At 59.1% G+C, this 55976-nt stretch carries 54 protein-coding genes and 1 pseudogene (2 of these 55 running past the window's edge); 23 read left to right on the top strand and 32 right to left on the bottom strand.

Translation table 11 applies throughout. The annotated features are described in order from the left end of the window. The 7 genes from ACKZ62_RS08720 to ACKZ62_RS08750 all read right to left on the bottom strand — a co-directional run. On the bottom strand, positions 1-1023 hold the 5' portion of the coding sequence (locus ACKZ62_RS08720) for a glycosyltransferase (RefSeq protein WP_447096537.1). Its footprint begins 924 nt before the window's first position; the window shows 1023 of its 1947 coding nt (coding positions 1-1023); it begins with the start codon at positions 1021-1023; its stop codon lies beyond the left edge, outside the window. 128 nt (positions 1024-1151) lie between these two features. After that, positions 1152-2126, bottom strand: coding sequence for a class I SAM-dependent methyltransferase (locus ACKZ62_RS08725; protein ID WP_241089452.1), 975 nt, complete (start codon positions 2124-2126; stop codon positions 1152-1154). Positions 2127-2145: 19 nt separating this feature from the next. Then, the gene (locus ACKZ62_RS08730; RefSeq protein WP_447096538.1) at positions 2146-4302 is read right to left on the bottom strand and encodes a glycosyltransferase; all 2157 of its coding nucleotides are present in this window, start codon (positions 4300-4302) and stop codon (positions 2146-2148) included. Positions 4303-4313: 11 nt separating this feature from the next. Next, complete coding sequence (locus ACKZ62_RS08735; protein ID WP_447096539.1) at positions 4314-5018, bottom strand: 2OG-Fe(II) oxygenase family protein; 705 nt, start codon at positions 5016-5018, stop codon at positions 4314-4316. Next, a complete protein-coding gene (locus tag ACKZ62_RS08740; protein ID WP_286818890.1) occupies positions 5011-6435 on the bottom strand; it encodes a polysaccharide pyruvyl transferase family protein in 1425 nt (474 codons plus the stop codon). Before ACKZ62_RS08740 ends, ACKZ62_RS08735 begins: the two co-directional genes overlap by 8 nt. After that, complete coding sequence (locus ACKZ62_RS08745; RefSeq protein WP_122754101.1) at positions 6432-7700, bottom strand: ABC transporter ATP-binding protein; 1269 nt, start codon at positions 7698-7700, stop codon at positions 6432-6434. Before ACKZ62_RS08745 ends, ACKZ62_RS08740 begins: the two co-directional genes overlap by 4 nt. Then, positions 7690-8505 (bottom strand): ABC transporter permease, encoded by an 816-nt coding sequence (locus tag ACKZ62_RS08750; protein ID WP_095185497.1) that lies wholly within the window; start codon positions 8503-8505, stop codon positions 7690-7692. The genes ACKZ62_RS08745 and ACKZ62_RS08750 overlap by 11 nt, the downstream gene beginning before the upstream one ends. Before the next feature lie 297 nt (positions 8506-8802). Between ACKZ62_RS08750 and ACKZ62_RS08755 the strand changes: the two genes are divergently transcribed. After that, the gene (locus tag ACKZ62_RS08755; protein WP_032885931.1) at positions 8803-9261 is read left to right on the top strand and encodes an Hsp20 family protein; all 459 of its coding nucleotides are present in this window, start codon (positions 8803-8805) and stop codon (positions 9259-9261) included. 109 nt (positions 9262-9370) lie between these two features. Here ACKZ62_RS08755 and ACKZ62_RS08760 read toward each other — a convergent pair whose 3' ends face one another. The 3 genes from ACKZ62_RS08760 to ACKZ62_RS08770 all read right to left on the bottom strand — a co-directional run bounded on the left by ACKZ62_RS08760 (position 9371) and on the right by ACKZ62_RS08770 (position 12617). After that, complete coding sequence (locus tag ACKZ62_RS08760) at positions 9371-10639, bottom strand: cation:dicarboxylate symporter family transporter (protein ID WP_095185498.1); 1269 nt, start codon at positions 10637-10639, stop codon at positions 9371-9373. Positions 10640-10734: 95 nt separating this feature from the next. Further along, positions 10735-11943 carry a pyridoxal phosphate-dependent aminotransferase gene (locus tag ACKZ62_RS08765; protein ID WP_095185499.1) on the bottom strand — a complete coding sequence of 403 codons (1209 nt, stop codon included), beginning with the start codon at positions 11941-11943 and terminating at the stop codon, positions 10735-10737. 11 nt (positions 11944-11954) lie between these two features. Continuing rightward, entirely contained in the window at positions 11955-12617 is a 663-nt protein-coding gene (locus tag ACKZ62_RS08770) for an RraA family protein (protein WP_095185500.1), read from the bottom strand. Positions 12618-12739: 122 nt separating this feature from the next. Here ACKZ62_RS08770 and ACKZ62_RS08775 point away from each other — a divergent pair, with 122 nt between their 5' ends. Beyond that, positions 12740-13636 (top strand): LysR family transcriptional regulator, encoded by an 897-nt coding sequence (locus tag ACKZ62_RS08775; RefSeq protein WP_122680471.1) that lies wholly within the window; start codon positions 12740-12742, stop codon positions 13634-13636. 64 nt (positions 13637-13700) lie between these two features. After that, positions 13701-14756 (top strand): NAD(P)-dependent oxidoreductase, encoded by a 1056-nt coding sequence (locus ACKZ62_RS08780; protein ID WP_447096540.1) that lies wholly within the window; start codon positions 13701-13703, stop codon positions 14754-14756. 81 nt (positions 14757-14837) lie between these two features. On the opposite strand, the gene ACKZ62_RS08785 is transcribed toward ACKZ62_RS08780, so the two are convergent. The 3 genes from ACKZ62_RS08785 to ACKZ62_RS08795 form a co-directional block, all read right to left on the bottom strand. Next, positions 14838-17249, bottom strand: coding sequence for a TonB-dependent siderophore receptor (locus ACKZ62_RS08785; protein ID WP_447096541.1), 2412 nt, complete (start codon positions 17247-17249; stop codon positions 14838-14840). Positions 17250-17324: 75 nt separating this feature from the next. After that, on the bottom strand, positions 17325-18275 hold the full coding sequence (locus tag ACKZ62_RS08790; RefSeq protein ID WP_099603075.1) for a FecR family protein: 951 nt from the start codon (positions 18273-18275) through the stop codon (positions 17325-17327). Beyond that, the gene (locus ACKZ62_RS08795; protein ID WP_122680473.1) at positions 18272-18793 is read right to left on the bottom strand and encodes a sigma-70 family RNA polymerase sigma factor; all 522 of its coding nucleotides are present in this window, start codon (positions 18791-18793) and stop codon (positions 18272-18274) included. The genes ACKZ62_RS08790 and ACKZ62_RS08795 overlap by 4 nt, the downstream gene beginning before the upstream one ends. Positions 18794-19007: 214 nt before the next feature. On the opposite strand from ACKZ62_RS08795, the pseudogene ACKZ62_RS08800 reads away from it, so the two are divergent. From ACKZ62_RS08800 to ACKZ62_RS08815, 4 genes and pseudogenes are all read left to right on the top strand, one after another. Continuing rightward, positions 19008-19238, top strand: a pseudogene (locus ACKZ62_RS08800) (MFS transporter); the annotation flags it as partial. Positions 19239-19299: 61 nt separating this feature from the next. Continuing rightward, positions 19300-19734 (top strand): hypothetical protein, encoded by a 435-nt coding sequence (locus tag ACKZ62_RS08805; protein WP_447096542.1) that lies wholly within the window; start codon positions 19300-19302, stop codon positions 19732-19734. Beyond that, the gene (locus ACKZ62_RS08810; protein ID WP_032885925.1) at positions 19731-21185 is read left to right on the top strand and encodes an ATPase domain-containing protein; all 1455 of its coding nucleotides are present in this window, start codon (positions 19731-19733) and stop codon (positions 21183-21185) included. Before ACKZ62_RS08805 ends, ACKZ62_RS08810 begins: the two co-directional genes overlap by 4 nt. A gap of 15 nt (positions 21186-21200) precedes the next feature. After that, positions 21201-22217 carry a sensor histidine kinase gene (locus ACKZ62_RS08815; protein ID WP_122680475.1) on the top strand — a complete coding sequence of 339 codons (1017 nt, stop codon included), beginning with the start codon at positions 21201-21203 and terminating at the stop codon, positions 22215-22217. Here the strand turns inward: ACKZ62_RS08815 and ACKZ62_RS08820 are convergent. Next, on the bottom strand, positions 22214-23275 hold the full coding sequence (locus ACKZ62_RS08820; protein WP_447096543.1) for an SDR family oxidoreductase: 1062 nt from the start codon (positions 23273-23275) through the stop codon (positions 22214-22216). The two genes, ACKZ62_RS08815 and ACKZ62_RS08820, sit on opposite strands and share 4 nt — an antisense overlap. 156 nt (positions 23276-23431) lie before the next feature. Between ACKZ62_RS08820 and ACKZ62_RS08825 the strand changes: the two genes are divergently transcribed. Continuing rightward, positions 23432-24229 carry a DNA/RNA non-specific endonuclease gene (locus tag ACKZ62_RS08825; RefSeq protein WP_032885922.1) on the top strand — a complete coding sequence of 266 codons (798 nt, stop codon included), beginning with the start codon at positions 23432-23434 and terminating at the stop codon, positions 24227-24229. A 9-nt stretch (positions 24230-24238) separates the two neighbouring features. Here the strand turns inward: ACKZ62_RS08825 and ACKZ62_RS08830 are convergent, their stop codons facing one another. From ACKZ62_RS08830 to ACKZ62_RS08845, 4 genes are all read right to left on the bottom strand, one after another. Continuing rightward, on the bottom strand, positions 24239-24418 hold the full coding sequence (locus ACKZ62_RS08830; protein ID WP_032885921.1) for a DUF1289 domain-containing protein: 180 nt from the start codon (positions 24416-24418) through the stop codon (positions 24239-24241). 34 nt (positions 24419-24452) lie between these two features. Next, on the bottom strand, positions 24453-25376 hold the full coding sequence (gene dmeF / locus ACKZ62_RS08835) for a CDF family Co(II)/Ni(II) efflux transporter DmeF (protein ID WP_122756954.1): 924 nt from the start codon (positions 25374-25376) through the stop codon (positions 24453-24455). Beyond that, a complete protein-coding gene (locus ACKZ62_RS08840) occupies positions 25373-25648 on the bottom strand; it encodes a metal/formaldehyde-sensitive transcriptional repressor (RefSeq protein ID WP_447096544.1) in 276 nt (91 codons plus the stop codon). The genes dmeF and ACKZ62_RS08840 overlap by 4 nt, the downstream gene beginning before the upstream one ends. A gap of 76 nt (positions 25649-25724) precedes the next feature. Next, positions 25725-26942 (bottom strand): MFS transporter, encoded by a 1218-nt coding sequence (locus ACKZ62_RS08845; protein ID WP_447096545.1) that lies wholly within the window; start codon positions 26940-26942, stop codon positions 25725-25727. 244 nt (positions 26943-27186) lie between these two features. Between ACKZ62_RS08845 and ACKZ62_RS08850 the strand changes: the two genes are divergently transcribed. Beyond that, on the top strand, positions 27187-28398 hold the full coding sequence (locus tag ACKZ62_RS08850; RefSeq protein ID WP_447096546.1) for a YeeE/YedE family protein: 1212 nt from the start codon (positions 27187-27189) through the stop codon (positions 28396-28398). Position 28399: 1 nt separating this feature from the next. Here ACKZ62_RS08850 and ACKZ62_RS08855 read toward each other — a convergent pair whose 3' ends face one another. The 3 genes from ACKZ62_RS08855 to ACKZ62_RS08865 all read right to left on the bottom strand — a co-directional run bounded on the left by ACKZ62_RS08855 (position 28400) and on the right by ACKZ62_RS08865 (position 31078). Continuing rightward, the gene (locus tag ACKZ62_RS08855) at positions 28400-28561 is read right to left on the bottom strand and encodes a DUF2986 domain-containing protein (protein WP_081797666.1); all 162 of its coding nucleotides are present in this window, start codon (positions 28559-28561) and stop codon (positions 28400-28402) included. A gap of 60 nt (positions 28562-28621) precedes the next feature. Continuing rightward, entirely contained in the window at positions 28622-29848 is a 1227-nt protein-coding gene (locus tag ACKZ62_RS08860; RefSeq protein WP_095185512.1) for an MFS transporter, read from the bottom strand. Positions 29849-30037: 189 nt separating this feature from the next. After that, positions 30038-31078: an alpha/beta hydrolase family protein gene (locus ACKZ62_RS08865; RefSeq protein WP_447096547.1), complete on the bottom strand. Its 1041-nt coding sequence runs from the start codon at positions 31076-31078 to the stop codon at positions 30038-30040. A 216-nt stretch (positions 31079-31294) separates the two neighbouring features. On the opposite strand from ACKZ62_RS08865, the gene ACKZ62_RS08870 reads away from it, so the two are divergent. From ACKZ62_RS08870 to ACKZ62_RS08880, 3 genes are all read left to right on the top strand, one after another. Next, a complete protein-coding gene (locus ACKZ62_RS08870; protein WP_447096548.1) occupies positions 31295-31798 on the top strand; it encodes a hypothetical protein in 504 nt (167 codons plus the stop codon). A 287-nt stretch (positions 31799-32085) separates the two neighbouring features. Then, positions 32086-33252 carry a hypothetical protein gene (locus ACKZ62_RS08875; RefSeq protein ID WP_447096549.1) on the top strand — a complete coding sequence of 389 codons (1167 nt, stop codon included), beginning with the start codon at positions 32086-32088 and terminating at the stop codon, positions 33250-33252. Between the two features lie 826 nt (positions 33253-34078). Beyond that, entirely contained in the window at positions 34079-35428 is a 1350-nt protein-coding gene (locus ACKZ62_RS08880) for a hypothetical protein (RefSeq protein ID WP_447096550.1), read from the top strand. An 87-nt stretch (positions 35429-35515) separates the two neighbouring features. Here ACKZ62_RS08880 and ACKZ62_RS08885 read toward each other — a convergent pair whose 3' ends face one another. Next, positions 35516-37537 carry an FIST N-terminal domain-containing protein gene (locus ACKZ62_RS08885; RefSeq protein ID WP_032885911.1) on the bottom strand — a complete coding sequence of 674 codons (2022 nt, stop codon included), beginning with the start codon at positions 37535-37537 and terminating at the stop codon, positions 35516-35518. Positions 37538-38035: 498 nt separating this feature from the next. Next, positions 38036-38941, bottom strand: a complete 906-nt coding sequence (locus ACKZ62_RS08890) for a LysR substrate-binding domain-containing protein (RefSeq protein WP_099603087.1) — start codon at positions 38939-38941, stop codon at positions 38036-38038. Between the two features lie 89 nt (positions 38942-39030). On the opposite strand from ACKZ62_RS08890, the gene ACKZ62_RS08895 reads away from it, so the two are divergent. From ACKZ62_RS08895 to choX, 3 genes are all read left to right on the top strand, one after another. After that, positions 39031-40146 (top strand): TauD/TfdA family dioxygenase, encoded by a 1116-nt coding sequence (locus ACKZ62_RS08895; protein ID WP_244914266.1) that lies wholly within the window; start codon positions 39031-39033, stop codon positions 40144-40146. A 24-nt stretch (positions 40147-40170) separates the two neighbouring features. Further along, positions 40171-40779, top strand: a complete 609-nt coding sequence (locus tag ACKZ62_RS08900; protein WP_241089453.1) for an HD domain-containing protein — start codon at positions 40171-40173, stop codon at positions 40777-40779. A 259-nt stretch (positions 40780-41038) separates the two neighbouring features. Then, positions 41039-41974, top strand: coding sequence for a choline ABC transporter substrate-binding protein (gene choX, locus ACKZ62_RS08905; RefSeq protein ID WP_099603089.1), 936 nt, complete (start codon positions 41039-41041; stop codon positions 41972-41974). A 329-nt stretch (positions 41975-42303) separates the two neighbouring features. On the opposite strand, the gene ACKZ62_RS08910 is transcribed toward choX, so the two are convergent. After that, on the bottom strand, positions 42304-42735 hold the full coding sequence (locus ACKZ62_RS08910) for a bleomycin resistance protein (RefSeq protein ID WP_017530067.1): 432 nt from the start codon (positions 42733-42735) through the stop codon (positions 42304-42306). Between the two features lie 249 nt (positions 42736-42984). Between ACKZ62_RS08910 and ACKZ62_RS08915 the strand changes: the two genes are divergently transcribed. Beyond that, positions 42985-43386: a GFA family protein gene (locus tag ACKZ62_RS08915; protein ID WP_099603090.1), complete on the top strand. Its 402-nt coding sequence runs from the start codon at positions 42985-42987 to the stop codon at positions 43384-43386. A gap of 115 nt (positions 43387-43501) precedes the next feature. After that, positions 43502-44041, top strand: coding sequence for an AAA family ATPase (locus tag ACKZ62_RS08920; protein ID WP_447096551.1), 540 nt, complete (start codon positions 43502-43504; stop codon positions 44039-44041). Positions 44042-44133: 92 nt separating this feature from the next. Here the strand turns inward: ACKZ62_RS08920 and ACKZ62_RS08925 are convergent, their stop codons facing one another. Beyond that, positions 44134-45180 carry a hypothetical protein gene (locus ACKZ62_RS08925; RefSeq protein ID WP_099603092.1) on the bottom strand — a complete coding sequence of 349 codons (1047 nt, stop codon included), beginning with the start codon at positions 45178-45180 and terminating at the stop codon, positions 44134-44136. 371 nt (positions 45181-45551) lie between these two features. On the opposite strand from ACKZ62_RS08925, the gene ACKZ62_RS08930 reads away from it, so the two are divergent. After that, positions 45552-46112 (top strand): hypothetical protein, encoded by a 561-nt coding sequence (locus tag ACKZ62_RS08930; RefSeq protein ID WP_447096552.1) that lies wholly within the window; start codon positions 45552-45554, stop codon positions 46110-46112. Between the two features lie 130 nt (positions 46113-46242). Here ACKZ62_RS08930 and ACKZ62_RS08935 read toward each other — a convergent pair whose 3' ends face one another. After that, positions 46243-46542 (bottom strand): DUF6124 family protein, encoded by a 300-nt coding sequence (locus ACKZ62_RS08935; protein WP_447096945.1) that lies wholly within the window; start codon positions 46540-46542, stop codon positions 46243-46245. Between the two features lie 14 nt (positions 46543-46556). Further along, positions 46557-47102 (bottom strand): hypothetical protein, encoded by a 546-nt coding sequence (locus ACKZ62_RS08940; RefSeq protein ID WP_447096553.1) that lies wholly within the window; start codon positions 47100-47102, stop codon positions 46557-46559. Between the two features lie 154 nt (positions 47103-47256). On the opposite strand from ACKZ62_RS08940, the gene msrA reads away from it, so the two are divergent. Further along, the gene (msrA, locus tag ACKZ62_RS08945; RefSeq protein ID WP_181640384.1) at positions 47257-47781 is read left to right on the top strand and encodes a peptide-methionine (S)-S-oxide reductase MsrA; all 525 of its coding nucleotides are present in this window, start codon (positions 47257-47259) and stop codon (positions 47779-47781) included. 156 nt (positions 47782-47937) lie between these two features. Here the strand turns inward: msrA and ACKZ62_RS08950 are convergent, their stop codons facing one another. The 5 genes from ACKZ62_RS08950 to ACKZ62_RS08970 all read right to left on the bottom strand — a co-directional run bounded on the left by ACKZ62_RS08950 (position 47938) and on the right by ACKZ62_RS08970 (position 51795). Beyond that, the gene (locus ACKZ62_RS08950; RefSeq protein WP_447096554.1) at positions 47938-48474 is read right to left on the bottom strand and encodes a hypothetical protein; all 537 of its coding nucleotides are present in this window, start codon (positions 48472-48474) and stop codon (positions 47938-47940) included. A gap of 128 nt (positions 48475-48602) precedes the next feature. After that, positions 48603-49856, bottom strand: coding sequence for a flavin-containing monooxygenase (locus tag ACKZ62_RS08955; RefSeq protein ID WP_032885900.1), 1254 nt, complete (start codon positions 49854-49856; stop codon positions 48603-48605). Positions 49857-49935: 79 nt separating this feature from the next. Next, entirely contained in the window at positions 49936-50376 is a 441-nt protein-coding gene (locus tag ACKZ62_RS08960; protein ID WP_032885898.1) for a type II 3-dehydroquinate dehydratase, read from the bottom strand. Positions 50377-50389: 13 nt separating this feature from the next. Further along, on the bottom strand, positions 50390-51370 hold the full coding sequence (locus tag ACKZ62_RS08965) for an NAD(P)H-quinone oxidoreductase (RefSeq protein WP_081797656.1): 981 nt from the start codon (positions 51368-51370) through the stop codon (positions 50390-50392). Continuing rightward, a complete protein-coding gene (locus ACKZ62_RS08970) occupies positions 51367-51795 on the bottom strand; it encodes a RidA family protein (protein ID WP_032885897.1) in 429 nt (142 codons plus the stop codon). The genes ACKZ62_RS08965 and ACKZ62_RS08970 overlap by 4 nt, the downstream gene beginning before the upstream one ends. A 183-nt stretch (positions 51796-51978) precedes the next feature. On the opposite strand from ACKZ62_RS08970, the gene ACKZ62_RS08975 reads away from it, so the two are divergent. The 4 genes from ACKZ62_RS08975 to ACKZ62_RS08990 form a co-directional block, all read left to right on the top strand. Next, a complete protein-coding gene (locus ACKZ62_RS08975; RefSeq protein WP_032885896.1) occupies positions 51979-52953 on the top strand; it encodes a LysR family transcriptional regulator in 975 nt (324 codons plus the stop codon). A 263-nt stretch (positions 52954-53216) separates the two neighbouring features. After that, positions 53217-54734, top strand: coding sequence for an amino acid ABC transporter permease/ATP-binding protein (locus ACKZ62_RS08980; RefSeq protein WP_099603097.1), 1518 nt, complete (start codon positions 53217-53219; stop codon positions 54732-54734). A 27-nt stretch (positions 54735-54761) separates the two neighbouring features. Beyond that, a complete protein-coding gene (locus ACKZ62_RS08985; RefSeq protein WP_032885895.1) occupies positions 54762-55634 on the top strand; it encodes a phytanoyl-CoA dioxygenase family protein in 873 nt (290 codons plus the stop codon). A 27-nt stretch (positions 55635-55661) separates the two neighbouring features. After that, on the top strand, positions 55662-55976 hold the start of the coding sequence (locus ACKZ62_RS08990) for an ABC transporter substrate-binding protein (protein ID WP_095185651.1). 516 nt of this gene lie beyond the right edge of the window; the window shows 315 of its 831 coding nt (coding positions 1-315); its start codon is at positions 55662-55664; the stop codon falls past the right edge of the window.

Raw genomic sequence — 55976 nt, forward strand, 5'->3', positions numbered from 1 at the left:
GCCGAATTGCTGCATTTCTGGCAGATCCACCGTAACCACTGGTTTGCCGGCGCTCAGGTACTCATAGACTTTGACCGGGTTGGTGGCGAGTGTCAGCGGCGTCACCTTGAACGGCACGATGCACAGGTCGAAACCGTGCAGGTAATAGGGCAGTTCGGTATAGGGCACTTCACCGATAAATTCGACGTTCGGGCAGCCGCGCAATCGGGCACGAACCCCTACTGTATCGGCGCCGATCAGTAGCACGACATGCTGGGGAAAGGCCTTGGCGATCTGGACCACCAACGCGTGGTCGAACCAGTCGGCGATGGCGCCGTAATAACCAATCACCGAGCGTTGCAAGCGATCACGGTAGATCGACGCCGGCACGCTGGAGAACTGGCTGAAATCTGCGGCATTGCGCAGGACGGCGCTGGGCCTGTTGGCTTGGACCGGCCATTGCTGGGCCAGCCAGTCGGAGGTGAACAGTCGGATGTCGGCGTCCCGGACCAGTCGCTGCTCAAGGAGCAGGATGTCCGCTGCGTTGTCGCCGAAGCCTTGATGATGGTCCATGCAGTCGTAGATCAATCGGCTATCGGGTAACTCAGCGGCGACGTCGCACCAGAACGGGTGTTGCACCAATGAAATCACCCGTGCGCAGCCGGCCCAAAGCAGCACCTCGCCGATGCTGCTGCACAGCTGTTGAACCTGCGCGGTGCTCGGGGCCGCGGCGTAGATCAGCGGCGCGCCACGCGTGAACAAGTGGACCTGGAACAACCGGTGCTCTTGGTCCAGCGCCTCAAGCTCAAAGCCGGCGTGGCTGGCATCTATCAGTGACGTCGAAACGTAAATAACCCGCCGTCCCGTGGCGACCAGCGCGAGGGCCAGTTGTTGAGGGCGTTGGTGCCGGAAGTCCCAGTCGATAGCGCCCCAGATAATGTAGTCCGCCAGCCCGGCCTGCGGTGGCTGCGGGGCTGGCGAAGGGCTGACGAAACCCTGCCCGGGGTTCAGGGCGCTGCGTAGCGCGCGAACTGCTCTGAGCACTGCCCTTCGGTAAAAGGCCGCGAGCAGTTTTTTCATACTGGCCGGAAGCGGCAGCCGGTGGTAGGCCACACGCCAGCGGTTCCAGCGTGAGGGACGCCGATCGGTCAGCATAGGGGCGGGCTGCCTTATCAGGACTTTCGCGGTGAGGCGGCGACGATGACGAAGTCGCTTTTCAGCGTGCCGGATTCGATCAAGCCGTCTTCGATGTCGAACAACATTTGCAGCACCCGTAACGACTGTGGATTGTCCTCCTTGAAATTGCCGGCGATACCGTGCATCAGGAACTGCAGCAGCGAGCCGCCGCAAAGGTTCAGTGCCCGGATATCAAAGTGCTCTCCCACCACCCGCAGAATATCCGCCGAACGCACGGCTTCCGAAGGGTCGACTTTGACCACGTCGGCCGGGTCGGGTAATGGCACGGCGTGTTGCACCTGGCCGTATGAACCCTGCACGAATGAACGGCGAAACTGCTCGGGAATCAAGCCGAACGCGTGGCTGATGGCTGCACGTTGCTGCGCATCAAAGGCGAAGTGGTTGGCCCCGACGTATTCATTGAAGAACAGCCAGCCGCCGGGTTTCAGGCTATGGGCAACGCGCTGGCAGACCACCTCCAGCTCACGGATATGGTGCAGCGAACCATTGAACCAGACCGCATCGTATTGATTGGCAGGCAGGTCAGTCTTTTCGATATCGCACAACGAGTAATTGATTGTTGACGCACCCATCGCCAGCGCTTCTGCCCTGGCGGCGTCGAGTGCGCCCGGTGCGATGTCCACGGCGTCGCAGTGTTCGAATGCGTGGAGCCTGTAGAGCTCGCGCTCCAGGGTGCCGGTGCCACAGCCGATACTGAGCATCCGAGCGCCTTGCACCGGGTCGCCCAGGAACTCTTTGAGGCAGTACTGCACCCAGCCGGGGTGGCCGCTGCCAGCCGTTGCCTTACGCTGATGGCGCCGCTGTACCGCCGGAACGGCGAGCCAGTAGACATCCGCAGAAAAAGCATCGGAGCCGGCCATGTTTTCCGACCAGTGATCGGCCGTCACTTGCTTGTCGGCGCTTATCTCTTCCAGCTTACCGCTGAGCTTGCTCATGATTCGCTTGAACACGGAGTCCTCCTTGGGTGGGTCAGTGCGTATCCGGTTGTCGCTGTGGCTGCGGACGTGTCCAAGCCCCCCATTTGCTTTCGAAATACGCTTGGTTTTTGTCCCACAGCGCTTGGTATTCACCGCTGACAATCAGCTTCTTGAAGGAAGCTTGGCCTACGTGATGGATGAAGGCGTCCTCTGCGCACACGGTCCGCAAGCCCGCCGCCTGGATACGCCGGCTGTAATCGTCGTCCTCGAACATGCCGATGCCGAAGGCCTCATCCAGCCAGCCGATGCGCTCGAACACGTCGCGACGCATGGCCACGCAGAACATGGCGAGCATGCTGATATCGAACGTACGGCCTCGGTGCTGCGCGACGTGGCGGTCGGCGAAGGCTTCCATGTGTGCAATGTCAGCGTAGTCGACGCTGATCTTGGCTTCGTTACCCACCGAGTTGGTCATCGGGCCGATCAGGCCGATCTGTGGGTCTTGCAGGTGGCGGAGCAACGGGTCTATCCAGCCCTTGGGCACCACAGTGTCGTTGTTGAGCAGCACCAGGTAATCCCCGGTTGCCAATTTGAGCCCCTGGTTATTGGCGGCGGCGAAGCCCAGGTTACGGTCGTTGAGCACCAGGGTGAGGTTGGCGTGGGTGCGGCCCAGGTAACGCAGGTAGTTGCCCGTATCGTCCGAGGAGGCGTTGTCGACGATGATCAGCTCGTAATTAGGGTAGGTGGTGTTGCGCAGCAGGCTTTCGACGCAGGCTTGGGTCAGCTCGACATTGTTGTAGGTGACGACCACGATCGACACTTTCGGATGCAACGCCTTCAGTGCGCTGAGGTTGGCGTCGAAGCGATTGCGCCAGTCATTGGCGCTGGCGAGTGCCACTCGCTCGGTGGGCGTCGCGAGATCGGTTTCGCTCAAGGCACGGTTAATCTGCTCGATGAACGCTTGCGGCCCATCGGCGAAATACACGTAGTCGTCGTAGATCTTCATTTCTTCCAGCGGTACCGACACCACCGGTTTACCCGCGCTGATGAACTCGTAGAATTTCACCGGATCGACCGCGTGGGTCACGTTGTACAGCCGAAATGGGATCAGGCAGACATTGAAGTGGTACAGGTACAACGGCATCTGGGCATAGGGCTTTCTGCCGAGCAGGTGCACATTGGGCAAACGGTCAAGGCCGGCCAGGTCCTTGACGAAAATGTCGCCGATCAACACGAAACTCCAGTCTGTACGCTGCCGGGCGATGGTGGCGATCAACTGCAAGTCCACCCACTCGGCCAGGCCCCCGTAAAAACCGATCAAGGGCCGTGGGATATCCGACAGCAGGCTGTTGGGCACGCAGTTGCGTTCGAAGAATCCGAAATCCACACCATTGCGCAACAGCAGGCAGTTACTGCTCGTCGTTGCCCATTTTTCGTGCAGCAGGGCGGCGGTGACGGTCACCAAGTCGGCGTCTCGAACCAGGGTTTCTTCTTCCTCCAGCAACACCTTGCCGATGCCCGGAAAGCCCACCCAGTCATCCATGCAGTCGTATTGGATTTTCCAGCCATGGTCTCGGCGCAACTGAGCGGCGAGTGGTGCCCAGAAGGCCAGGTGGACGACGGACACCGCCGTCTTTATGCGCAAGTCCTCGGCCAGTTGCTCAATCGCCGTCGAATAGGCCAGTAGATTTTTTTCTCCGATGCGGTCGTTGTAGCAGTCCACGAACTCCTGGCGCTGTAACGCAATCTCGAAGACGCCGGGCGCCACTTCAAGGCAGCTATAGGCATGGCCGGGCTCGGCACTGCGTGAGGGCACGATGTAGAAGACGCGGTAGCCATGCCTGGCGAACTGGCTCATCAACTGCTGGGGGCGCTGGAAACGCGCGGCCCAGTCGATATTGGCGAAGCAGAGGATGTCGAAGCGGTTCTCTGACGAGGCTTCGTCAGGCGCTGGCGACCCGTTGCTTATCGACGGGCTGCTAAGAGGAAAACTGTCCTGGTGCAGGAAGTCGGGAGTGTCGGGGCCGGTGTGCAGTGATCGGTATCGCAACCAATGAAGCAGTGCTCGCAACGGCTTGGTGATCCGCCAGGAGCGCGTGTTTTTTAACGTTGCGATATAGGCAATTGCTGCGTCTCGCTGCCGGCTGGCTGCATCACGCTCCATGCGCATGCGGTCTTGCTCAAGGGTAGCTTGGCTGTCCTTATCCATGTCGTTGGCCTTCACGAGCGTGTTGGGTTGTTCTGCTCGCCATAAGCGTGCAGCGGTGTCTGGTCATCGGCGGGCCACATCGAACTGCTGGAGCCAGGTCGATAGAACGTGACGGTGACGCTGCGCCGAGAGGAGCGGCAACCGTCCACCACCCGTGAAACGGCATGCCAGGAATGGTCTGAGCGAACCAGAATGGCTGAGTTGCCGATCACCGGGACCACTTGCGCGACGATATCGGCGGGGGCTGCAGAGCCGAGGATTTGCAGGCAACCGCCCTCGGCCGGGTTCCACGTCTGGTTGAAATACAGGATGTGCGTGACCAGCTTGTCGCCCAGGTCCGGGTGAGGTCCCAGGTTGGCCCCAGGCCCGTAATGGAACACGTTGACCTCCATCGGCACCTGCGTCAGGTCCACGCCGGTCAACGCGGACATCGCCTGGCGGTACTTCGGCGAACGCAAGCTGTGGGTCAATGCCAGCCATTGGCGGCTTAACGTCTGTGGGTTGACCACCTCGTGGCTGCCCATTGCGATCAACTGCCGTGCCTCGTATTCGTAGTCCTTCGCCCCGCCGTAGCCGGAGACCGTCTTGAAGTGATCGTGCGGGTAGGTTTCGGCCAGCGCCCTCGCATCTTCCGGCGTATATAACTCACCGATCTCGGCCCAGGCATACGGGGCGGTGTGCAAGCGATGGGCACTTAGTTTGCTCAGGTCAATCATGTCGAAGGGCTCCCAGCCATTTCTGCAAAGTACGGCGAGCGTGGCGCAGCGGCGCCGTCAGCTTGAAAGAGTTGGAGCGATACAACTTTTCAAGCGCCTGTTGATGGTGTTCGTGTTCGGCTTGCCGCTCGGCGGCCTGGCGCTGGCTCTCTATGTATAGAGCTTCGAAAACGCCCCTCTCGGCGACCTGACGCTGGCTCTCTACGTATAGATCTTCGAAAACACCCCGCTCGACGGCCTGACGCTGGCTCTCTATGTATAGATCTTCCAAAACACCGGGCAAGCCTTGCCAGTAGCGGTTGAGGGCCGGGGGGGTGGGCCTGCGACCTTCGCGAACCAGCTCTGCCACACGGTCCCAGTGCGCGTCGACCTGTTCCATCGCCGAGGCGGTGACGGCAGATATCGGCTGCTTGCCCAACTGAGCGCGAAACCACTGCGGGTCAATCGCCTGTTCCCGGCGCAATTGGAAGATTCGCCCATGGCTGGGCAGTGCGGTGTATTTGCCGGTGCCCAGGTCTGCCGAGCAGAAGATCGGTACACCAAACACCAGCGAACTGATCGCCAAGTGGTAGCTGTGCCCGATCACACCTTCGGCATGGGCGATCACCTCGGCCAGCAGCAGGGGGGTGGGCCAATACGGCAGGCACCGCGAGCGCTCCAGATCATCGCCCAGGACTGAAGGGTGATCGCCCAGCACCGGCCCGATGGGCAGCAGCAATAGTTGCAGGTCCTCGAACAAGGCGGCATGTGTTCGCCACATCGCCAGGAAACTGTCCAGCCCCCACATGGCGTGCACCACCACATAGGGTTTGGTCAGGTCGGCACTGGCGCGTAATGCCAGGAATTCGGCTGACGGTGATTGGGGATCGAGCAGCCGAGGAAGACCAAAGGCGGTGTCGGGCAGCACCTGCACCGAGGCTGTTTCCGACACGCGGGCCAAGACCGCCTGCGACAGCGCATCCCTAACCCTGATGTGGGGGCTGTGATCCAGGGTCAGCTTCACCAGCGTCTCGGCCCACGGCGGTATGTCGTTGCAATGCATGCCCGGCGCATTCCAGATCAGCGGGACGCCGTGTTGCAACGCGATCAGTGCCGGCGTCAGCCAGTAACCGGTGGGGTGGTGGATGGACGCGTCCGGCGGGTAATAGTCGGTGGCCACCACTTTGTCGAAGCGAATGATGAAGCCGCCACCGATCAATACCCCGTCAAGCTGGGCGGCGATGTCGGGCAGTTGGGTCACTGAGGTGACCGCGTAAGGCCATTCAGGCTCGGCTTTGCCGTGATAGGAAAATCGGTGAAGCGTTATCGGGCCCAGACGCCTGGTCAACTCCGCCTCGGCGAGGATGGGGAACAATAAGTCGCCGTAATTGGCGACATCGAAGGTGCCGAAGATCCCGACCTGCCATTTTCGACTCATTGCAACTCCCCGGATTGGACTGTTTGAGCGCCGGGGCTGGCTTCTATTCCCAGGTCGACGAAGCCCAGGAAGTCCTTGGTGCCAGGCAAGGTGTCGAAGGCCAATAGCGCAACCTGCTTTTCGATCAACTGTGCAGTTTCTTCGGTGTGGCCGTTCATCAGTTTCAGTGTGATGTGGTACTTGCCCGCCGCGAGGCTGGCGGGGAAGCGGACGGTAATCGTCGCCCTGCGCCAGCCGTCTTGCGCGACCTCCATGTGCAGCGGCAGATTGGCCCCGCCGATCACCAACAGTCGGGCTTCCTGGATTGTCACGCTGATGGTCGGCAGCTCGATGGTTTCACGCACCCGGGTTTCGATGCGCAGCTCGATGGTTTCGCCATACACAAAGCTCGAATACAGGCTGTCAGTGTTGGTAAAGCAGGCCGCAACAATATGGCCTTCATCCGTGCCAAAGGCGATACCACCCTGTTCGGCGAGAAACGGCTTGGGGGCAACGGGCACCGTGCCGCCGCTGGCCCAGCGGCGCTGCTCGTCACGCATTTCGAGCAGGTAGAGTTCGGCCATTTCTTCGGGAGAACCGCTGGCGCGCACCTTGCCTTCACGCAGGTAAATCACCCGATTGCAAAAACGTTTGACCATGCCCATGTCATGGGACACGAACAGCAGTGTCGTCCCTTGTTGAGTCAGTGCTTCCAGACGGTTGAGGCATTTGAATTGAAAGGATGCATCCCCCACTGCCAGGGCTTCGTCGACGATCAGGATGTCCGGTTGCACGCACACCGCCACCGCGAATGCCAGCCGCACCAGCATGCCGCTGGAGTAGGTCTTGGTCGGCTGGTCGATAAAGTCGCCAATATTGGCAAAGTCTGTGATTTCGGCGAATCGCGCCTCGATTTCGGCGTGGCTCAGCCCCAGCACGGCACCGTTCATGTAGACGTTTTCGCGGCCGGTGAACTCGTGATTGAAGCCCGAGCCCAGCTCCAGCAACGCGGCGACGCGGCCATGGCTCTGAAGGCTGCCGGACGTGGCACTCAGCGTGCCGCAGATCAGTTGCAGAAGCGTCGATTTGCCACTGCCGTTGCGACCGATGATGCCCACCGTCTCGCCTTTGCGCAGCTCCAGCGACACATCCTGGAGTGCCCAGAACTCTCGGTAAAAATGTTTTTTGCCTCGGGATAGCATCTGCCACAGGCGATCCCTGGGCGTGTCATAGATGTGGTAGCTCTTACTTAGGTTGGCCGTTTGCACGGCGATTTCAGAGCACATCGGCAAATCCTTTGCGGGTCTTCTGGAACCAGATAAACCCCAGCCAGGCGACGCCACTGGCAACCACCAGGCCGCAGGCCCATGTGAAGGGATCGGGCACGATGCCCCAAAACAATACGTCTCGGGTCTGCTCGACCACCCGAGTGAGCGGGTTGAGGTGCAGAAGGCCTTGGTAGGCCTGGGGGAATGCGCTGGTAGGGTAAAAAATCGCCGACACAAACATCAAGGCCGTCGTCAGCACGCCGACCATCTGGCCGACATCGCGCAGGTAAACGCCCAGCGAGGCCAGCAGCCACGAGATGCCCAGGGTAAACAGCACCAGTGGCAGCAGCACCAAGGGCAAGAGCAGGCTGGTCAACGGTGGCAGGCCGAAAAACACCAGGTGGAAGACCAGCCAGATCGTCAGGCTGGCCAGGGTATGGAACAACACCGCGCCCAGCACTACCCACGGCAGGATCTCCAGGGGGAACATGACTTTCTTGACGTAGTTGGCATTGGATATGATCAAGCCCGGCGCACGGCTCACGCATTCGGAAAACACGTTGAACACCAGCAGGCCGGCAAACACCAGCAACGCAAACTCCGTTCTGGAGCCGCTGCCTTGGGGCCAGCGCATCTTGAACATCATGCTGAACACGAAGGTGTACACCAGCAACATGAAGAGCGGGTTCAGGAACGACCACAACAGCCCCATGATGGAGCCACGATACCGACCAATTACATCCCGCTGGACCATGGATACCAACAGTTCTCTGTGTCGCCAAGGGCTGGAAAACATGCCGGCCTGCGTGTTTGTTTGACTCATCCAACGATTCCCATGGCCAGTGCAGTGCGCTCATGAGTCTAGTCAGCAATTGTCGTTTCGCTATGTACCTTTTAAGGATTGTTCAATCGACCTTGATCAGCCCTGTATTGCTGGTGGCTCCCGCGATGGCCCTGACGCGCCGGTGCGTCAGCCGGTCTTCACGCAATTCTCGGTGCGAGTAAAATTTTTTTGTGGGCGCCGCTTGAAATTTTTTCCCCTGATCCTACTTAGGTTTTACGCGATGCCGAATGCGGGTCGCGTATCAAATCACTTGGAGAAAACTCAGGAGATTTTGCAATGGCTACTACTCTCTCGTTGGCCCCACTGTTCCGTCATTCCGTTGGCTTTGACCGGTTTAACGACCTTTTTGAATCGGCGCTTCGCAGCGAGGCCGGTACCACCTATCCACCTCACAACGTCGAAAAGCACGGTGATGATCATTACCGGATCGTCATCGCGGCCGCAGGACTGGTTGAGGATGACCTGGAGATCCAGGTGGAAAAAGGCGTGTTGACCGTCGCCGGTGGCAAGCGTGAACACGATGAGGGCATCACTTACCTGCACCAAGGCATTGCCCAGCGCGCGTTCCGTCTGTCGTTCCGCCTGGTCGACCACATTGAAGTGCAGGGCGCGCAACTCGCCAATGGGTTGCTGAGCATTGATCTGCTCAGGGTGGTCCCGGAGGAAGCGAAGCCTAAGCGCATTGCGATTGGCGGTGCGGCCAAGGCTGACGTGAAATCCATCAGCGAGCAGTAAGGCTGGAATGAATAAAGGCGCTCTTCGGAGCGCCTTTATTCGATGTGGCGAGGTCAAAATTAGCCGCTTTTGTGGTGAGCGGGCTCGTCACAAAAGCACAGCCGCCGCTTCATTGCATCTGCACATTTTGCGCGTTCTGCTGCTGCCCAGCCCGCCCCTCCCACTTGGCAATCACCAACGGCGCCAACGCATTGCCCAGCACATTCAGCGCTGTGGTCGGCATCTCCATCAAGCGGTACACCCCGGCGATAAACGCGATGCCTTCCAACGGCAAACCGGCGCTGGCCAGGGTGGCCGAAAGAATCACGAACATGAACCCCGGCACCCCAGCCGCGCCCTTGGAGGTGAGCACCATGGTCACCACCAGCAAGGCCTGATCGCCCAGGCTCAAATCAATGCCGTACAACTGCGCGACGAACAGGGTACCGATGCCGAGGAACAGTGAGGCGCCGTCGAGGTTGAACGAGTAACCCACCGGCACCACAAAGCTCACCAGTGAAGGTGGTACGCCGTAGGTCTCGAGTTTCTTCATCAGTTGCGGCATCACCGCCGCAGAGCTGGCGGTGGAGAAGGCCAGTACCAGTTCATCCTTGATATGACGCATCAGCGCGAACAGGTTGATCCCGCACAGGCGCGCCACCAGGTTGAGCACCACCAGCACAAAGAAGGCGATGGCCGCATAGCTGACCATGATCAGCTTGGCCAGTGGCAGCAACGAGCTGAAGCCGAAGTTGGCCACGGTCACGGCAATCATGCCGAACACGCCGATGGGCGAGTAGGCCATGATCATCGAAGTGACCTTGAACATCGCATCGCTGACGCCGCGCAACAGTGCGATGACCGGGTCTTTGCGCTCGGCGGGCAGGCGCGCCACGCCCAGGCCGAACATCACCGCAAAAAACAGCACCGACAGCAGGCTGCCCTGGGCCATGGCGTTGACCACGTTGTCGGGGATGATGCCGACGATGATCTGCCCCAGGCTATGACCGGCGCCGTTGCTGGTGGGCAGGGTGATATTCGCCGCGTGCAGGCTGGACAGTTCAGTGCCGGCGCCGGGCTTGAGCAGGTTGCCCATGACCAGGCCGATGATAATCGCCAGGGTGGTGATGCAGAAAAAATAGCTCAGGGATTTGACCCCGATACGGCCCAGGGATTTGCCGTCACCGTGCCCGGCAATGCCCACCACCATGCAGGAAAACACGATGGGCACCACGATCATTTTCATCAGCTTGATAAAGATGTCGCCCGCCGGTTGCAGGACATTGTCCACCAGCCATGGTCGGGATTCGGGAAAGCGGTGCAGCAGGGCACCAATGGCGATACCGGCGAGCAAGCCGATCATGATTTGCCAGACCAGCGCGATACGGGGCGTGTGCATGGGAATGCCTCATTTGAGATCAATGATTTTTAAATTGTTGTTCTAGGCAGTCAAAAGGCGTCCGTCCGCTGGTCGCCGGGTGTTACGGGTGGCCGTCAGCGCAGGTCGTGGCATGCGTCTTTGAGGCGACGGCACCCTTCTTCGATCACGTCCAGGGAGCTTGCGAACGACAGGCGCACATACGGCGACATGCCGTAGGCCGCGCCGCTGACCGTGGCCAGGCCGTAGTCGCGCAGCAGGTAGTCCACCAGTTGGGTGTCGCTGTCGAGGCGATCACCTTGGGGGGTGAGCTTTCCCATCAGGCCGCTGACGTTGGCGAATACATAAAACGCGCCATCCGGTGGTGTAACGCCCAATTCGGGGATGCCCTCAAGCAGCGCCAGAATCCGCGCGCGGCGTTGCTGGTATTCCCCGCGCATGCCGGCGATAGGTGCTTGATCACCCGCAAACGCGGCCACCGCTGCCGCCTGGCTCAATGAGCTGGGGCAGGTGGTGGTCTGTGACAGCAACTTGGCGATGGCCGCGATCAACCACGCCGGCCCCGCGCCAAAGCCCAGGCGCCAACCGGTCATCGCATAGCCCTTGGACGCGCCGTTGACGATCAGCGTGCGTGGCTTGAGGTCGGGCGCCAGGCGTGTCAACGGCACATGCCGGGCGTCTCCGTAGACGAAGTGTTCGTAGATCTCATCGGCCATGACCAGCACATGGGGATGGCGGCGCAACACCTGCGCCAGGGCCAGCAGCTCGGCTTCGCTGTACACCGCGCCGCTGGGGTTGTTCGGGCTGTTGAGGATCACCCATTTGGTGCGTGGGGTGATCGCCTCTTCGAGCGCGGCGGGCGACAGCTTGAAACCCAGGCGTTCATCGCCAGGAATGATCACCGGCGTGGCATCGTTGAGCCGTGCGATGTCCGGGTACGAGACCCAATACGGCGTGTGCACGATGACTTCATCGCCGCGATTCAACGTGGCGGCCAACGCGTGATAAATGATGTGCTTGCCACCGCAACCGGCGACGACTTCGTCCAGCCCATACACCACTTCATTATCGCGCTGCAGTTTCAGGCAGATGGCCTGGCGCAGCGCGAGGGTGCCTGGGGTGGCCGTGTAATGGGTATCACCGTTGTGCATCGCCAGGCTGGCGGCCTCAAGAATATGCGCTGGGGTGTCGAAGTCCGGCTCGCCCACGGTGAAGTTAACGATGTCGCGGCCTTGGGCGCGCAACTCGGTGACCAGGGCGTTGGCAGCAATGCTGGGGGAGGGCGCGATACCCAGGACACGGTCCGACAAAAATGCAGTGCTCATCTCGGACTCCTTCACACCAGGCCGGCATTGTTGAGGGCCTTGTCGATCCAGCTCTGGCGCACCGCACCGCTGGCAATTTCGGCCTTGACCGCTTCTTCGTGCTCGGCATGTTGCGCGGCGCGGCGCAGCACTTCGGCGGCGTCGGCCTGGGAGAACGCGACCAAGCCGTCTTCATCACCCACCAATAGGTCGCCGGGATTGATCACCATGCCGCCGATGGACACCGGCACGTTCACTTCGCCGGGGCCGGTTTTGTAAGGGCCGGTGTGCACCACGGCGCGGGCGTAGCAAGGGGTGTCCTCAAAGCTGGCGACATCGCGAATCGCGCCGTCGATCACAAACCCCACGCAACCACGCTGTTGGGCGTAGAGCTTGACCAGCTCACCGATCACCGCGTTGTTGGTGTCGCCTTGGCCGTCCACCACCAGCACATGGCCGGGTTGCAGCATGCTCATGGCCTTGTAGATCAGCAGGTTGTCGCCGGGACGGGTCTTGACCGTGATCGCCGTGCCCACCAGCTTGCCGCTGCGGTTGTAGCGCGTGAGTCCACGGGCGCCGATATGCCGGCCGAGGTTGTCGCTGATATGCGGCGTGACCACCTGGGCAAACGCCTCGACCAGTTCGGCCGGGGCCATGGGCGCGTTGGGAAGGATGCGTGAACCGGGCAAGGACATGGCAAATCTCCAGAATTGTTAGATAGCGATGGGCTATGGCCGGATCTTAGGAGTGATGATCGAAGAGTTTTAGCGATATTTTATGATGTGATAGCATCGCTTTTTCTCATGAATTGGTCGCCATGATCACCTTCAAGCAAATCGATGCGCTGTATTGGATTGCCGAACTCGGCAGCTTTGAAGCGGCGGCGAACAAGCTGAACATGTCTCAGTCGGCCATCTCCAAGCGCATCCAGGAGTTGGAAGACACCTTCGACGTCGAGATTTTCGACCGCAGCAAGCGCAACGCCCGGCTGACGGAGAAGGGTGGTGAGCTGCTCGACTACGCCCGCGACCTGCTCAACAGTCGCGACCAACTGCTCGAACGGGTCAGCGCCCGCGAAGTGCTGGTGCGCCGTTTTCGTCTCGGCGTCACCGAACTCACCGCATTGACCTGGCTGCCGGCGTTGGTGGAAGCGCTGCGCCAGGCCTACCCCAAAGTGCAGATCGAACCGTCGGTGGAACTGAGCAGCGAACTGTTTCGCAAGCTGGAAAGCGACCAACTCGACCTGGTGATTGTGCCGGACGTTTACAGCGACCCGCGCTTCCATAGCACCGCGCTGCAAAGCGTCGAAAACGCCTGGATCTGCGCGCCGGGCCTGATCCCCCATCCAGACCCCGTAAGCCTGGAAGTGCTGGCCGATTACACCGTCCTGACCCAGGGTTCGCAGTCGGGCACCGGCTTGATCTACGAGCGTTGGCTGGCCGCGCACAACGTGCAGATGCCGCGCACGCTCACCAGCCATAACCTGCTGGTGCAGGTGGGGTTGGCGCTGTCGGGGATCGGCGTGAGTTATTTGCCCAAGGCGTGTTTGTCGCACCTGATCGAGCACGGCGCATTACGCGCGCTGGTCACGCAGCCGGAGTTGCCGAGTATCCAGTACGTGGCATTGCACCGGGTGGACCGTCAATTCGGCTTGAACCAGGACGTGGCGCGGCTGGCGCAGGCCTGCTGTGATTTTTCGCGGTTACTGTTTTAGAACCAGTGTGGCGCGGTGCTAGTGTGTCGGTGCGGTTGAACACCCTTTAAAGAGGCTCACAGGTATGGCATTCACCACCCTGATACTGGATGCTCCCGGCCCGCCGTTGCTGTTCGAGGAAGTCGACCGATTCCTTGAGTTGGGCCTGATCGTCACCCTGAATCTCTACTATTTCACGGATAAACACAGTATCCGTGAGCACTATGGCGAGCGCATCCGGTACACCGAGATCAATGGCCACGACCGGCAAGCTTTTATCGACGCCGTGACTCAGGCCGGGGGGTATAGCGTGTTGAAGACGCGCCTGAATATTCCCATTGAGAGCGAACTGATCCGCGCCGCGGCATCATCGGCCCTGCCAACGCCGCTGCGCGCCATCGCCCAAGCGGGTACAGGCGTTAACCATATCGACCGGCAAGAGGCTGAGCGGTGTGGCGTGACCGTACTCAACACGCCGGGCTCCAACGCGTCGGCGGTCGCCGAATACGTCGTCGCCCAGGCGTTGTTTTTATCCAGGGACCTGGACCACTACAACGCCGAAACGCACAACGGCCGCTGGTCCAAGGGCACCTTGGCGCCCGGCCTCGAATTCGGCGAACTCACGCTGGGGGTGGTGGGCACCGGCAGCATTGCCCAAGCCGTCGCACGCAAAGCGGGATCGCTCGGTATCAATGTCATCGCCAGCGGTTCAGAGCGTTTTACGCAGCAGGTCGCGCGTAGCCTTGGGCTTGATCGACGGCAAACCCTCGAACAATTGCTGGGCGAGGCCGACGTGGTTTCTATCCACGTACCGCTGACACCGCTCACCCAAGGCCTGTTCGGCCTTGCCCAGTTCAGGCTGATGCGCCAAGGCTCGATACTGATCAATACCGCTCGCGGCGGCATCGTCGACGAAGCCCAGTTGGCAAGCTTCATGACCGCGTTTCCCAGGCATATCAAAGCGGTTGCCATCGATACCTTTGTCCACGAAAAAGACCGTTTTGATTCGCCACTGGCAGGCATCAGCAATGCCCAACTGACACCGCATATCGCAGGCAACACGACGACGGCGATCCGTAAGGCTTCACGGCAGATTGTCGACAAGATCCACGCACTCAGCCTGGCTGCGGGCGCAGGTTAACCACGGACCTGTTCATGGCCATCGGCTCGTTCGCCAACTTGCTGGTGCTGCTGACCATTGCCGAGCCGGTGCCGGTGAGCATTACCAGCGATACGTCAACGAACTGACCAACTGTCGCTCATCGCCATACCGGCAAATCGCGAATTCGCAATAGGTGTAGCGCTTGTTGGTGACGTTATTGGCGTTCAGCGCGACTTCCCAATGCGGGTCGATCTCGTAGCTGGCGCGGGCGTCGTACAGGGTATAGGCAGGCATCGATGACGGCACGCCGGAAGCCTGGGTGGTGCCTTTGTAGCGGGCGCCGCCGCCGATGCGCAGTTGCGGGATGCCGAGCGCCGCCAGGCGGTAATCGGCCCAGAGGGCGGCCTGGTGGTAGGGCGTATCTTCGCTGCGTTGGCCGATTTCACTGGCGATATCGCTTTTGGTGATGCGTGCGTCGATGTAGGCGTAGGACGAGATCAGGCTGAGGTTGGGGGTGACTTCGGTCTTGGCTTCAAGCTCGAAACCACGGGAACGCACTTCGCCGACCTGTACCGAGAAATTGAGGTCGGTGCGGTCCTGGCTCAGCACGTTTCGCTGTTCCAACTGGTACACCGCTGCACTCAGCAGCGTGGCGCTGCCTTCGGGTTGATAGCGGATACCGATTTCATACTGCTTGCCTTCGGTGGGCACAAAGCTTTGTCCCGCCTTGTCGGTGCCGGCCACCGGGAAGAACGATTCGCTGTAGCTGATGTAAGGCGCCAGGCCGTTGTCGGCCTTGTACACCAGCCCCGCGCGCCAGGTGGTAGCTTCATCGCGCTTGCTGCTCTTGGCCGAATTGCGGAACAGTTCGGTGTCCTGGTTGGCCCAGTCATGGCGGCCGCCCAACAGCAGAATCCAACGTTCGTCGAATTTGATCTGGTCCTGGTAGTAGATGCCTTTTTGCAGGGTGTCGATCTGCGAGCCACGGTCCGTGGCCGGGTTGCGATTCACTACCACCGGCTGGCCATATTGGTAGGTCGCCAGGTTCAACGGCTGTGCGGTACCACGGAAGTTGTGCGAGTCATAGCTGGTGTCGTAACCATCGAAGCCCAGCAGGAAGGTGTGCTGCCAGTCGCCGAACTGCCATTTGCTCTCGATATTGGTGTCGCTGGCCAGGCCCCGCGAGCGTTCCTGGCGGTCGCTGTATTGGCGCCGCAGCAGGCCGGTGGTTTGCGCGGTGCCGATGTTGGCGCCGGCGATGTTGACTTGCAGGTAACGCCACGTCACATCCGACTGGTAGTAACGCAGCTTGTTGCTGATACGCGTGTGTTCATCGAAGCGGTGTTCGAACTCATAGCCGAGCGCCGACATCTCGCCGTTCATTTCGTCGTAGTCCGGCTCGCCGATAAAGTCGTGGCGGCCGATCTGGAACCGGCCTTCGCCGACGCCTTTGGTTAACTGATAGGGCAGCGGCGCGGAGAAGCCCGTTTCGGTCTTCTGGTAGAACGACAGCAGGGTCAGCGAGGTGTCGTCGTCTGGTTGCCAGGTCAGGGCTGGGGCCACATAGATCTTGTCGTTGTTGATGTGGTCGGCGGCGGTGTCGCTCTTGCGATCGAGCAGGGTCAGACGGTAGCTCAAGGTGTCGCTGTCGCCCAACGGGCCTGTGAAGTCGGCGGACAGTTGCTTGCGGTCGTTCTGCCCGGCTTGCAGGTTAATCTCGTGGTAGGGCGTCTGGCTGGCGCGCTTGCTCACGGTATTGATCAGGCCGCCCGGCGACAGTTGGCCATACAGCACCGACGCCGCGCCGCGAATCACTTCCGCCCGTTCCAGGCCATAGGGTTCCTGCACGCCGTCGTAGGAGTTGTTCTGCAAGCGCAGGCCGTCGCGCAGGGAGCCGCCGGTGGCCGATTCCACATCGAAGCCGCGAATGCGGAAGCGGTCCGAGGTGCGGTTGAAACTGGTGGGCTGGCTGGTGAAGCCCGGGGTCAGGTCGAGGGTCTGCGACAGAGTTTCCGATTGGCGGTCGCGGATCTCGTCGCTGGTGACCACCGACAGCGATTGCGGGGTTTCGATGATCGGCGTGTCGGTCTTGGTGGCGCTGAGGTTGCGCGTAGCCACATAGCCCTGGACGTGATCGGTGCTGCTTTCTTCGATCCGCCCGGTGATCGACGTGGGCCCCAGTTCCAAGGAACCTGTAGTGTTGATCGGCACCAGCACGTAGCCATTGGCGCCTTGCATCGCCTGCAAGCCGCTGCCGCGCAGCAACTGGGCAAAGCCCTGGGCCACCGGGAAGTCGCCCTGCAGGCCGGTGGTGTTCAGGCCTGCGACGGTTGTGCTGTCGAACAGCAGCGCCACATGGGCCTGCTGGGCGAACAGGTTCAGCGCAGGTCCCAGTGGACCGGCGGCGATGGCATAACGCGCCGCCTCCTGCGCCGCCACCGGGCTGCACACGCCTAAGCTCAGCGCAGCCAGGCTGACCAGTTTGATCGCCAGGGCGAGGGGTAAGGGAGAACGCTTGAGGTGGCGTGGCATGGAAGAAATTCCTGTTATTAAGGTGCTTTCTTCCTTGACGGGGCAGGTGTGAAAAGCGGAACCCGGCAGGCGAAACTATTTTTCCAGGCGATCGACCTGCAACCACAACGGGCTGAACGCGCGGATACGCACCGGCAGGCCGTCGGCAATCAATTGCAAGGCGCGCCGCGGGTTATCCAGCGGCAACACAGCGGACACGCGCAGGTCGGCCAACTGCTGGCGATCGAACTGCACATGGCCGCCGTACTGGCGCGCGAGTTCATCGAGCACCTCCGGCAACGGCCGGTCCTGCACCACCAATTGATGGTGTTTCCAGGCGTCCTCCGTGGCGCGCGGGTCGATCCTGCCCAGCAGCGTGACCGCGTCCGGGGTGATGCGTGCCTGTTCGCCGGCGCTCACCTGCACAGCGTCATGCTGGCTGGCGTCGGTGGCGGCGACGGTCGATTCGAGCATGCTCAGCAGCGTACCCGGTGCTTCGCGCTTGACCGTGAAGCGCGTGCCGAGGGCGCGCATCTGGCCGTCGTCGGTCACCACCGTAAACGGCCGCGTCGCATCGTGGGCCACTTGCACGAGGATTTCGCCGCGCAGTAAGCGCACCTGGCGTTGCTGGCCGTTGAAGGTCAGGTCGACGGCGCTGTTGCCGCCGAGGGTCAATTGCGAGCCGTCTTCCAGATTGACCTGCTGCCATTGCGCCCGGGCGGTGCGCTGGTCGGCCAGCCAGTAACTGGGCGGGTAAGTTCGCAGCGCCAGGGCCACCGGCAACGCCAGCAGCACGCCTAGCAGCACGCGGCCGGCCGGGTTGCGCCGACGTACCCGGGCGGCCTCCAGCGCGGCCTGCACCGGCGCCTGTTGCGGGCGCAACGCCTGCAAACGCCCGACAAAACCCTGCAAGCGTTCAAACGCGGCCACGTGCCGTGGGTCGGCGGCCTTCCAGCGTTCGAATTGCTGTTGCTCGCGCTCGCTGAGGTTGCCTTCATTCAGACGGATCACCCAGTTGGCGGCTTGCTGGTCGAGGTCGGCGCTCATACGTCCAGCGCGTGGTTGCAGTGCATCAGCGCGTTCATCAAGTGCTTGCGCACCATGCGCTCGGAAATTCCCAGACGGCTGGCGATCTCGCTTTGGCGCAGACCTTCGAGGAAGTACAGCAGGAACGCCTGCCGCGCATTCAGGGCCAGGCCGTCGAGCACGAAGGCAATCTGTTCCAGTGCCTCCAAGGTGACGAGGATCTGTTCCGGCGACTGCTGGCACTGCTCCATCATCTCGACGGTCAGCGCCAATTCCCTCAGGTAGGTGTCTTCCAGATGACGCCGGCGTGCGCGGTCGATGATCAGGTGGCGCGCCGTTGTGGTGAGAAACGCCCGGGGCTCGCGCATGCCACCGAGGGCGTCGCGGGAGGTGAGGATTCGCACAAACGTATCGTGGGAAAGATCCGCGGCGTTATGGGGGCAGCCCAGCTTTTTGCGCAGCCAGCCGAACAACCAGCCATGGTGCTCGGTGTAGAGCGCATGGACGGCGTGGTTCAAGGGAAGATGGCGTGCCGACATGGGAGCATACGTCTGCGGATAAGAATTATTCGCAAGATTAGCGGTGTGCCATCAGCGAAAGCAAGCGTGCCCAGCATGGCCTGCTGAATTTATATCGCCTGGGCTGACTAACCGATGGGGAATCCAGCCCAGGCAAGCCGGTTATTTCGACTGATTGCTACGGCGCGGCACCGTCGAGGCGGCGATATCCCAGGTCATCAGAAGTTGGCTGATCGCGGCGGGCGAGGGGGCGGATGTGGCGTTGTCGCTGAACGTGGTGGCGTGGAACAGCGCAATCGCCGGCAGTGGTGTGGTGGGCGGTGTGCTGCTGGATACCTGGGGCGTGGCCTCGTTTGCGTGGGCGATGCTCGTGTTGATCGGCGTGGCGCTGGCAATTGTCTGGGCGGCGCGTGCCCATGGTTTCAGGCCGGGGCGAAGGGCTGGTGTTGAGACAGCGACTCAATAAACCTTCGGTCGAGCGCCATAGGGTGTACGCTGGGTCTCAATTCATCGGATATAAGCCCGTCATGTCCACGCTAAGCGAAGAGAGCCGCCAGATCGTAGCTTCTCTGGCGCACCGTGTTGGTCCCAGCGCTGATACCGCGCGTATCGCCGAAGTGATCGTGTCGATACTGCAAGGCATGGATGCCGCACTGACGCCGATCATCGGCCAGCAGGGCGTTGTTGCGTTGACACGCCGCAGTATCCACCTGAGCGCCTCCATTCATCCCCACCTGGCCAGCACGTTTGAACGTGCGCAGGCGGCGCCGGATCTGCTCGGCCTCAAATCCGTGCTGGTTGAGCAAAGTGAAGCGGATGCCCTGCTTTTCGGTGAAGGGCTGCTGATCACCTTTTACACGCTGCTGACCACGCTGATCGGGCCTTCGCTGACCGCCCGTTTGCTGCGCGACGTGTGGGAACCTTCTTTGAGCGACACCCCTTCGCAGGAAAATTCGCCATGAGCACCAAAGTAACTATCAACCGCCTGGCTACCGGCGTGCCAGGGCTGGACGAGGTGCTGGGCGGAGGATTGCCGGAGTTTTCGTTCAACCTGATCGCCGGCCCTCCCGGCTGCGGCAAGACCACGCTGGCGCATCAGATGATGTTCGCCCTAGCGACACCTGAGCGGCCCGCGCTGTTTTTCACTGTCTTGGGTGAGCCGCCGTTGAAGATGTTGCGTTATCAGCAGCAGTTCGACTTTTTCGACAACGATGCGATCAACCACTCGATTCGCTACATCAACCTGGCTGACGACACGCTGGCAGGTGACCTGGATGAAGTGCTCCGGCGCATCGTCAGCGAAGTGGAGGCGCATTCACCGTCGCTGGTGTTTGTCGATTCCTTTCGTTCGGTGGTGCTGGCCAGCCAGACTCAGCACAACCCCAACAACAACCTGCCGCAGTTCGTTCAACAACTGGGCATGTTGATGACCACTTGGCAGGCGACCACCTTCCTGATTGGTGAGTACTTCACCGAAACCGACACCAACCCGATATTCACTGTAGCTGACGGGTTGATCTGGCTGCGCCAGAGTGTTGAGCGCAATTCCATGGTGCGCAAGATGGAAGTCATGAAGATGCGCGGCCAACCGACTTTGCCGGGTTTGCATACCTTCCGCATCGCCAGTTCCGGCATCAATGTGTTCGCACCTGCGCCGCTCAACCCGGTCGAGATACCGATGACGCTGCCGATGCAGCGCTTGAAAATGGGCGTGCCACGCCTCGACGAAATGCTTGGTGGCGGTTTGCCTCGCGGCTATTCGCTGCTGGTGGCGGGGCCTTCTGGGTCGGGTAAGAGCATCCTGGCGGCGACCTTTCTGGCCGAGGGTGCGCGCAATGGCGAAACCGGCGTTATCGCGGTGTTCGAGCAACGGCCCAACCGCTCGCAAAACGCTACCCTGGCAGACCTGATCCAAAGCGGAAGGGTCAGCCTGGTGGACAGCCGGGCGCCGGATTTGTCCATCGACGAAATCGTCCAACTGTTGCTGAGCGAGATCAGCCGCTTGAACGCCACGCGGGTGGTCATCGATTCGCTGTCGGGCTTTGAGCTGGCCCTGGCGCCGACCTTTCGTGCGGACTTCCGTGAGTCGCTGTCACGCATGGTTACCGCGTTGACCCGCGCCGGGGTCAGTGTATTGATGACCTCGGAGCTGGAAGACCGCTACACCGATCTGCGCTTCAGCCCCTACGGCACGGCGTTCCTGACCGATGCGATCATCGTGCAGCGCTACATCGAAGTGCGCAGCCGCCTGTTGCGCATCATGGCCGTGGTCAAGGTGCGTGCCAGTGCCCACAGCGATGAGCTGCGCCAATATCACATCAATGACGATGGCCTGCAGATCGGCGAGATGCTCGCTGACCAGGAAGGGCTGCTCGGTGGTCGTCCGACTAGCCAGCCAATTAAGGAACGATAATGTCTGAGTTGACCCATGAGTAAACGCGCTGGAGAGGACGAGCGTGAAGCAGCCAATGCTGCCCACGAACTCTTCCTGCTCGGCCAGAAAACCGTTGAAGCCCGAGCGGTACTGGCCGCATTGCAGCAGCAACTGAGTGACGCCAACAGTCGCCTGGAGGATTCCCAGCACGTCGAGCAGTTGATCGAGGCCAACCAGCAGTTGGTGCTCGCCATACTCCTGGCCCAATCCGTACCGGTCGCCATGCCGGGCATGGAAGAGCAACTGTTTCAGGAACTGCGTGAGGCCAACGCGCAACTGGTCATCGCAGCGCTCGGCGCCCAGGACCTGCAGGCGACAGCGGAGCGAGCGTTGGACCAGCAGAAAGGCATCCTTGCGATGGTCGCCCATGAACTGCGTAATCCGCTGACCCCCATCAAGCTGATTGCCGAGCGAATGGTACGGCTGCCCAGTGATCAACTGCCGCGCATGCGCGAGTTGATCGAGGGCCAAGTCCAACATATTTCCCAACTGGTCGACGACTTGCTGGATGTCTCGCGCGCCAGCACCGGCAAGCTGCGTATCAACTGCAGTGAAGTGGACATGCTGCGTATTCTGAATGCCGCCGTTGATACCTGTAGCCCGGTGATGATTGCGCGAAAGCAACAGTTTGATGTCGAGCTGCCTGACGCTGCTCTGATCGTCAACGGCGACCCGGGCCGACTCGCGCAGATTTTGCACAACCTGCTGGCCAACGCTGCCAAGTACACGCCCGTAGGCGGCACTATCAGCATGACGGCCACCGTGACCGCCAAAGTGCTGCGGATCAGTATTGCCGACAATGGCATCGGTGTTACCGCCAAGGCACTGCCTTTCATTTTTGACCCGTACGTGCAAGACACGCATGCCATCGGCTTCAACGTGACGGGCCTGGGCATTGGCTTGACGGTAGTGCGTGAATTGGTCGAAGCCCACGGCGGTAAGGTGACGGGGATGAGTGATGGGCATGGCAAGGGCAGCGAATTTGTGGTGACGCTGCCCCTGGTGCGTTAAGGGATCAACCGCGCTTCGCGCAACTTATCGAACACCTCGAAAAATGCCTGGTCGCTCGCCTGGTAGGCGGTGAACCCCATCTTCCGGCTCTTGGACATGTCCGTAACCACCTCAATCGGGCGCCCCAAGTCAGCATCGGTGTGCCAGGGCGAGGCGAGGCGGCTGATGTCCGTTTCCTTCAGCCCATGCTCCGCAGCGAGCTGGCTCCAGGCGGCCTGATCGTCGGCCATCTGACTCTCAAGCGGCGAGGGCTGGGCCGGGAAGTCTGCGGGTGTAAGGCCAAAATAATCGGCAATCTGCCCCCACATCCATTTCCATCGGAACACGTCGCCGTTAGTGATGTTGAACGCCTGGTTGGCCGCCGCCGGCGTGGTGGCGGCCCACAGCTGTTGTTGTGCCAATTGCCGCGCATCGGTCATGTCGGTGAGGCTGTCCCATTGCACGCGGGAACCTGGGAATACAAATGGGCGCCCAGTGTGTTTGCAGACACTGGCGTAGACGGCGAGGGTGGTCGCCATGTTCATCGCATTGCCCACGGCCACGCCGGTGACTGTGTGCGGGCGATGCACGCTCCAGGTGAAGCCGTCCTTTTTGGCGGCGGCGAACACTTCGTCTTCCTGGGCGTAATAGAAGTTCTCCACATCCAGGCGGCCTTGCTCTTCGCGGAAGGGGGTTTGCGGCAGGCTGCCCTTGCCATAGTTTTCGAACGGCCCGAGGTAGTGCTTCAAGCCGGTGACCAAGGCCACATGCTGCACGCTGCCGGCGGGGCGCACGGCATCCAGCACGTTGCGCACCATGGCGGCGTTGACGCGGATGTTCTCGGCTTCGGTGGCCTGGCGCGACCAAGTGGTGATGAATACGTGGGTGGGTTTCAGATTGGCCAAGGCCTGTTGCAGCGATGCCGGGTCCTGCAAGTCGGCGGCGACTGGAGTCACGCCCGGCACCTGTGATGGCTGGCGGGACAGCGCGGCGACCTGCCATTGTTGTTCAAGCAGTAGCTGGGTGATGGCGCTGCCAACGATGCCGCTGGCGCCTACGACGAGTGCTGTCTGGGTCATAAAATTCTCCCGAGGATGTAGGCTTCTGAGCCTCAGCGTGTAGGAGAGGTTCAACCTTATCCGTGAGTCTCGCGGCACCAAACAGACGAATCAGGGTCCATAAGCCCCGCACGAACATTCGCGCTTCTCCGTTACCCTCACCATAAGATTTAACGCATGTACCTACGCACTATCGCTGTCGGGCTGTCGGCCCTTGTTTTGTTTTCTACCGCTGTAGATGCCCGCAGTCTGGTAAACCCCTACACCCCCACCGAACAACGCGCCTCATTCGATGGCTGTGCCGATCTCTTCCCTGCCGCCGCCCCAATTAAGACAGCCACCGTTCCGGCGTCGATGAAACCCCTGGCGCTGTGTTCCGAGACGTTTGCGGTGCTCTACTCACAGACCAGCAAGACCCCGTTGGTGGTGGTCGAACGCCTGAACGCTGCGCAGTTGAAAGATGCCAAAGGCGAGGAGCGCACCAACCAGTTCTATGCCGACCCGCGCATTCCAAAAGGCGGCCGCGCGGAGCTGAGCGACTACCGCAGCCAGCACCCGGCCGTTGACCGCGGCCACCAGGCTCCGGCCGCCGATGCTCCCAACGCCCGCGCCATGGCGCAGTCGTTTGCGCTGTCGAACATGGTGCCCCAAGACCCCACCAACAACCGCAAGATCTGGAGCAAGGTCGAGGCGGACGTGCGCAAGTTTGCCAAGCGCGCCGGCGGTGATGTGTATGTGTTTACCGGGCCGCTGTTTGACCAGGGTTACAGCACCATCGGCGACAACAAGGTCTGGGTGCCGACGCGCCTGTTCAAGCTGGTGTACGACGCCTCCAGCCAGCGCGCCTGGGCCTACGTGCTGCCCAACGCTGAAACGCGCATCCAGAAGCCGATGGACTACGACACCTTCGTGAAAAGCACCGGGCTCAAACTGCTGGGTAATCTTCCGGTGTCGGGGTCGATTGGGCGCTCCTGAATACGCGGCTTACTTGGCTTTTTTCAACGCCTTCAAGCGTTGGGTTGCACGTTGCACCGCGGCCATTTTCTCGGGGCGTTTCATGCGTTTCCACTTGCGGATGTCGTCCTTGCTGCGTCCACAGCTGACGCACAGGTCGCCGCTGAGCTGACAGGTGGAGACGCAGGGGTTTTCGATGTCTTTAGCCAAGAGGTCACCTGGAGATGGGGTAAAGGGGGCGCACTCACGCCAAACGAAACTCAACGGTGAGGTGGCTCACTTCATGCACCGGCTTGAGGCGCTCGCGAATGCTGTCGGCATCCGTGCTCGCCTGGCCGACCACGCTCACAATCGCCGCGTGGGCGTCGGGGCCGACGCGCCACACATGCAGGTCGGTAATCCTGGCGTCGCCGGGTTGCTCGACCAGCTCGCGGATTTCGGCGGCAACGTGCTCATCGGTTTGATCCAGCAGCACGCCTGCGGTTACGCCCATCAGGCTCCAGGCCCAACGCGCAATCACGATGGCGCCGACGATACCCATCACCGGGTCCAGCCACACCCAGCCCAGGTAGCGCCCGGCCAATAGCGCCGCAATGGCGAGGACGGAGGTCAGCGCATCGGCGAGCACATGCACATAGGCGGATTTCAGGTTGTTGTCGTTGCTGTGGTGATGGTGCTCGTGGTCATGCTCGTGGTTGTGGTCATGCCCGTGGCTGTGGCCGTGCCCCAGCAACAGCGCACTGACGATGTTCACCACCAGGCCCACGATGGCAATCAGGGTCGCGGTACCGAACTGCACCGCGGTGGGTTCAAGCAAGCGGATCACCGACTCGACGCCAATGCCCAGGGCCACCAGCGCCAGGATCAGCGCCGAGGCGAAGCCACCCAGGTCGCCCACTTTGCCGGTGCCGAAGCTGTAGCGCGGGCTGCGCGCGTGGCGTTTGGCATAGGCATAGGCTGCGGCGGCAATGCCCAAGGCACCGGCATGGGTCGCCATATGAAAACCATCAGCCAGCAAGGCCATGGAGCCGGTGACGTAGCCGGCTGCAATTTCCGCCACCATCATCACTACTGTCAGCATCACCACCCACAGGGTGCGCCTGGCGTTCTCTTCGTGGGCAGCACCGAGGAACACATGCTCGTGGGCGTGGTTTGTCATGAGCGTCATTTGGCGTAACGCCGGATGGCTTCGAGCAGTTCTTCGACACCTTTGTTGCGTTCTTCCTCGCTGAGGGAAGGATCCGCCACGTGCGCCCTGGCGTGCTCTTCGATGATCTCTTCCATCAAGCCGTTGATGGCGCCGCGCGTAGCGGCCACCAAGTGCAGGGTCTTGGCGCAGTCAGCGTCCGACTCCAGGGCTTTTTCCACCGCCTGAATCTGCCCGGCGATGCGTTTAACCCGTTTTATCAGGCCGTCTTTGTTGGCTGCGATATGGCTCACGATATACCCCCCCTACCTATAGTGGGGCGGATGGTGTCATACCCCACCCCCCTATACAAGGACGCCGAAGCGAGGGTTACTTGGGCCGATCCAACCGATGACGCAGGGTGTAGACCGCCACACCCACTGCCAGGATGCCCGACAACGCGCCGACCCCCAGTGCCCAGCGCGGGCCCAGGTGGTCCGCGACCCAGCCGACGATAGGCGCACCGATCGGTGTGCCGCCCAAGGCCACGCCGACGCGCAGGGCAATCACTCGGCCGCGCATGGCGGGTTCGGTGGTGAGTTGCATCAGGCTGTTGGTGGTGTTGCTGAAGGTCATGGCACCGACGCCGATGATCACCAGCGCCACGGCGAACAACCAATAGTTCGGCGCCAGGGCCGCCAGCGTGCAGCCAATGCCGAAGATCGCCGCACCGTTGAGCAACGACTTGAACTGTGGCCGCTCGCGTCCGGCGGCCAGCAGGGCGCCGGCAATGGTGCCGATGGCCAGCGTCGAGGAAAGCAGGCCAAAGGCGCGCGCATCGGTATGGAACGCAGTTACCGCCATGGTCGAGATAAAAATCGGGAAATTCATGCCGAAGGTGCCGATCAGAAACAACATCAGCAGGATCGCCTTCAAGTCCGGCCGTGCCCACACATAGCGCAGGCCCTCGGTCAGGCTACCCTTGGTGCGCAGTGCCCGCACTTTGGCGTGCTGTCCCGACACCCGTAGGAAAAAAAGCGAAACCAGCACCGCAAAGAAACTGCTGCCATTGAGCAGGAATGCCCAGCCGGAGCCCACCGAGGCGATGGTCAGGCCCGCCACGGCCGGGCCGATCATGCGCGCCATATTGAACGACGTGGAATTGAGTGCGATGGCGTTGGACAAATCCTTCTCGGCCACCAGTTCCGCGACGAAAACCTGCCGCACCGGCGCATCGAACGCCGACGCGCAGCCGGACAAAAACGCGAACACATACACGTGCCACAGTTCGACAAACCCAGTGACGGTGAACACCCCCAGCGTCAGTGCCAGCAGACCCATGAGCGCCTGAGTGACCATCAGCAATTTGCGCTGGTCGTAGTGGTCGGCGGCAAAGCCGGTCCATGGCAGCAACAGCAACTGCGGCCCGAACTGCAACGACATCACGATGCCAACCGCCGCAGCGTTGTGCGGGGTCAACTGGGTCAGCACCAGCCAGTCCTGCGCGGTGCGCTGCATCCAGGTGCCGACATTAGAGATCAACGCCCCGGCGGCCCAGATGCGGTAGTTGGGGCTGCGCAGGGAGCGGAAGGTACCGAGGAAACTCATAGCGGTATTCGTGACTCCTCAAACAGGACGAGGTGATTTGAACAGGCGCTGCCGGCGCAGTACTCAGCCACAGTGACGGTCAATGTGGGAGTTGTCGAGCCCTGGCGAGGCTGCGATGGCGGCGGCATTGCCAACCTCTACGTTGCCTGACACACCGCTATCGCAGCCTCACTGAAGTCCGACAACTCCCACAGGCTATACTCGCCCGTTCGCAATCCCCCCTTCAAACAAACCGAGATACCCCATGAGCACCTCTCTCCCTATCACCCCCGCGCGCAAGCCAGTCGCGCCGTTGGTGGCCTTTGTCATCCTGGTGCTGGGCGCCTTGTTCCTGCAAAACAGCGTCGGTTCGCGCCAGGTGCTTTTGCTAGTGGTCGGCGCGGCACTGGGCTTGACCCTTTACCACGCTGCCTTCGGCTTCACCTCCGCTTGGCGCGTGTTCATCAATGAGCGCCGTGGCGCTGGCTTGCGGGCGCAGATGGTGATGCTCGCGCTGGCAGTGCTGCTGTTTTTCCCGGCGCTGGGGGCGGGCACGTTGTTCGGGCAGCCAGTGGTCGGGCTGGTGGCGCCGGCCGGGGTGTCGGTGGTGTTTGGTGCGTTTATTTTCGGCATCGGCATGCAGTTGGGTGGCGGGTGTGCCTCGGGCACGCTATTCACCTTGGGCGGCGGTAATGCGCGGATGCTGGTGACGTTGTTGTTCTTTATCTGCGGCTCGCTGATCGCCACACACCATGTGGACTGGTGGTTTGCGTTGCCGGCGTTCCCGGCGGTGTCCATCGTCAAGAGCTTCGGCGTAGTGCCCGCGTTGCTCGCCAGCCTGGCGATGTTTGCGCTTATCGCGGCCGTCACCGTGCGTCTGGAGAAGCGCCGCCACGGCCAGCTTGAAGAAGGCGTGACCAGCGAACATCAGGGCTTGCGCCGCTTCCTGCGTGGGCCATGGCCATTGGTGTGGGGCGCGATTGGTTTGGCGTTGCTCAACTACGCCACCCTCGCACTGGCCGGGCGGCCGTGGGGCATCACTTCGGCGTTCGCCCTGTGGGGCGCCAAGGTGGCGAGCGGTTTGGGTGTGGACGTAAGCGCTTGGGCGTTCTGGCAGATGCCGGGCAATGCCAAGGCCCTGGCGGCGCCGGTGTGGGAGGACATCACCAGCGTCATGGACATCGGCATCGTCCTCGGTGCGCTGTTGGCCGCCGGCCTGGCTGGGCGTTTCGCCCCCAGCCTGAAGATCCCGGCCCGCTCGTTGATCGCTGCGGTGATCGGCGGCCTGCTGCTCGGTTACGGTTCGCGCCTGGCGTACGGCTGCAACATCGGCGCGTACTTCAGCGGCATCGCCTCGGGCAGCCTGCATGGCTGGGTGTGGCTGGTGGCGGCGTTTATCGGTAACAGCGTAGGCGTGCGCCTGCGGCCGTTTTTCTTTGTGGGCGAGCGCCGTCAGGTGGCGCTGAGCGGCTGCTGAGTCAGTCTTGCGGGGAAACGCTTGGCGCCTGATCCGCTTCAGCCGCCAGCTTTTCCCGCTCTGCTTTGCTGATGTACCTGTCCTTGGATTTGGGCGCCAATTTGGCGCTGGCCTTTTTGGCCTTGGCCTTGAACAGCTGCTGCAGTTTTTTCTGGCGATTCATGGGTGTCTACCTGGGTTAAACGTGCCCGGATGATACCAGCTTAAAAATCGCAGCCAATGGCTAGCAAGGCTGCGCCGCCAAGCTGTTGCTGACCCTGCGTCCCAACACCAGCACCGTCACAAACCCGCAACCTACCAGCGCCGTGGCCAGGCTCAACAGCACCGCGCTGCCCATCTGGTCGACGATCTGCCCGCCAAAGAACGAGCCCAGGGCAATGATCACTTGGAACAACGCCACGAACAGCGGCATGCCGCGCTCGACATCCTTGGGCGCCACCACAAACATCCAGATACTCGCGCACGCCGGGAAGGCGCCAAAGGCAAAGCCCCACAGCGCGATCAGCATCGCCGCGCCGGTCATGCCGGTGGCGAAGTACGGGAACAGCGCGGTGCTGGTGCCGATCATCAGTGCCACCAGCAGCAAGGTATTGCGCACGCTGCGGTTAGCCGCGAACCCGGCAAAAATATTGCCCATCACGCCTGCGACGCCATACAGCAGCAACAGCGAACCAATGGTCGGCCCGTCGAAGCCAGAGCTGTGTTTGAAGAACGGCGCGACATAGGTGTAGGCCGCAAAGTGCGCCAGCCCGATCAGCAGCACCGCGATCAAGCCGACCCGCGCTTGTGGGTTGATAAATAAAGCAGGCAGATCACTGATGCGAATGGCTTTCTCTGGCGTGAGTCTTGGCAGCAGGAACATCTGCGCCAACAGCACCGGAATGCCCACTAGCGCGGTCACCAGAAACGTCATGCGCCAGCCCATCAGGCCACTGAGCCAGGTGCCGACGGGCACGCCGAGTACGGTGGCCAGGGTCACGCCCATCATGATGATCGAAGTCGCCTTCGCTACGCCCACACCCTTGGGCGCCAGGCGACCGCTCAGGGCAATGGCTGTGGCCCAGAAACCGCCGATGCTGATGCCCAGCAATACACGGCCGAACAGCAGCAGGTTGAAGTCGCTGGCAAAGGCCACGACCGAGTTGGCGATGATCATGATCAGCGTCAGGCCGATCAGCAGATAACGACGGTCCATCGCGCCAATGCTCACCGACAGAAACGGTGCAGCGAGGGCGGCCATGATGCCGGGCAGCGTCACCATCAAACCCGCGTGGCCGGCACTGATACCGAGGTCGGTGGCGACATCGTTGAGCACGCCCACCGGCAGGAATTCACTGGTCACCAGGGCAAAGGCACCTACCGCGACCGAGAGAATCGCCAGCCACTGCTGTTTGACACTTTGTTGATTATGTTCGGGAAGGCCGCTGGGGGCCTGGAGGGCGCTTGGCATGATGCTGGGTTCCAAGGGGGGATGTCGCCTGAGGCCAGGCGCATGGGAAGAAGAAGTGGGAAGCGATTATAGGAAGGGCCGTTGGTCGGCCTATAGGCGAGCGGTTCGATAGTAATCATCAGTGGTATCGATGTGAGGACCTTGGGCCGCTCCCATCCATACCACTTTGAGTTGAGTGTTCCGCCTTAATCAGTTCCGAAACGACCGACTCAAAAACCCAGTAATCAGCCCCATAACCTGCTGCTGAATCACTCCCCGCGCCCGAGCGCCTTCGCCATCCCGGCAAATCATGCCATCCCCCGGCGAGCTCTCTTCAATCAACGCAATCGCCCCCGGCTTGCAGATCGACATAAAGCTGAAGTGGGTAGCGTCGGCGATCTCCACATACTGCGTCGAAGCTTTTGCCATCCGCCGGACCATATCGGCGGACTCCAATTCAGGCGCCATATCTTCCGTTGGCACACCCCCCGCAATCACCAGCGCCGGCACCGGCAATGCGGCGAGGCTGGCGTCGGTAAAGCCGCGCGACAGGCCCAAGTCCAACGACACAATGGCGGTGACGCGTTTGTCGCTCAAGTCAGCGGCCAGCTTGGCCTTGCCCTCTGGCGTGGCAGCGGGATTCATCTCGTGGTAGCCAATGCAACCGCCCAGCTTTGGATAGGTGCTGCACTCCTTGGCGAACAGGTCGGGATCGAAGCGTGCACCGGCGATTTCCAGCACTGTCCAGCCGCCCAGGGAATGGCCTACAGCGGCTATCTGTTTGTTCGCCACCGCGCCGAATTGCGTGGGCTGAGCCAACACTGCATCGATAGCACGGCTCAAGTCCGCCGGGCGCTGCCATAACTGCGCGGCGGCTTGCGGGCTGCGGTCCTTGGTGGTGGTGCCGGGGTGGTTGACCGCCGCGACGATATAGCCCTGATGGGCCAACGCACTGGCCAGCCATGTCTGTTTACCCCAATTACCGCCGTACCCGTGGGAGAGCACGATCAGTGGATGTTCGCCGCTGGCCGGTGGTGCATCGGGCACGGCCAGGGCGCCGATGAAGACTGCGTTGTCGGCGATCAGCTTGGGTTGGGTGGTGGTGGTAGCGGGGTACCAGACGACCAGTTCGAGTGGTCGGTTGTTTTGCGCATCGGGCAGGGTGGTGGTCTTGAAACCGACGGGGTTTTCGGCGGCGAAGGCGGGAGCGGTGAGGCAAATCAGGAACAGGGCGCGTAGAGCGGTTTTCATTGTTGTTATCGTCCTTGAAATGAGCGGCGAAGCATGACCTGAAACAAGCGGTTTTGGTAGAGGGGAGGCGGGACTAGGACGTTACCGACGTATTCCTACTTATTAGTATTACAGATTGCTCTTTCGTGAATTTAGGACGTTGCTATCTTACTTCGGTTAAAAAAGCGTGCGACGGTAGTGCCGTACTTCCTACCGTTGATTAATAAGGTGAGGGTTATGAAAATTCCAATCGAGATGTTGACTTTAATGCTTGGTTTGAATGTTCGTAAGTTCATGCTCGTTTTGTTTGCGCTCTTGCTGTTTTTGTCTGCTAGTTTGGCGTTGGCTGAAGAGCGATCTTTCACTAAAGATGATACGCCAAGTCCTGTGCTGGTTTTGTCCAATGAGGGTGTTGGATTAGCCAATTTCTACGCGAATTCGTTGGACTTTCCCAGTGGTACTTTGCCTGATCCGAAAGAGTTACTAGAGATCGCGTGGCGTACAACGTACTACCCTGAAAGTGCCAATTCAAAGGTCGAACTCTGTTACTTTCGCCCCTATAGTTCTCAACCTAATTGCGTGGATATCGCTCCTAACTCATCTGGCGTTATCTATGAATTTAATGCCCAGAGTTTCAATCACGGATCACGTATTGTCATCAAGCATTATGTCTTAGGGGGCACACCACCCTACAGTCGTCCTGCTGGCGTTGATACAGTGACTTTTCGATATAGGTACTAACTCGTAATACCGTGCAAGGGTCACTTATTACGGTGACCTCTGCTCTGATAAATAAAAAACGTGCAGTTGGTAAAATTTTAGCCGCCTCTACAGGGTGAATTCTCATGGCAACTATCCACGCTTATTCCTCAGTGCCTAACAATCGCTTGGCTAGCAGTCCGGTTAATGCCGCAACCTCACCAGCAATGCAGACAACGGCAGACACGGCTGGTGCATCTACCGCTACACACACGGATAGTGCGCCCCACACCGTATCGGTTTTGGCTCGTCAGTTGAGCGAAGCCTCAGTGCGCGCCGACACCCGCACCGCAGAGCCACTCGCCGATCCGCCGGACTCGATCATCGGCGACAGCTACCTCACGGATAAAGCGCAGCATGACGCCGAGGTCCCAGACACCGATCTTCCAGAGCTCCTGGCCCGCGCCCGACAGGCAACCGCCTTCATCAACGGTTCCGACAGCAACCCCTTCAAGGGCTTGGGACGTGATCAGTTGATCCTGATCGCCCATGACGACAGCGGCGCATTCACCACCAACGAACGCCGTGCCGCATGGCAAGAGATGGAATCTACGGCACCCGCCCAGGCGAGCAGCGCGAGTCAGGCATCGATTGACGGCCATGCTCTGATGGTCGCTCGCGTGTTCGGCAACTACGAACCGCCGGTGGCCCAGCCACCATTGACCTCCTACAACCTAACTCAGAGCTCTTATCATTTCCTCAACCGCGATGATCGTGCCGTGATCTCGCAGATGTACGCTTACGCGCAGGCTGAAGGTGCTGATCTGGCCTTCGTCGATGACTTGGCCTGGCAGCTCGGCCATTATCGACATCTCAGCGACGGCGGTCAGCAGCTGAGCCACAACAATGGCTATACCTCGGAGGGTTATCGCATCACCTTCCACTTCAAGGAGCAGGACGCGGCTATTGCCTCGCGCATTCTTAATGGTTCGGCCATCAACAGCACCCGTATCGACCCAGGCTTCTTAAGGCATATTCTGAACCCGGACTACGGATCTCTCTCCAACATCGGCGGAATACCCTTCCTTGAACAGATGGTGCTCAAGTTCTCTGCTGAAGGTGCTTCACAAGCCGCGCTCGGCAGCGAATTCGCCACCTTCAACCGGATCGAAAACAAGGACAATGTCCTGGTCACGACGAATACGGACACCAAACTGCCGCCCTCAAAGGTAGTTGCCACCAACGTTAATGGCGTGTGGAGTTTGACCGAACTGGGTCAGTCCGCTGGCTACACGCTGGACACCGCTACCGGCAAGCTGCACCGACCAACAATGCCTCCAGAGGATGAAGCTCAGCAGGGCTTCATCCTGGAAACCTCTGTTGGTTCCGCGCAGAGTCGCTCCCTTATGGATGCCCTTGCCGACAGCGACGATCCGCCCCCCAAGCGAGCGATCTGGATGAACAATCTGTTCAGCCTGCTTGACTCGCCTGAGTAGCCTTACAAAGCCCAAATTAAATAGCGGGCATGCGGGATTAGGAAAATACCTGCGTATTCCTATTTATTAGTATTACAGAGCTGTCCTTCATTGTTTTAGGAAGTGCGTGGGTTTCTACGGTTAATGAATCGTGCAACGGTAGAAGTGTGATTCTTACCGCTGGATCCATTGGGCTCTTACGTATTAACTCCTCAAGCGATGGTGGTGATTATGAGTGGCTCGATAGTGATTCGGTGCTCCGTAAATGCAAACAAGCCTGTGCGTGCCCTTGTTACTGCTCTGCTGGTATTGGCTAGTGGGGTGGTCGGGGCGGAGGAAAGGTCTATTTCAAAGTATGGGGACCCCAGTCCCGTGTTGGTGTTATCCAATTCCGATACTCATCCGGGTGTAGGGTTTGCGAGTTTCAGTGTTGTTAGCTCGGACTTTCCCCCAGGAACGCTCATTGATCCCAAACAGTTAGTGGAAATTCAATGGAGTACAACGTTTTACCCTGACAGCATCAGGGAGGATGTGAGGCTTTGCTATTCAAGGCCCTTCAGCTCTCAAGAGGATTGCAGGAGAATCACTCCGCGTTCGTCTGGCACAGTGCAGGATTTTAACACTCAGTCGTTTGGTAATGGCTCGCGAGTTAGAATCTATCATGATGTATACGGGGGCACACCTCGCTATACGCGTCCTGCAGGCGTCGATTCAGTCGTATTAAAATATAGCTATTAATCAACTGAAAAGTATTTTGTCCGTTTGGTTTTTTGGCTCTTTTACATGGAAAACAATGATATTAATGATGTGGCAGCGGCGCTGTCCTCCTATTTAGGAAGAGTGATCCATGATATCTATTAATCTTCATGCGTCGTCAGCCACTAATCGTATGGCAACAAGTAGTACTTCCAACGCCGAGCCCGTGTTTGCGGTTTCGTCAGATAAAGAAGAGCCCATTGCCGCGTCAACTTCGAACGGTGAAGTTACCAACAGCACCGTCTCAATCCTGGCTCACCAGTTGAGCGAAGCGGCAGCGCGTGCTGAAAAACGCGCGGGCTCGGAGAGCGAAAACCCGTTCCACTCGATTACCGGCGATAACTACATCGCCAACAAAAAACAACACGGTGCAGCGCTTCCCAATACCGATAACCCGGAGCTCCTGGCTCGGGCCCGGCAGGCCAACGGCTTCGTCGATGGCATTGACAGCAACCCTTTCAAAGGGCTTGCGCGCGATCAGCTCAGCCTGATTGCTAGCGACGTTGGCGGTGCCTTCACGCTCAATGAGCGACGTTCAGCGTGGGAAGAGTTGCAAGCAACCGCAACCCCAATGGCTGCCAACCCGAAACTGCAACCTGCAAATGGGCGTGATCACCTGATTTCGCGTTTGTACGGGGGGGTTGAACCGCCGGTCGCCAAGCCACCTGCCACCGTCTATAACGGCACTCAAAACCACGCCGATTTCCTCAACCCTGAGGATCGTGCCTTGATCTCGGATATGTACGCTTACGCCGCAGCGGAGGGTGCTGACCTGCGTTTTGTAGATCACGTGGCCATAGCACTCGGTACCTATCGTCATTACAGCGACGGCCTTCAATTCGGGGGGAGTAACGTTCGCTATGACGGGGAAGGGTATCAGGTGACGTTCGATTTCAAGCCAGAGGACGCCGCAATCGCGTCAAGCGTCCTGGAGGGTTCGGCGATCAACAGCACCCGTATCGACCAGGGTTTCTTGCGACACATTCTGGACCCGGCCCAAGGTGCGTTTACAAACATTGGTGGCATACCGTTCCTGGAGAAGATGGTAAAAAAATTCTCTAATGAAGGGGCTGATCAGCCCCCACTCGCCAGCCAGTTCGCCACCTACCACAAAGTCAGGTACGAGGACCATATTGTCCAAACCACCAACAAGGACGTCAGGCTACCGCCCTTCAAGGCACTCACGGATAACGTCAACGGCGTTTGGACCCTCACCGAACACGGCAAGGCAGAAGGCTACACACTGGACAAAACCACTGGCCGGATAAGCAAGCCGGTCGCCTCTTTCGACAGTCAGACGTCACAACGCTCAATCTTGGACGACATTGTCCGCCAATCGCCCAAAAGCTACTTCGCGGACTTTGTTGCCGGTGACCGTGAGTCGTTCGCCATGCGAAGAGTCTGGCCCGGCCATTTTTTCATGCTGATGAAAAAACAATAATTATGAGGACTTGATAAGCGATGCCCTAAGGCACCGCACAGTCCTCATGCCTCAATGAGATTCCAAAGCTGACGATTTCAATAACGTCTACGCGTGCGTCAACCCCGTCAACGTATCCGCAATCGTCTTCGTCCGCTGCGCCGTGCCCTCGGTCGCACGGCTGGACGCTTCCAACGCGTCCAGCATCTCTCGCAATGCGCCCACACCGGTGGACTGGTCTTCGATCTGCTGGGCTACCCGCTGGATCTCACTCGACAGCAGGTCAATATCCACGCCAATTTCCGCCGCATTCTTACGCGTGATTTCCGCCAGCTTGCGCACCTCGTCCGCCACCACTGCAAAGCCCCGGCCCAAGTCGCCCGCGCGCGCCGCTTCAATGGCCGCGTTGAGCGCCAGCAAGTTGGTCTGCCCGGCGATCTGCTGGATTACCTGCACAATCGACTGGATCCGTAAACTCGACCCGGCCAGCGTGCGCGCACCTTCCACCGCCACATCCGCCTGGCTCGACAACCCCTCCACCGTGGCCCCGGCCTGGGCCGATACGCTGTTCTGCTGGTCGATGGTGCTGACCAAGTCATCCATCGACGCGTGCAACTCACCGGAATAATGCTTGAGCTGCGCCGCGATTTCTTCCTGCTGTTGCTCAGCCTGGGCCAGCACCTGGCCCAAGTCCGCCAGGCCTTCGAATACCGGCAGGATATTGTTGTCCAGCCCGCGGGTGTTCAGGGTGTTAGAGAAATCATTGTTCTTGAACGCCGCAATCTGCTTGACCACCACATGGTTCAATCCCGCCAGCTTCTTCACCTGCCGCCGTAGGAAAAACGCCTTGAACTCGCCGTAATGAGCGATGAAATTGTCCACATACTCGTCACTGAAACTTGCGCCCTTGGCCACCCGAAAGAAGAAAATCGCGGTCAGCGTCTGGTTCAGGTTCAACCCCAGAATCTCCCCAAAGGTCGAGAATCCCGCCAACGGCACATCGCCAAACGTCCCCGCCATGCTGCCCAACTCGGCGCCGTTGTTCAGCCGACGCAAGATGCAGTCATTCAAAATCCCCGCCACCGGTTGGCCACCCTTGCCACGCAGGAACTGTTCATAGTCCAGGCGCGTCGCCTCACGCAACGGCGTACGCCGCACCATCACCAACTCCTCGCCCGGCGCCACGTCGCAAAACAACTGCACGATCTGCTGCTCGAAGTCGATACGCGCGATGGACCGCACAAACAACTCACTGCCCACCCGAATCGCAAACGAATAATCCGCCAGCTTCGACTCCAATGCCTGCGGCGCACAATTAAACGCATCACACAGTGCCTGCACCATGCTCTTGATATTGCCGGCGCTGTCGATCACCTGGTCAATCGTGCGGTCCTCCACCGAGGCCGTCAGCACACTGAAGGTCAAATCCGCCGGTTTGAAATTCTGGCTTTTGAACACCCCAAATCGCACCTGCGCCGCCGTCTTCACAAACACAATCTGCGCATGATTCTGATAACTGCGCTGACCGTCATGAATCAGCGTTTTCTGGAAATCCGACTTACCCCCGGCCGATCCCCCTACAAACAAACACGGAAACCGCCCCGACTCATACAGCGCCTCCATAAAAAACGACTCCGACGCCGACAACCCGTCGAACACCACATACGCCAACGTATCGCGATGATCGATCGGCGTGCGCACCTGCACCCGCTTGATATGCCCCACCAACTTGGCAATGCGCTCCTGCATCCCCAACCGCTTACCGCCGCCACGAATGTCCTCACACTCCAGCGGCACCATCACCACCTCGGCCGAGGCGATCAGACTGTCGTCGAACAGCTGCAACACCACCCGATCCCAGCGCTCGCCGGTGGCGCAATACAGCGAATTGGGCGCATTGCAGAGTTCGCCGGAAGTGGTGCACAGGCTGATGGTGGATTGTGGGAAACGGCGTTTGAGCTTGGCGGCGACCTGATCGATGTCCAAATGCGGCGAGATAAAACCGGTGATCAGGGTGGGGGTGATGCGCAGGGCGGTGAGGGCGGCGTCCAGGTCGTTGGCAGTGCTGGTGAGCGTGGCGGTGCCTTGACGATCGGCCCGGGCTTTTTTTAGAAGGGAGAGTGGGTTCATGTGGTGGACTCGATCGAGTGGTGATGCAGGGGTAGGCATGCGGTTAGTAGGGTTATCGGCAGGTTGGGTGGGGACTGGAGGGTGGGGGATGCGACGGATGGACGCGGGTGTGGGGAGTTTTCCTATTACTGATAGGCAGCTTTCGGCCAAAAGCAGACTGTCGTTCACCTCGGGAGCGGACAAGGTATCGTTCATGGATGTGATCTGCTAAAGAGATCATGGACAGGTTTCAATCAAAAAACTCAACAAACCACTCTCGGGAACGGTTGAAACTGTGGAAAAAATCAAGTTGATCAAAGCGATGATGAAAGCCGGCCGGGCTAAAGATCTACTGTATTGGTTTAATGAAACCGGACACCTATTTAGGCGAGAATGCTCGCCAGATAGACGAGTCTGATCCCTGGCGGGATCGGCATCGAGTTAATCTAATACCTTGCCAGCACGATTTTCAGCAGCGGAAACGGATTTGGCGGACATTCAACGGCGCAGGCTTCAAGGTCAGCTTGCCGCAATCAGCCACTGAAGGACATCCCTCACCAGAAGTGTCTCGTGATAGTTCGATCTCACAATGTAACCCCGGTGAGGCCGGTCTACTGAAGGCCCGAGAGCGATCAATTTGCCCGCCTTGATCTGCTCTTCGATCAGCCCAGCCCAGCCCAAGGCGATACCTTGACCCTCCTGCGCAGCGGTCAGCAGCAACGGATAGTTATTGAAGCAAAAAACTGGCGCTTCCTCTGGCGGAGTGATCTTCGCGTGCAGGCACCAGTGATGCCAATCCAGCCACCGGGAGTCATCGCTGTCCTTATGAAGCAGCGGTAGATCCTCGATACTGCTTATTTTCGTACCTTCCAGTAGCCCCAGTTTTTCAGCCAGGTCTGGACTGCATACTGGGAATACCGTCTCGGGGATCAGTAGCTTTTCAAATCGGAAGTCACCGTCGAGGGATCCAAACTGAATGGCGATATCGGCATCTTGAAGCATCGGATCATCGTCAAGGTTTACTGGGCGAATCTTGAATTGGATCTGGGGGAACTGGCCCTGGAGCGCAGGCAATTTCGGCATAAGCCAGAAATAGCAGAATCCAAAATTCGCAGCGATCGAGATGGTAGGTTTCTGCTTGTTGAAATGGCGACGCATGCGCTTGACCGCTGCCTTAATTTCACTCACCGGGGATGCTAGGCCTGAATAAATCTGCTGACCCTCATAGGTGGGTCGCAACAGCTTACCGTTACGTTCGAAGAGTACACACCCAAGCGACTCCTCCAAGGTGCGAATCCGCTGAGAAATCGCCGGTTGAGTAGTGCCCAATTCAACAGCTGCGGCCGTCATCGAACCCAAGCGGATTGTGGCCTCAAAGGCGACCAAAGATTTAAGTGGCGGGAGGTCCTGTTCGCTCGGCTCCATAACGTTTATGCATACCTCTAATAAGGGGATTGCGGGTGTTTATCCCCTGAGCACGTAAGGATACTGAGACCACCTATTTGGAGGTTCTCATGGTACAGGTCACTTTTGAAATCAAGCAACAACCGGCATCCGTGATCGCACAGTTGCCAGGGGAAACCATTGTGCTAGCGCCGCTGTGGTTGCGGGAGCGCTGCCAGGACGCTGTCAGTCTTGATGTCACTACTCAGCAAAGACTGTTTAACCCGCATAACCTTCCTGACGGCATCACTCTGGTTGAAGCAGAGGCCAAAGGCGTAGATCAGGCATGGCTGTCATTCAGTGATGGTTATGCGGGGCTGTATGACCTCACGGAGTTTCGTGCCGACTTCGATCCGCTGGATGGCCTGCCAACGCCCATCAGTTGGAAGAGCAATATTGACACCCAGCTCATCTACATCGACTTCAACCGACTGAGTGACTTCGATTATCGATTGGAGGCATTCAGCAAGTTTTTGACCTATGGGGTTGTCGTAATCCAGAACGTGCCTACCGAAGCCGAGTCAGTTCTGGATGTAGGCAGAATCTTTGGCCAGGTGCGCGAAACCAATTTCGGCAAGTACTTCGAGGTGTACTCCCGGCCGAACTCCAATGACCTGGCCTATCGCTCAATTCACCTCGATCCTCATACCGATAACCCTTATCGCGATCCGATGCCTGGCATCCAGCTTTTGCACTGCCTGATCAACGAAACATCGGGGGGGCTCTCTACACTCGTAGACAGTCTCGCGGTCGCAGAGCAGCTTAAATTGGAAGATCCCGAAGGCTTCGAACTGCTGGCCAACGTGCCTGTGCGTTACCGCCACGTCGATAACGACGTTGAGCTGATTGAGCGGCGGCCAATCATCATGACCGACGCGCTGGGCCGAATGACAGGTGTCAGCTATAGCCCACGCCTCGACTATCTACCGTTGCTGAATGAACACGACATGGCCGTATTCCACCGTGCACGTCGTCGCATGGGCGAGCTCTTTGTGGATCCGGCATTTGAGCGACGTTTCAAGCTGGAGAAGGGCGAGCTGCAAATGTTCAATAACACGCGTGTCCTCCATGGCCGGACGAGCTTTGATACCAATGAAGGTCGCCGTCATCTGCAAGGTTGCTACATGGATATGGATGGCCCCAAAGGCATCTACAAAGCCATGAAAAGAAGCTTGAAAGCTCAATAAGATTCGAAAGCCTGAGGACTGATGATGGAAACCGTAGCTTTTACCCAGATGAAAGACGGCACCAAAGCCGAATATGAAATGCTGACCCAGCTGGAAACTGATTTCGCAAAAGAGCTTCCTGACCGGCTCCTCAAATGCCTGCGGGATCTGGAACACTCTCTAAGCGGTTACAAGGTGAGCCGACTCGCTCATTCGCTTCAGACCGCATGTAGAGCTGAGGACGCTGGTGCAGATGAGGAGATGGTGGTTGCAGCGCTGATCCATGACCTGGGCGACGAGCTCGCCCCCTACAACCACTCCCAGTATGCAGCATCCATCCTTCGCCCTTATGTTCGTCCAGAGGTGACCTGGGTCATCAATTATCACGGCCTCTTCCAGAACTACTACTACGTGCACTTCTTCGGCGGTGATCGTAATGAGCGGGATCTATACAAGGATCACCCTTACTACGAGAGTTGTGTGCGCTTCTGTGAGGAGTGGGACCAATCATCCTTTGACCCTGATTACCCGACTCGCCCTTTGGAGCACTTCGAGCCTATGGTTCGGAGGATTTTCACTCGGCCAGCATTCGATCAAAAGTACGTTGGTGACCAGACTATGGGCCGCAGCGCGCTCGACCAACCTGTGGCCTAGGCACTTTACTTACGGTTCAAATTTGCGTCATAGCGGCAGCGTGCTGCCGCTATGACGTGCATATCCAGGTGGATCCCTCCCTACTGATCCATAAGAAAACCGCATGCTCCTCATAATAGAAACGCGGTTATGCCGTACTGGCGATTGGCCGATAATCGAAGCGGGAAAGGCGCAATTCATAAGCGTCAGCCACGTGCAAATTTGAGTCTGCCATCCAGATACGTCAAACAGAGTTAGTGCAACTCTAGAGGGGAGTCGGATGAACAAGTTTTACAAAACCGTGATCGCGGTAACCTTGGCATCTCAAAGCGTGTTGGTTATGGCTCAAGAACCCAGCAGTTGCCAAGTCATCAAGACGGCGAACGTGGGATGGCTCGATGGTATATCGACAAACGCATTGACTCAGGTGGTTGCCGAAGGCCTGGGCTATAAATTTGACGACAGCATGCTTTCACTGCCAATCGTTCTGAAGTCTCTTAGCGATGGCAAGCTGGATACGTTCATTAACTACTGGTCGCCATCTCAGGATCCTCTGATTACCCCCCTAAAGGACTCTTTGTCCGTTCTCCCAACCCCTAACCTCACAGGTGCAAAATACACACTCGCAGTTCCAAAATTTCTGGCCGATGAGGGGTTGAAGGATTTCAAGGACATAGAGAAATTTAAAGACCAGCTCGGAGGCCGCATTTACGGCATCCAGCCTGGTAGCGGCGGAAACACGTTGGTGCAGAAGATCATCAAGGACAACTCGTATGGTTTGAAGGATTTCAAACTGGTCGAGTCTGGTGAAGCAGGCATGATCCAAGAGGTAGGTCGCTCGATTCAACGCAAGAAGCCCATTGTGTTCCTGGCGTGGGCGCCTCACCCAATGAACGTGAACATGGACATCGTGTATCTAACGGGTGGTGATGATTCCTTCGGTCCCGATTTCGGCGCAGCAACGGTCAAAACCATCACATCCAAAGGCTATGCCGAGCGCTGCGGTAACGTTGGCAAGTTGTACAGCAATCTGAAATTTACGGTCGACATGGAGAGCAGCATCATGAACTCCCTTGACAAAAAGGAGCCCGCTTTGAGTGCAGCGAAAAAATGGCTGGCCGCTCATCCTGAGACTCTGGATAGCTGGCTGACTGGTGTAACTACCGTCGACGGTAGAGACGCGAAAGCAGCAGTATTAGCAAACATCTCCAAGTAAAGAAAAGCCGCTTCAGTGAAGCGGCTTTTGTTATCGAAAATCCGCAGTTGGAGGCTCGCTGATGGAGCCATATGTAGCCAGTTGCTAGGCGTTTACTCATCGCAACGTGCCTTAACCTGACGCTTACCCCGCATTTGACATATCTTGAGTTCGTGGGTTTCTGCGGGGCCATGTAGTTCCGAGTCCGAGCCCGTCGAGCCAGCACTCACGCGTGATGCGTTTATGGACCTCGGCAGTTGTTTGGATATTCAAGGTCCGCTTCTGGCCGATGACTGCCAGTCGCCACCGGCAGCTATCGACCCGAAGCTGACGGTCGGCTTGGCTTAGGTTCAGATTGAGCAAGCCGGTCTCTCACCCAACCGCTCTACCAACCTTACGAGATAACCATCGGGATCCTGGACGATGAATTCGCGCTGACCTACTTCTATTTTGTCAGCCCGATACCAGGTGTCTTTGCATTCTCGATAGAGTGGAAATCCAGCCTGAACAAGTTTTTGGATGATGGGTGCCACAGCCTCAACATCAATCTGTAGGTTGATGCCTCTTCCAAACGGTTTGGTCAATGGCGCAGTCAGCCATTGACCCGCGTCAGGATCAATCTGCTCAAGCATTACTTGAGCACCATTCAAATCAAGGTACGCAAATCCCTCATCCGAACGTTGATAAGCTACTTTGAACCCCAGAAGAGAAACCCAAAAAGCCAGGCTGCTATCCAGGTTGGTGACCATTAACTCCGGAACCAGTTTGTTACGTTCGAACATGAGATGACTTCCATTTCAAAATGCTTGTTTTTGTGAGCGGGCAGGTTCTGCACCTACGGCTTCGCTGCCAGGGCGGGATCGTGGTGAGCATGATGATGCACGCTTGGGTGGGAGTTATCGAGTCGCTTTGAGTGGCAGCTTCTGGCCGATAGCTGCCCTTCATGATAGCCAGTTACTAGCCACTACCTGTCAGTCGACTGATTAGACCGGGACGGTTACGCTGGCGTTTTAGCATGCACGGAAGAGCGTATGACAGAGGTGTACCAAGGAAGCTGTTTATGTGCCGCTGTCCGTTATGAGCTATCCACCACACCGCAAGCAGTGAGTCATTGTCATTGCAGCCAGTGTCGCAAAGGTCATGGGGCGGCATTTGCTTCTTACGGCAGCGTTCCGCGTAGCGCGCTGCAAATACTTAGCGGCTCCATCCATATCAAAACCTATGCTTCTTCAACGACGGTATCACGCGAGTTCTGCGTGCAGTGTGGTTCGGCCTTGTTTTGGTCACGGTCTCAAGGCGAGCTTGCCAGTTGGGTTTCAATAGCATTGGGTACGCTCGATACCCCGTTTTTCCCTCTAAAGCAGAAACACGTTCATCTCGACTCCGCAGCTCACTGGTACATCCCAACCACCCCATGCCCTCCAGTTGATTGAAGTCTTCTGGGCGAAAGCTGCCTGTCGCTCTGACCCCTTGTTGTTGACCGATATAGGCATTGACGTAAAATCGCCACCCCCAAAAAATCAGCGTGCATAGCGAGAAGGAGCTTCGATGCAACGGGTGATGATTGTTGGTCAACCTGGGTCTGGCAAAAGCACTTTGGCGCGCGAGCTTGGTCAGCGCACGGGCTTGCCGGTCGTTCATATCGACACTATTCACTGGCAGCCAGGTTGGATAGAACGAAGCCGGGACGAGAAAACGCAGCTTTGCCTCGATGTCGAGGCCCGTGATTGCTGGATATTCGAAGGGGGCCATTCGGCCACTTGGGAAAATCGGATGGCCCGTGCAGATCTTTTAATTTGGATTGATCGTTCGGCGACGCTTCGATTCTTGCGCGTACTGCGCAGAACGCTGCTCCAACGGGGTCAATCTCGGCCTGACTTGCCCGAGAACTGCCCCGAACTGCTGGCGAACCTGCCGGAGTTTTTTAGATTCATGTGGCGGACGAAAAAAACAGCGCGAGCAAAGATGCAGCAACTCGTGGCAACTGCACCATCAACCTGCCGCGTGGTTTATCTGCGGTCTAATCGAGAGGCCAGGATGTTTATCGCGAGTATTGAAAATTCGGCTGGTCAGGCTCCGCGAGATTGATCGTTGGTTGGCTGCCTCGCTACGTAAACTGCGGGTCGTCATGCGGGGACAATGCCCTTCAAAATCCGCGTCGCCTGGCGTGTATCGCGCGCTCAATATCCCTCCATAAATAGCACTGCCTCCAATTGGCGTACGTTGTAGGCCAAGCCCGATCGCGTGCTAAGCGACCGCGCAATGGATGCTACAAGACGATTTGCATCGAGCTGCGCTGGCCATGACATATATGCATTGCGCCACACGGTACGAGTCGCTCGTGGCCGACTACCGCCACGTCCAGCGATCAGGCCTAGGTTGGGGTAGTGCGCTTTGAAGGAATCGAGTTCGGCGTCAACGAACACGGCCTCGGCAATACCCACCAATGCGGTGGCTACACGCGAGTCATAGATCACAAAGTCGTCTGGGTAAAACATGGCGTACAGCTTCGTCCATGCGCTGTTCATTGCAGCTGGGTTCTGAGCATTGCGGTTAGCAGCACGTTGCAGGTTGGCGACGACCGCGTCGGCATCCCGCGTGGGCAGGCGCACTCCGCCCCACTGGCAGATAGACGCGAATAATGCCAACACCGCATCGGCATTACCGGCAAGGTCAAGACTTAGCACTCGCGCCTGAGCAATAAACCCCTGTAGCACTTGCTCTGTTGCTACGAAGCTTACTCCCGGCGAGGGCCAGAAGTAGCTGCTCAATCTTGCATCCAGTCCCTGAGCTGCCTGGGCTGGGTAAACCTTCCGGCGGCGACGATCGTAAATTTGAAAGGGTTCATGTTTAAGGTAGAAGGCAAAGCGCGCTTCCCAGGGGCTCAAGTCATGGCAACCCATGGCAGCCTCAGCAGCGGGCTCGACTTCAGCGGTCAGCTCCTGCGTCTCGTCCATGCCGAGCAACTCATACAAGCCCTCGGCCACACGCCGGTAACGTGCCACCTGGCCGCTGCGCGCCCAGTAACCGGTGAGCTCACACAGGTTTGCCAACTGCGTATTGATTGTGTTGGCGGCGAAGAAGTCCAAGCCCACGCGATAGCGTTCGTTGGTATCGGTCGGGTTTAAGTAGACCTTACGGCAAGGGGTTTTAAGGTCTGCAGCGCGGAATTTTAGCGGTAGCGCGCCGGCGTGGATTTCAAGGGCGATTGCGTCGTGCAGGGCCATTAGGCATTCCAAATGCTGGGGGTAAAGAGGTGCGATAGGCTACTCGGCGTCAGGCGTGCAATCCAGTGTGGTAAGCCGATGGCTAAGAATTCAAAAAGGTCCGCGCTCAAGCCCAAACGCCCTGCGTTTGCTCTCATTTGTTAAGTCAGTAATCCGGCTGACAGGGCCCGCATGCCTGATGGTTATTCACCAACAGCGCTCAGTTGGCCCGTCGGGGCAGCAGTGCAGAAAGGTAAAGTACAGCGCCGTCGTGCCGATACAGGCGCGAGTAATGCGATGTGCTCAGGGATTTCTAACGAAAACCTAGAGGACGTTTGGGGTCATGGCTGGAAAGTTAATTACAGCTATTCATTAGACATACGGAAGCCATAATGAAACGGATTGAGCGAGACTTCGTTACGCTGTTCAACTACCTCTGGTACAAGGATTTTCCCGTTACTGAAAAAGCTGGCCTAGCGAATAGGGCCAACTGGACGATCCATATGGGCCTCGTAATTCGTCAATGTGCCAGCCTGATGGGTGCACGGGCTCTTTTCGAATTGGGCGGGCGTACCGATGCGGTGGTTCAGTACTCCGAAAAGGATATTCTGACTTTCGTGGAATGGGAGTGGAAGCGTGCCCACACGGACATCAATGAAATCCAAAAGCTGCATAGCAAGGCCGGTCAGGCAGCATTTCAGACGTTCATTGGGTACAGCCGTGTAGAGGACATTCAAAAGGCTTTAGACCAGGCGTTGAACACATGGATCGATGCTAAAAGCCCCTTGATTTATTTTCTGATCACCTACGACGTAGTTAAAGGCAACCGCCACTTCGTTGATCTTGTGACCTATGAATTTACAAAAAACCGGTGCAGGAAAATACGCAGTCAGCCGGCGTTACCCTGGATGGTAAATCGAAAGAAGTTCATCGACGCTGATGAAAACACATAAAGCCTGAAAGACTTGGGTACTGTTGCCGATGAGCATTTCCCTGCTGGCCTCATTGGCAATACCGAGCAACGCGGTCACCGAGCCAGTGCGTGAGGTGCTACTACTCGACGACCTCGCGTGATTGGCGTGTCTAGCGATGGTCCGTCTCGCGTGTCATCAACTGATCGACCAATACCACGTCTAGTTCACTAAGTTGGTGAATCACCAACGCCACATCCCGTTGCTTCCCCTTCAGCTCATCCGACAGGCCAAGCAACAACGCAGTAACCGAAGAAAAAGTCTCATAGCTATCAGCAATCAACACTTCACTGCGAACATCGTCAGCAACGCTGAACAGCGTCGTCGCGTGCGGGAGAGGCGTCTCCAGCGGTTCTGCCCCCGCGTTGAGGTAGTTATCAATCGTACGATGCGCCGCTTGATTCAGTTTCAGGTCGGGACCGTTCCTCAGCCTTGCACCCGTGGTGGTGTGGAGTCGGATACTGGCGTTTCTGGTTCGTCAGCGAGTTGCATGGCCGACAGCGCTTTCAGCTTGTGATGGGGGCCGGTGAAGCGTGTGTCGCCATCCAGTACCGTGAGCGTGATCCGTTCTGAAACGCACCGATGGAATGGGGTGAACATGCGTTTTTTTGGGTAGTAAACGCCTTCCGAGGTCTCGGAATATTTTAAGGCGAGCATCACTTTTTGCAGTGCAGCGGGGCTGATACGACTGGCAACGCGCCACTCGGCAAGTGCGGCGTCGCGGTACATGCTGTAAGTCCGCCCTATGCATGCGCCCAGGGTGCCGCCGTAAAGGACGTTGCTCTTGAATGTGTCGGTTATGCCCATGATGTGTGCAGCAACCAGCAGAATGGCCGTCGCTATAAAACAGAGGAGGATGCTTTCCAGCAGTGCCAATGCCTTGTAAGGGTCAGCGGCCAGTTGGTCTTTGAGCTTAGGTCGGGTGATGGCAGTGTCGGCGTGTTTTGGCGCGTGGGTGTTAAGCGGTTTCAAGCGTTACCCCTCCTGGGTTGAGTTTTCCTGATCGAGAACAACTCGCATTCTACGTAAAGTGAAGCGGCCATCCCCGTTTTTGCTCGATTCAACTTGGTATTTCCCAACATCCCCCCATAACTACCTCTGTCTCCATTAACCGCAAGGACAAACCATGACCAACCCAACCGAAACCGCCATCCTCGCCGGCGGCTGCTTCTGGGGCATGCAAGACCTGTTGCGCCGCTACCCCGGTGTTCTGCAAACGCGGGTCGGCTACACCGGTGGCGATGTGCCGAATGCCACCTATCGCAACCATGGCAACCATGCTGAAGCGATTGAAATCGTGTTTGACCCGGCGGTGATTTCCTACCGGCAGATTCTTGAGTTCTTTTTCCAGATCCATGACCCCAGCACGCCGAATCGGCAGGGCAATGATCTTGGGCCGAGCTATCGTTCGGCGATTTACTACCTGAGCGAACAGCAAAGGGATATTGCCGAAGATACCGCGGCTGATGTGGATGCCTCCAAGCTGTGGCCGGGACGTGTGGTCACGGAAATTGAACCCGCCAGGGAGTTTTGGGAGGCGGAGCCGGAGCATCAGGATTATCTGGAGCGGATACCGAACGGGTATACCTGCCATTTCATCCGGCCGAATTGGAAGTTGCCCAAGCGGGCTTCATCGGGGTCAGCTCCCTGAGCGCCTGCGCCCAGCCAAGGACGAAGATGTCCAAGCCTCAAATGGCGCAAAAAACGCAAACAGGGCATGCAGGATGGCCGGCGTGGTCATCACTGCCTACGTCCTTGTCGTCAGAAAAGTCGCCATTTCAGTGCTTTGGCCAAGTGCCATCGCTCGTTAGGTAGGAATGGCCAAGTCCGGTTGATTCAAATCCCTTCCTGCTCCATCAGCCTGGCCGACAGCGCTTTCAGCTTGAAATAGGGGCCTGCGAAGCGCGTACCCCCCATCCAGTGTGGTGAGCGTGATCCGCTCTGAATCGCACCGATGGAATGGGGTGAACATGCATTTTTTCGGGTAGTAAACGCCTTCCTGCGTCTCGGAATACTTCAAGGCGAGCATCGCGTTTTGCAGTGCAGTGGGGCTGATATGCCGGGCAATGCTCCACTCGGAAAGTGCCGCGTCGTGGTACATCCAGTACGTCGCGCCTATACATGCGCCCAGTGTGCCGCTATAGAGGACGTTGCTCTTGAATGTGTCGGTTATGCCGACGCTTTGTGCAACGAACAGCATAAGGGCCGTCGTTACCAAACAGAGGAGGGTGCTTTCCAGCAATGCCAATCCCTTGTAAGGGTCTACGGCCAGTTGGTCTTTGAGCTTAAGTCGTGTGATGGCCGTGTCGGCGTGTTTTGGCGCGTGGGTGTCAAGCGGTTTCAAGCGTTACCCATCCTGGGTTGAGTTTTCCTGATCGAGAACGGCTCGCATTTTACGCAAAGTGAAGCGGCTGTGTAGGACGTTTTCCTTGGGCCCCATCTCTATCGTTTGCCGCCTCACCGGCTCCCCCTTTACTCCGGCTTCTTGTAGGCCTTGTACTCGTTCTGCAGCACGATATGGTCCGCCACGTATTTCGCGTCGTGCCACACCCCATAGATAAACGACGACGCACGGTTCACCAGATTCGGCAGGCCCAAAAAGTAAACGCCGCTTTGCGCCGAGATTCCGCGTTTGTGGAACGGCTCGCCTTTCTCATCAAACGCATCCACCTTCAACCAGCTGAAATCGAACTTGAAGCCGGTTGCCCAGAGAATGGTGGTTACACCGGCTTCAGCCAGGTTGAGGCTGAGGATCGGATCAAGCAGGCACTCCGGGTCGGGCAGCAGTTCCCAGGCTTGCGGTTCCAGCGGGAATGGCAGGCCGTTGGCTTCGATATACGCATCCGCATCACGCAGTACATCAAAATACGCACGATCCCCTTCGGCCACGTTTTCGGCCAGGCCCGGTTGGAAGGTCATGACGCCGTCCTCCCAATTCTGGGTAACGCCTACCAGGTGAATGCCTTGGTGCGCCAGTCGGCGGAAGTCGACGGTCTTGCCGCCTTCATAGCCACTCACTGCAAACGCCACGTGCTTTTTCTTCGGCTGGATTTTGACTTCGTCCCACAAACCCAATGCGCCCAGCCACCAGCAGTAGTCGCGGCTGCGGTAGGCGCGGGGTGGGCGATAGTGTTCGCCGACGGAGAGGTACACGGTTTTGCCGGCCTTTTGCAGTTCTTCGGCGATTTGTGAGCCTGAGGCGCCGGCGCCCACTACGAGTACGGCGCCTTCGGGGAGTTGGCCGGGGTTTTTGTAGGTGGACGAGTGCAGTTGGTGAATCGGTGCGGTGGTGGGGACGATGTTGGGGATTGAGGGGCGTTGGAACGGGCCGGTGGCGGCGACGACGTTGGTGGCTTCGATCACGCCGGCCGAGGTCGTGACTTTGAAGCCGGGGCGGCCGAGGTGGCGCTCTACTTGTTGCACTTCTACGCCAGTGCGCACCGGAGCCTGGAGTTTGTCGACGTAGGCTTCGAAGTAGTCGGCCATGCGTTCTTTGGGCGGGAAGGCTTCGGGGGAGAGGCCTTCGAAGGTCAGGCCGGGGAAGCGGTCGTGCCAGGCGGGGCCGTTGGCGACCAGGGAGTCCCAGCGTTCGGAGCGCCAGCGTTCGGCGATGCGGTGGCGTTCGAGCACGATGTGGGGCACGCCCATCAGGGACAGGTGTTCGCTCATGGCGACGCCGGCCTGGCCTGCGCCGACTACTAGGGTGTTGATGGTTTCGACGGTCATTGGCGTTTCCTGGAAAGTAAGAGGTTTATTAGCAACACCGAGGGTCCACATTGGGTCTGCTGTGTTTTCGAGTTCGCATTTAAGGCTTGAGCAACTCGGCCACCGCCGTCAGCGCCAATTCATATCCCAACGCCCCCAGCCCGGCGATCACACCGGTGGCGGCCCTGGACACGTAGGAGTGATGCCGAAAGCGCTCGCGCTTCCAGATATTGCTCATGTGCGCTTCGATGATCGGGCCGCCGAAGGCCAGCAGCGCGTCAAGGATCGGCACTGAGCTGTAGCTGAGGCCGGCGGCATTGATCACCAGGGCGTCGCTGTTCAGGCGCGCCTCTTGAATCCAGTCCACCAGCACGCCTTCGTGGTTGCTTTGGCGAAAGTCCAGGGTCAGGCCCAACTCGCCGGCGTGGCGTTGGCAGCGGGCTTCGATGCTGGCGAAGCTTTCGTTGCCGTAGGTGCCGTGCTTGTCCAGCCCGTAGAGGTTGGCATTAGGGCCATTGAGGAAGTACACGCGGTGGGGCATGACGGGCTCCAGGTTATTCGGCGACGGTCAGCACGACTTTGCCGACGTTGGCGTTGGCTTCCAGCAGGCGATGGGCATCGGCCGCTTGAGACAGGGGCAACTGCGCGTGGATCTGTGGACGCACCACACCGGCCGCCAGCCAGGGCAACACGCGCGAGCGGATACACGCCGCCAGGCGGGCTTTTTCAGCGTGGCTTTTGGGGCGCAGGGTGGAGGAGGTGAGGCTGAGGTTTTTGCGCATCAGCACCTGCAAGTCCAACTCGATGTTCGCGCCTTGCAGGAATGACAGGCTCACATGCCGCCCGCCCATGGCCATGGCCGCCAGATTGCGCGCGACATAGGGGCCGCCGACGTTATCCAGCACCACGTCGACGCCGCGTCCTTGGGTGCAGTCGTGCACCACCGCGACGAAGTCTTCCAAATGGCGGTCAATCGCACGCCATACACCCAGCGCTTGCAGCATCGCGACCTTTTGCGGGCCGCCTGCGGTGGCGATCACCCGCGCCCCCGCAGCCTGCGCACACTGCACGGCAAAGCTGCCGACGCCACTGGCGGCGCCGTGGATCAGCACGCTGTCGCCGCTGCGCAGGCGCCCGAGCTCAAACAGGGTGTGCCACACCGTGAACGCCGCTTCCGGAACCGCAGTGGCAGCGTGCAGCGATAATCCCGCCGGCACCGGCAGGCAGTGCGCCGCCTGGGCCACGCAGTACTCGGCGTAGCCGCCGCCGTTGAGCAAGGCCATCACGCGATCGCCCACCGCACATTCATCCACGCGGCTGCCCACCGCGACCACAATGCCCGCCGCTTCCAGGCCCAGCACATCGGTAACGCCGGGTGGGATTGCTGAGCCGCTGCGTTGCATCAGGTCGGGGCGATTGACCCCGGCCGCCACGACGCGAATCAGCACCTCACCGGGTTGCAAAGCCGGCACAGGGCGTTCCACCACCTGCAGCACTTCAGGGCCACCGGGCTCACGGGCAATCACCGCTTTCATACGGATACGGTCCAGTCGTCCGGCACCACGGCGATCACATCGATCTCCATCAGCCACTCCGGCTGGCCCAGGCCGGAAATCACCAGGCCGGTGGAAATCGGGAACACACCTTTGAGCCATTTACCGACCTCCTGGTACACCGGCTCGCGGTAGCGCGGGTCGATCAAATAAGTGGTGGTCTTGACGATGTGCGACAGGTCCGAGCCCGCCTCTTCGAGCAGTTGCTTGACGTTCTTCATCGCCTGTTCGGCCTGGGCGCGCGGGTCGCCGAGGCCGATCAGGTTGCCGTCGAAATCGGTACCGATCTGGCCGCGCACATAGATGGTGTTGCCGGCGCGCACGGCCTGGCACAGGTCGTTGTCCAGCGCCTGGTTGGGATAAGTCTGTTTGGTGTTGAACATGCGGATGCGGGTGTGGGTAGGCATATCGAAGGGCTCGTCGTAAGCGGGATGAAACCAGCTTCACATCGCCCCCTCTCGGGCGAAACCAGCATTTGCGCGGGGTAGTGCTTAGGAAAAACCGAAGCCCCTGTAACTCATCGGCTCGCCCATGACCCGGCACGAACCCTGCAACGCTCGCCGTACAGTCATTGTTGAGGGGCAGGCGTCATGCTCAGTCGTATTACTCAGCGTCAACTGGAGTATTTCGTCGCGTCGGGAGAGGCGGGCAGCATCAGTGCTGCGGCCGAACGCATTCATGTGTCGTCGCCGTCGATCTCGGCGGCGATCACCCATATGGAAGCTGAGTTGGGCATCCAGTTGTTTATCCGCCACCACGCCCAGGGCATTTCCCTCACGGCGGTGGGGCGTCTGGTGATGCTGGAGGCCAAGCAGATCCTGGAGCAGATGAGCAACCTCTACACCATCGCTTCGGAGTCACTGAACACCGTGCGCGGGCCATTGCGGGTCGGATGCCTGGAGTCGCTGGCGCCGATGATCACGCCGGAATTGGTATTCGGTTTCGGCCGTGCGTTCCCCGGTGTGCGCTTGACCCAGGCCGAAGGCAATCATGAGGAACTGCTGGAAAAACTGCGCAGTGGCGAACTGGATATCGCCCTGACCTACGACCTGGTGACCAGTCCGGATATCGACTTCCAACCCCTCGCGCACCTGCCGCCGTATGTGATGGTGGGCGAGTATCACCCGCTGGCGAGCTTGCCCGCGGTCAGCATGCAAGACCTCGAGGCCTACCCGGTGGTGCTGCTGGATACGCCCTGGAGCCGCGACTATTTCCTCAGCCTGTTCATCCAGGCGGGCACCACGCCGAACATCATCATGCGTTCCACCAACCTCGAAACGGTGCGCGCCATGGTCGGCAATGGCATTGGCTATTCGTTTGCGAACGCGCGGCCCAAATCGAATATGTCCCAGGACGGCAAACGCGTGATCCGCCTGCGCCTGGCCGGTACACATCGGCCGATGAAGCTGGGTTACGCCACGGCGAGCAACACCCAGTTGTCCCGTGTGGTGTCGGCGTTTGCCGAACGCTGCCGCATGTTTGTCTCCGACCAGTACATCCCCGGCATGGCGCCGCCGAGCTTTTTTGACCCGCATGCGGTGCGGGTGTTGAGTGATGTGAGCTGAGATTGCACCAATAGATGGCGTGGGCGGGGAGGCGAATTCAGACGCGCACCATTTCGGCCAGTGCATGCTCTCTCCAGAACACAGCAGGGCAAATGTGGGAGCGGGCTTGCCCTCTCCCACAGTGGATTTTTGCTTCGCTCAGGACTGCATAGGTTCTGCCTACCCAGTGCCCCGGCTTTTACGAATTGACCCCAAGACCCCGCCGCCACGACTCTCATCCCATCGAGGCAGACCCACTTCATTTTTTGCAAGGCGCAGCGACGATGACATTCGACTGGAATTACATGTTTGGTTTGCTGGCTGATGCCGAGTTCTGGCGTGCGACGTGGACGGTGATCAAGCTCAGTACCCTGACCTGGGTGTTGAGCATCGGCCTGGGCTTTCTGCTGGCGCTGGCCAAGCAGTCCAAGCATGGCCTGCTGAGCGTGCCGGCGCGGGGGTATATCTGGTTGTTCCGCAGCCTGCCGCTGTTGGTGCTGCTGATCTTTATCTACAACTTGCCCCAGGCATTGCCGGGCACCTCGGCGGTGCTGGCCGACCCGTTCTGGTCCGGCTTGTTGGCGCTGGTGATCTGCGAAACGGCGTATGTGGCCGAGATCCATCGCGGTGGCTTGCTCTCGATTCCCAAGGGCCAAGGCGAAGCGGCGCGGGCGTTGGGGCTGAGGTTTTTCGGTACCCAATGGCGCGTGGTGATCCCCCAGGCGCTGCGTGTGGCGTTGCCGTCGCTGGCCAACGAATACATTTCCATCGTCAAGCTCACCTCGTTGGTGTCGGTGATCTCTCTGACCGAGATCCTGATGGTCGGCCAGCGCCTGTACTCGCAGAACTTCCTGGTGATCGAAACCATGGCGGCGGTGGCGTTCTTCTATGTGTTTATCGTCACGGTGTTCGACTTTTTGCTCAAACGCCTGGAGCGCTTTCTCGACGTCAACCAGCGCAATGTCTCCCGCGTGCCGGATGCACACGTGCTGGCCTTGGCTACCCAACAGCGCACCGCCCTGCAACGCCCGGAAAGTAACGGCGCAGCGGCGCTGCAAGCCTCGCGGTTGCACAAGGCCTACAACGACATCGAGGTGCTGGGTTCGGTCAACCTGCTGATTCAGCCGGGTGAAGTGGTGTCGGTAATCGGCCCGTCGGGCTCCGGCAAGACCACGCTGATCCGCCTGCTCAACGGCCTCGAGCAACTGGACAATGGTGAGGTTCATATCAATGGCCTGCCGTTCATTCACCTGAACAAGGTGGGCGCGCAAAAGCCCCAGTACATCGAGCACGCCGAGCATCGCCTGAACATCGGCATGGTGTTCCAGAGCTTCAACCTGTTCCCGCATTTGAGCGTGCTCGACAACCTGCTGATGGCGCCGAAGTACCACCGCCTGGGTCGCACCGACGCGCTCAAGCAACAGGCATACGCGCTGCTGCACAAGGTCGGCATGCTCGACCATGCCTGGAAGTACCCGCACCAGTTGTCCGGCGGCCAGCAGCAACGCGTGGCCATCGCCCGCGCCTTGATGATGCGCCCGCAAATCATGCTGTTCGACGAGCCCACCTCGGCCCTTGACCCGGAGAAAGTCAATGAAGTGCTGCAGGTGATCGAAGCCCTGGCCGGGGAGGGCATCACCATGGTGATCGTCACGCACGAGATGAATTTCGCGTTCAAGGTCTCTGATCGGATCGTGTTTATGGAGAAGGGGCGTGTGGTCTGCGATGACACGCCCGAGGTGTTGCGCCGCGGCCAGAACCCACGCGTGGAGGCGTTCCTCAAGGACGTCTCGCTGGCGTGATCTCTTTAACGTTCAGGAAAAAACAACATGATTGAGCAAGCACACATCGAACAATTCCAGCGCGACGGCTTCCTGGTGGTAGAAGGCGTGTTGTCGCTGGACGAAGTGGCCGCGCTGCAGCATGACTTCGACCAGTGGGTAGAAGAGAGCCGCAGCCATGACCAAGGCTGGGGCGCCACCGTGGATGGCCGCGCGCGCTTTGACCTGGAGGGTGACCACCGCGCCGATCACCCGTCGTTGCGCCGGGTGAGTTCGCCCACCGAGATTTCCCCGGCGTATCAGCGCGTGGCGTTGCACTCGCGCATGGCGGCGATTTCCGCGCAATTGGTCGGCGCCAGCGGCGCGCGTTTTCACCATAGCAAGATCAACTCGAAACTGCCCCACACCGCCACACAGGTGAAGTGGCACCAGGACTTCCTGTTCACGCCCCACAGCAACGACGACATCGTCACCGCGTTGCTGATGGTCAGTGAAGTGACCCCGCAGAACGGCCCGCTGAATGTGATCCCCGGTAGCCACAAAGGCCCGCTGTGGTCGCACTGGCAGGATCAGCGTTTCACCGGTTCGGTGGACGATGCCGTGGTCGCGCAACACTGCCAGCATCCGGTCGCCTGCTACGGCCCGGCCGGTTCCGTGTGCTTTATGCACACGCGTCTTTTGCATGCTTCCAGCCCTAATGAGACCGAACTGCCGCGCACCCTGTTCATCAGCGTCTATGCCGCTGAAGACGCGCTGCCATTCGGCGAAAACCCGTTGCCCAGTACACACGCCGGCCTGCTGGTGGCCGGTGAAGAAAGTGGCTTGGTGCGTTCCACCAACAACCATATGCGCCTGCCACAGAAACCCCGTGGTGCGTCGTTCTTCGTGCAACAGGCCGGACAAGATTCTGCCACTGCCTAACCTCCTAAAACCTTGCGGGTAATGACCATGACAGCGTTTCGTAACAGTGTTCGCCCCCTTGCCGTGTGCCTGCTGGGCGCTGCGGTTGCAATGACCTCGTTGGCGGCTTCGGCGTTCCAGCAGGAAGGCAAGATCATCGCCGGTTCCGACGTGACTTTCTTCCCCTATGAGTACATGGATAACAACAAGCCTGCGGGCTTTGATATCGAGTTCATGGACGGCCTGGGCAAGGTCATGGGCCGCAAGGTCGAGACCCTCGACACGCGCTTCCCCAACTTGATCACCGGCCTGCAAGCCGGGCGTTTCGATGTGACCAACTCGTCGATGTACATCACCGCCGAG

This window comes from Pseudomonas sivasensis (assembly GCF_052938085.1).

Bases quoted from the DNA above. Each gene is read 5' to 3' on its own strand.
- ACKZ62_RS08730 (WP_447096538.1), bottom strand. From the start codon at position 4,302: ATGGATAAGGACAGCCAAGCTACCCTTGAGCAAGACCGCATGCGCATG.
- ACKZ62_RS08735 (WP_447096539.1), bottom strand. From the start codon at position 5,018: ATGATTGACCTGAGCAAACTAAGTGCCCATCGCTTGCACACCGCCCCG.
- ACKZ62_RS08740 (WP_286818890.1), bottom strand. From the start codon at position 6,435: ATGAGTCGAAAATGGCAGGTCGGGATCTTCGGCACCTTCGATGTCGCC.
- ACKZ62_RS08745 (WP_122754101.1), bottom strand. From the start codon at position 7,700: ATGTGCTCTGAAATCGCCGTGCAAACGGCCAACCTAAGTAAGAGCTAC.
- ACKZ62_RS08750 (WP_095185497.1), bottom strand. From the start codon at position 8,505: ATGAGTCAAACAAACACGCAGGCCGGCATGTTTTCCAGCCCTTGGCGA.
- ACKZ62_RS08755 (WP_032885931.1), top strand. From the start codon at position 8,803: ATGGCTACTACTCTCTCGTTGGCCCCACTGTTCCGTCATTCCGTTGGC.
- ACKZ62_RS08760 (WP_095185498.1), bottom strand. From the start codon at position 10,639: ATGCACACGCCCCGTATCGCGCTGGTCTGGCAAATCATGATCGGCTTG.
- ACKZ62_RS08765 (WP_095185499.1), bottom strand. From the start codon at position 11,943: ATGAGCACTGCATTTTTGTCGGACCGTGTCCTGGGTATCGCGCCCTCC.
- ACKZ62_RS08770 (WP_095185500.1), bottom strand. From the start codon at position 12,617: ATGTCCTTGCCCGGTTCACGCATCCTTCCCAACGCGCCCATGGCCCCG.
- ACKZ62_RS08775 (WP_122680471.1), top strand. From the start codon at position 12,740: ATGATCACCTTCAAGCAAATCGATGCGCTGTATTGGATTGCCGAACTC.
- ACKZ62_RS08780 (WP_447096540.1), top strand. From the start codon at position 13,701: ATGGCATTCACCACCCTGATACTGGATGCTCCCGGCCCGCCGTTGCTG.
- ACKZ62_RS08785 (WP_447096541.1), bottom strand. From the start codon at position 17,249: ATGCCACGCCACCTCAAGCGTTCTCCCTTACCCCTCGCCCTGGCGATC.
- ACKZ62_RS08790 (WP_099603075.1), bottom strand. From the start codon at position 18,275: ATGAGCGCCGACCTCGACCAGCAAGCCGCCAACTGGGTGATCCGTCTG.
- ACKZ62_RS08795 (WP_122680473.1), bottom strand. From the start codon at position 18,793: ATGTCGGCACGCCATCTTCCCTTGAACCACGCCGTCCATGCGCTCTAC.
- ACKZ62_RS08805 (WP_447096542.1), top strand. From the start codon at position 19,300: ATGTCCACGCTAAGCGAAGAGAGCCGCCAGATCGTAGCTTCTCTGGCG.
- ACKZ62_RS08810 (WP_032885925.1), top strand. From the start codon at position 19,731: ATGAGCACCAAAGTAACTATCAACCGCCTGGCTACCGGCGTGCCAGGG.
- ACKZ62_RS08815 (WP_122680475.1), top strand. From the start codon at position 21,201: ATGAGTAAACGCGCTGGAGAGGACGAGCGTGAAGCAGCCAATGCTGCC.
- ACKZ62_RS08820 (WP_447096543.1), bottom strand. From the start codon at position 23,275: ATGACCCAGACAGCACTCGTCGTAGGCGCCAGCGGCATCGTTGGCAGC.
- ACKZ62_RS08825 (WP_032885922.1), top strand. From the start codon at position 23,432: ATGTACCTACGCACTATCGCTGTCGGGCTGTCGGCCCTTGTTTTGTTT.
- dmeF (WP_122756954.1), bottom strand. From the start codon at position 25,376: ATGACGCTCATGACAAACCACGCCCACGAGCATGTGTTCCTCGGTGCT.
- ACKZ62_RS08845 (WP_447096545.1), bottom strand. From the start codon at position 26,942: ATGAGTTTCCTCGGTACCTTCCGCTCCCTGCGCAGCCCCAACTACCGC.
- ACKZ62_RS08850 (WP_447096546.1), top strand. From the start codon at position 27,187: ATGAGCACCTCTCTCCCTATCACCCCCGCGCGCAAGCCAGTCGCGCCG.
- ACKZ62_RS08855 (WP_081797666.1), bottom strand. From the start codon at position 28,561: ATGAATCGCCAGAAAAAACTGCAGCAGCTGTTCAAGGCCAAGGCCAAA.
- ACKZ62_RS08860 (WP_095185512.1), bottom strand. From the start codon at position 29,848: ATGCCAAGCGCCCTCCAGGCCCCCAGCGGCCTTCCCGAACATAATCAA.
- ACKZ62_RS08865 (WP_447096547.1), bottom strand. From the start codon at position 31,078: ATGAAAACCGCTCTACGCGCCCTGTTCCTGATTTGCCTCACCGCTCCC.
- ACKZ62_RS08870 (WP_447096548.1), top strand. From the start codon at position 31,295: ATGAAAATTCCAATCGAGATGTTGACTTTAATGCTTGGTTTGAATGTT.
- ACKZ62_RS08880 (WP_447096550.1), top strand. From the start codon at position 34,079: ATGATATCTATTAATCTTCATGCGTCGTCAGCCACTAATCGTATGGCA.
- ACKZ62_RS08885 (WP_032885911.1), bottom strand. From the start codon at position 37,537: ATGAACCCACTCTCCCTTCTAAAAAAAGCCCGGGCCGATCGTCAAGGC.
- ACKZ62_RS08890 (WP_099603087.1), bottom strand. From the start codon at position 38,941: ATGGAGCCGAGCGAACAGGACCTCCCGCCACTTAAATCTTTGGTCGCC.
- ACKZ62_RS08895 (WP_244914266.1), top strand. From the start codon at position 39,031: ATGGTACAGGTCACTTTTGAAATCAAGCAACAACCGGCATCCGTGATC.
- ACKZ62_RS08900 (WP_241089453.1), top strand. From the start codon at position 40,171: ATGGAAACCGTAGCTTTTACCCAGATGAAAGACGGCACCAAAGCCGAA.
- choX (WP_099603089.1), top strand. From the start codon at position 41,039: ATGAACAAGTTTTACAAAACCGTGATCGCGGTAACCTTGGCATCTCAA.
- ACKZ62_RS08910 (WP_017530067.1), bottom strand. From the start codon at position 42,735: ATGTTCGAACGTAACAAACTGGTTCCGGAGTTAATGGTCACCAACCTG.
- ACKZ62_RS08915 (WP_099603090.1), top strand. From the start codon at position 42,985: ATGACAGAGGTGTACCAAGGAAGCTGTTTATGTGCCGCTGTCCGTTAT.
- ACKZ62_RS08920 (WP_447096551.1), top strand. From the start codon at position 43,502: ATGCAACGGGTGATGATTGTTGGTCAACCTGGGTCTGGCAAAAGCACT.
- ACKZ62_RS08925 (WP_099603092.1), bottom strand. From the start codon at position 45,180: ATGGCCCTGCACGACGCAATCGCCCTTGAAATCCACGCCGGCGCGCTA.
- ACKZ62_RS08930 (WP_447096552.1), top strand. From the start codon at position 45,552: ATGAAACGGATTGAGCGAGACTTCGTTACGCTGTTCAACTACCTCTGG.
- msrA (WP_181640384.1), top strand. From the start codon at position 47,257: ATGACCAACCCAACCGAAACCGCCATCCTCGCCGGCGGCTGCTTCTGG.
- ACKZ62_RS08955 (WP_032885900.1), bottom strand. From the start codon at position 49,856: ATGACCGTCGAAACCATCAACACCCTAGTAGTCGGCGCAGGCCAGGCC.
- ACKZ62_RS08960 (WP_032885898.1), bottom strand. From the start codon at position 50,376: ATGCCCCACCGCGTGTACTTCCTCAATGGCCCTAATGCCAACCTCTAC.
- ACKZ62_RS08965 (WP_081797656.1), bottom strand. From the start codon at position 51,370: ATGAAAGCGGTGATTGCCCGTGAGCCCGGTGGCCCTGAAGTGCTGCAG.
- ACKZ62_RS08970 (WP_032885897.1), bottom strand. From the start codon at position 51,795: ATGCCTACCCACACCCGCATCCGCATGTTCAACACCAAACAGACTTAT.
- ACKZ62_RS08975 (WP_032885896.1), top strand. From the start codon at position 51,979: ATGCTCAGTCGTATTACTCAGCGTCAACTGGAGTATTTCGTCGCGTCG.
- ACKZ62_RS08980 (WP_099603097.1), top strand. From the start codon at position 53,217: ATGACATTCGACTGGAATTACATGTTTGGTTTGCTGGCTGATGCCGAG.
- ACKZ62_RS08985 (WP_032885895.1), top strand. From the start codon at position 54,762: ATGATTGAGCAAGCACACATCGAACAATTCCAGCGCGACGGCTTCCTG.